Source organism: Duganella sp. sic0402 (genome assembly GCF_019219065.1).
In the GTDB taxonomy this organism is placed as follows: Bacteria; Pseudomonadota; Gammaproteobacteria; order Burkholderiales; family Burkholderiaceae_D; genus Rugamonas.
Window position 1 is genome coordinate 1 of the sequence record NZ_JAHUWK010000013.1, and the last position, 57,671, is coordinate 57,671.

Genomic DNA, 57,671 nt, shown 5'->3' on the forward strand with positions numbered 1-57,671 from the left:
TTCCCAGAGCCTTGAGCTCTTTGAAGGGTCGTTCGAGACCAGGACGTTGATAGGTCAGGTGTGGAAGTGCAGTAATGCATTAAGCTAACTGATACTAATTGCCCGTACGGCTTGTCCCTATAACCTTGACGGTTATACGCATTTACTCTTGATGAGTTAATACCCCCACTTTACTTCTTCCCGATTGCGCAGTGCCGCTCAGAACAGCGGCGCTGCCTACAAGTCAAAGCTTGATGACCATAGTAAGTCGGTCCCACCCCTTCCCATCCCGAACAGGACCGTGAAACGACTCTACGCCGATGATAGTGCTGCAACCAGTGTGAAAGTAGGTTATCGTCAAGCTAGTTATAAGTCAAAGAGGCTCGCCGGTTTATCCGTGCGGGCCTTTTTGCGTTTGGCGCAACAGAATTGCTGAGAGTTTTGGTGAGTTTTTTGATCTGTGGAAACGAAAGGTGTACCATCTCGACTTTCGCAGCTGAAGCATCACATTTCAATGAAATTCACAGCCCAAACAATGCTGTACTTCACATTGGCGTTGGTGGTTGGAGCCACCGCCCACGCCGATGAGGTAGCGGACGTTAACAAGCTGGCCAAGGCCGGCAAAGTCGTCGAAGCGCTCAATAAAGCCAATGAGTATTTGAGCAAGCACCCGGCCGATGCGCAGATGCGTTTCGCCAAAGGCGTGCTGCTGACCGAGCAGAACAAGCCTGACGAGGCGATCGCGGTTTTCACCAGGCTGACGGAAGACTACAAGGACCTGCCGGAGCCGTATAACAATCTGGCGGTGCTGTATGCGGGGCAGGGGCAGTACGATAAGGCGCGCGCCGTGCTGGAGAAGGCACTGCGCACCAATCCGAGCTATCAGACTGCCTATGAAAACCTTGGCGATATTTACGGCAAGATGGCCAGCCAGGCGTATGACAAGGCGCTTGCTCTGGGGACCAATACCGCGCCGGCCAAGTCCAACCTGACTTTGCTGCGCAGCTTTTCGCCAGCGACTGCGCCTAAAGTCGCGGCGGCTGCGGTAACGCTTCCATTGCAAGCCAAGCCAGCGCCTGTGACGTCCCCGGCGCCAGTGCTGGCGTCTGCCCCGCTGTCAACGCCCGCCAAGGTGGCCAACACGTCCGCTCCTCTGCCGGCACCCGCACCAGCTCCCGCGCCCGCCAAAATCGCTGCGGCGCCGGCGTCGGCGCCTGTCAAGGTCGTTGCTGCGCCTGCGGCGGCACCGGCTCCCGTGCCAGCGCCTGTCAAGGCTGCCGCCGCGCCTGCTCCTATTCCCGCACCGGCGCCTTTGGCTGCTGCGCCTGTGCTGGCGGCCAAGCCGGATACTTCTGAACGCGACGCCGTGCTGGCGCAGGTCAATGGCTGGGCCAAGGCCTGGGCCGCGCAGAAGGTTGACGCCTATCTGGCTTACTACAGCCCGCAATTCGAGCCGCCAAAAGGCATGACGCGCAAGGCCTGGGCGGATGAGCGCCGCGCCCGCATTGAGGGCAAAGGCCACATCCGCGTGGAAGTGGCGTCGCCCGAGGTGACGGTCAACGGCAATAACGCCAAAGTCACTTTCCGCCAGACCTACACCTCCGATCGTCTGACCGCGCGCAGCCGCAAGACCCTGCAACTGGTCAAAAACGGCGGCAAATGGCAAATCAAGCAGGAAGTATCCAATTGAAGGCGCGCCTGAAAGCGATCAACGCTGTTCTCCTGCTTAGCATGCTGGGCGGCGCGTTCAGCTATGCCGCAAAGAATCCGGAAGAGCAGTTAAGCGACATCTACGCGCACCTTGCCAAACAGGACCTGGACACGGCGCAGCAGAAGGCGGATGCGCTGGTCGAGGCCTATCCCAACTTCCGTCTCGGGCACCTGATCCGTGGCGATATCCTGCTGATGCATACGCGCGCGGTGGGCAATCTGGGTGCGGCCGTGCCGCCGGGTTCCGAATCCAAGCTGTCCGACCTGCGCCGTGAAGCGGCGGTGCGGCTGAGCGCCGAACGTCCGGCGCCGGCGCTGCTGCCGCGCGCGCTGCTGCAGATGCGCAAGGAGCAGCGGCATGCGCTGATTGTCGACGCCAAGCACTCGCGCCTGTATCTGTACGAGAACCGCAACGGCGGCCTGCGTTTGATGCAGGACTTTTACGTCAGCCAGGGCAAGCTGGGCATCAACAAGCTGAAAGAAGGCGATATGCGCACGCCGGTGGGCGTGTATTACATCGTCGGCCGCCTGCCGGGCGTCAAGCTGCCTGATATGTACGGCAAGGGTGCGCTGCCGCTGGATTATCCGAACGACTGGGACAAGGTACAGGGGCGTGGCGGTTCTGGCATCTGGGTGCATGGCACGCCGCCGGAAACCTTCAGCCGCCCGCCGCTGTCGACCGATGGCTGCGTAGTGGTCAGCAATGATGACCTGAAGTTCCTGACCCGTACGGTGGAAATTGGCAAGACGCCTATCCTGATCGGTGACCAGGTGGAGTTTGTCAGCAAAGCCCAGCTGGACCAGGATCTGCGGCAAGCCGCCGCGCTGGTGGAAAGCTGGCGCGTTGAGATGGAAAAGCGCGATGATGGCGGTATGAAATCGCTGTATTCAGCGAAGTTCAAGTCGGCCACGGATGACGATGTAACGGCGTGGCTGGCCAAGAATCAATTCCTGCCCGGCGCTAAAAAGGTCAGCGTTACCGTGAGCGACACCAGCTATTTCCGCCAGCCCAGCCAGGAAGAGATGATCGTCAGCAGTTTCACCCAGCAGACGGTGGTCGGCAAGTTCCGCCATGCGGTGCGCAAGAAGCAGTACTGGGCCAGGGAAGGCAAAGGCTGGAAGATCGTCGCCGAAACCAATGTGTAGCGTATAAAAAAAGCCCCGTGAGGGGCTTTGTACTTAGAAGTGGTACGCCGCTTTGAGTTCGACGAAGTTCACACCCGAGTTCGGCTTCTTGTAGCCGCCGTTCGAGAAGTGTTGCAGCTTCAGTGCCACTTCCCAGTTGTTGTCGAAGACATAGCCAGTTGCGATGTGGTCGCCGAACTGGAAGTGGGTGCCCAGACGGTTGTCGCTATTGTTGTATAGCTTGGACAGCATGTGCACGCCGATGCCGCCTTCGTAGTACATGCCCTTCTTGTTGTCATTCTGGAAGCGGAATACCGGGGTGAAGCCGATGTCCCACAGTTTGCGTTCCTGGCCAACCTGGTTCATGTAGCGGTTTTCGCGCCAGATGCCGGTGCTGGCTTCCCAGTAGCCGCTCAGGTGGGTGCCGTTCGACTGGAACCATTTGGTGTCCCAATCCTTGGCGGCGTTGAAGCGCACCATTTGGACGTGTTCGCCGGCGCCTACGTCGAGCGAGACGGAGTCGATCAGCTTGTCATCGGCGAAAGCGCTTTGTGCGACCACCAGGGCGGCTGCAACCGCCATCATTTTTTTAGTGAACATAGTATCCTTGCAATGTTGGGGAGTGCTGTATCTAAATGTGTTATACGGCTAACCCGTGATTGTACCGGGGTTCTCGAAAATATTCAGGAGCGCAATTGTCCACGCAAATTACTTTTCTCGGCATCGGCTTGATGGGAGATCCGATGGCGCGCCGGCTGCTGGCGGCCGGCCACCAGGTCACGGTCTGGAACCGTACCCACGCCAAGGCGCAGCTGCTGGGCGAGGCTGGCGCACGTCCGGTGGCGGAGCTGGCGCAAGCCGTCAATGGCGCGCAGATGGTGATCTCCATGCTGGAGGCCGGACCCACGGTGCAGCTGGTGCTGCAAGCGGCCTTGCCGGCCTTGTCGCCAGGCGCGCTATGGATAGACATGAGCTCGACACAGCAGGCGGAGGCGCAGTCCTTCCATGCGCTGTTGACAGCGCAGGGCAGGCGCTTTATCGATGCACCGGTGTCCGGCGGTGTTGGCGGTGCGGCGGCCGGCACGCTGGCCATCATGGCGGGCGGCAGCGCGGAAGATTTCGCCGCGGCCGAACCAATGCTGGCCGCGATGGGGCGCGCCACGCTAGTGGGCCCGGCTGGCAGCGGGCAGGTGGCCAAGCTGTGCAATCAGCTGATCGTCGGCGCCACGATTAATATCGTGGCGGAAGCGATGCTGCTGGCGCAGGCAGCGGGTGCCGATCCGGCGGCGATGCGCGCGGCCATACGCGGCGGCTTTGCCGAGTCGAAGATATTGGAGGTGCACGGTCAGCGCATGCTGGAGCGGAATTTTGTCGCCGGCGGCAAGGTCGCCACGCAGCTCAAGGACCAGCGCAACATTCTGGCGGCGGCGCAAGCGGCTGGCATTGTTTTGCCGCTGACGGAGCTGGTGACGGCGCGCTATATGACGCTGGCGAAGACAATACCGCAGGCCGACCACGCGGCCGCGCTGATCGGACTGGAGCAGCTGAATCCGGGGCAGCGCGTTGGCGCCGCCCCGGACCAATTAGGCTGACGGCGGCAGGCTGGCTTCCACCAGCTTGACCCAGAAACTGGCGCCGACCGGCAGCAGGTTATCGTTGAAGTCGTAGCTGCCATTGTGCAGCACGCATGGGCCGAGGCCATGGCCGCCATCGCGGTGATCGCCTTCGCCATTGCCGATGAAGATGTAGCAGCCCGGCCTGGCTTGCAGGAAGTAAGCGAAGTCCTCCGCTGCCATCGACGGCTCGACCTTGTCGTCCACCTTGTCGGCGCCGACCACGCTTTTCATCACCTCGACCGCGAAGCGGGTTGCCTCCGGATGGTTGACCAGCGGCGGGTAGTTGCGGCGGAATTTGAACTCCACTTCCGCGCCGAGCGCGGCGGCCGTATTCACCGCCACTTCCTCCATCTGCTTCTCGATCATGTCCAGCACCTTGCCGGACAGCGTGCGCACGGTGCCGGCCAGCTTGGCTTCGTCGGGAATCACGTTGGTGGCGGTGCCGGCGTGGAACTGCGTCAGCGACAGCACGGCGGTATCGATCGGATTGGTGCGGCGGCTGACGATGGTCTGCCAGCTCTGCGCGATCTGCATGCCGATGATGACCGGGTCGATGCACTTGTGCGGCTGTGCAGCATGGCCGCCCTTGCCCTTCACCGTCACATAGAATTCGTTGCTGGAGGCCATTTGCGGTCCCGGCGTCACGCTCATATGGCCGGCTGGAATGCCAGGCCAGTTGTGCATGCCGTAGATGGCGTCCATCGGGCACTGCTCGAACAGGCCGTCCTCGATCATGCGCCTGGCACCGGCGCCGCCTTCTTCGGCGGGCTGGAAGATCAGGTAGACCGTGCCGTCGAAATTGCGGTTGTCCGCCAGGTGCTTGGCCGCGCCCAGCAGCATGGCGGTGTGGCCGTCATGGCCGCAGGCGTGCATCTTGCCGGGATGGCGCGAGGCGTGGGCGAAGGTATTGATTTCCTGCATGGGCAGGGCGTCCATGTCGGCGCGCAGGCCGATGGCGCGCGCCGAGGTACCGTTCTTGATCACGCCGACCACGCCGGTGATGCCCAGGCCGCGTATCACGGGAATGCCCCACTCGGTCAGCTTGGCAGCGACCACGTCGGATGTGCGTTTTTCTTCGTAGCAGAGTTCCGGGTGGGCGTGCAGGTCGCGCCGTATCTGTTGAATTTCGGATTGAAATGCAATGATGGGATCTACCAGTTTCATGCTGCTTCTCCAATATTCTGTTCGCTTGCTTTTTAAGCATCGAGAACAGCCATTGTAGCCCTTGTATGCTGAGTTAAGCCAGAGCGGGCGCAATGGTTTACGATACCGTTTTTAGCATTAGCTTCTTTGGATTTCAGACATGACAAGCACACAAGTCCGCGCAGCCTGCCCGCTCGACTGCCCCGATACCTGCGCATTGCTGGTGACGGTGGAAGACGGCGTCGCCACCGCGGTCAAGGGCGACCCCGACCATCCGACCACGGCCGGCGTGCTGTGCACCAAAGTGTCGCGCTATACCGAACGCACTTATCACGCAGACCGCTTGCTGTATCCGCTGAAGCGGGTCGGCAAGAAGGGCGAGGGCAAGTTCGAGCGCATCAGCTGGGAGGAAGCGCTGGACACCATCGCAGCGCGGCTGAAGCCTATCGCCGAACGTGCGCCGGAAGCGATCCTGCCGTACAGCTACTGCGGCACCATGGGCCTGATCCAGGGCGAGTCGATGTCGTCGCGCTTCTTCAACAAGATCGGCGCCTCGCTGCTGGACCGCACCATCTGCGCGACAGCCGGGTTCACCGGCTACAAGTACACCGTGGGCGCGTCGGTCGGCACTGACATGGAGCAGTTCCAGAACGCCAAGCTGCTGATCATCTGGGGCGGCAATCCGATCGCCTCCAATCTGCACTTCTGGACCCGTGCGCAGGAAGCCAAGCGCAATGGCGCCAAGCTGATCGCCATCGACCCGTACCGCTCGCTGACGGCGGAGAAGTGCCATCAGCATATCGCGCTGCTGCCGGGCACCGACGCGGCGCTGGCCTTGGGGCTGATGCATGTGCTGATCAAGGAAGAATTTCTGGACCACGACTACATCACACAGTACACGCTGGGCTTCGAGCAGTTGAAACAGCGCGCGCAGGAATGGACGCCGGAGCGCACCGCTGAAACCTGCGGCATCACTGCGCAGGAAGTGCTGGACCTGGCGCGCCTGTACGGCGGCATGGCCAAGGCCGGCGAGCCGGTGGCGATCCGCACCAACTACGGCGTGCAGCGCGTGCGCGGCGGCGGCATGGCTGTGCGCAATATCGCCTGCCTGCCAGCGCTGGTGGGCGCGTGGCGCCATGCGGCCGGCGGCGTGCAGCTGTCGTCCAGCGGCTCCTTCCCGACCAACAAGCCATGGCTGCAGCGCACCGACCTGCTGAAGAAAATCCCGCGCACCATCAATATGACCACCATCGGTGATGACCTGTTGCGGCCAACGTCGCCGCAGTTCGGGCCGGCGGTGGAGGCCGTCATCGTCTACAACTCGAACCCGCTGGCGATTGCGCCGGATTCGGACAAGGTGATGCGCGGCTTCCTGCGCGAAGACCTGTTCACCGTGGTGCTGGAACACTTCCAGACCGACACCGCCGACTATGCCGACATCGTGCTGCCGGCCACCACGCAGCTGGAGCACATTGACGCGCACACCTCCTACGGCCACCTGTACATGATGGCGAATAACGCCGCCGTCAAGCCGCTCGGCGAGGCCAGGGCCAATACCGAAATCTTCCGCCTGCTGGCGGCGCGCATGGGCTTTGACGACGACTGCTTCAAAGACACGGACGACCAGCTGGCGGCCATGGCCTTCAACGCGCAGGACGTGCGCGCCGTCGGCTTCGACTGGGACGCGCTGAAGCAGAAGGGCTGGCAGAAACTGAATATGCCGGCCGCGCCGTTCGCGCAAGGCGGCTTCCCCACGCCGTCCGGCAAGTGCGAGTTTTATTCCGCGCAGATGGAGAAGGATGGACTCGATCCGCTGCCGGCCTATGTGCCGCCGTATGAATCGGTGGCCAGCAATCCGGAGCTGGCGCAGCGCTATCCGCTGGCGATGATCTCGCCGCCGGCGCGCAACTTCCTCAACTCCACCTTCGTCAACGTCAAGAGCCTGCGTTCGGCGGAAGGCGAGCCGCACCTGGACATCCATCCGGACGACAGCGCTGCGCGCGGCATCGCCAACGGCGAGATGGTGCGCATCTTCAATGACCGTGGCTCCTTCGTGGCCAAGGCGCGCGTGACCGACAAGGCGCGCGCCGGCCTCGTTGTCGGCTTGTCAGTCTGGTGGAAAAAGCTCGCCACGGATGGCAAAAACGCCAATGAGGTGACCAGCCAACAGTTGACGGATATGGGCCGCGCACCGACTTTTTACGATACACTGGTTCAGGTCGAGAGGGTTGCTACCTGAAGGTGATGTATGCGCAATATTGCACGCCAAATGCTCCGCGCCAGGTTCTGGCTGGCGCCGGCGTGCGCGGCGGCGATGCTGGCCGGTTGCGCGCAATTCAAGTACTACATGCAGGCCGCACAGGGGCAGTATTCGCTGTGGTCGGAAGCGCGCCCGATCGACGACTGGCTGGGCGATCCGGCCACCGACCCGCAGTTGCGCGCGCGGCTGGAAAAAGCCCTGTTGATACGCAAGTTCGCGGTCAAGGAACTGGGCCTGCCGGATAACGCCAGCTACAAAAACTACGCCGCGCTATCGCGCCCCTTCGTGCTGTGGAATGTGGTGGCGACGCCGGAGCTGTCGCTGCGGCCGATCCAGTGGTGCTTCCCGATCGCCGGCTGCGTCAGCTATCGCGGCTACTACAGCAAGGAGGACGCCACCGCCTACGCCGAGGAACTGCGCGCCGAGGGCAACGACGTGCAGATAGGCGGCGTGCCCGCCTATTCCACGCTGGGCTGGTTCAGCGACCCGCTGCTGTCCACCTTCATCAACTACTCCGACGCCGAACTGGCGCGCATGGTGTTCCACGAACTGGCGCACCAGGTGGTGTATGTGCCGGGCGACTCGCAGTTCAACGAAGGCTTCGCTACGGCGGTGGAGGAGGCCGGCGTGGCGCGCTGGCTGGAGCTGTATGGCACGGACGCGATGCGCGAGGCCTATATCCGCTACAACGCGCGCCGCCAGGATTTTCTGGCGCTGCTGGTGCGGCATCGCGGCATGCTGTCCGACCTGTACGCCAGCAAGACCAGCACGCGCCACAAGCGTGCCGAGAAGGCGCGCATCTTCAAGCATCTGAAGTCCGATTACGAAAAACTCAAGCAAAGCTGGGGCGGCTACGCCGGTTACGACCGCTGGTTTGCCGAACCGCTGACCAACGCCCACCTGTCGGCGGTGGGAACCTACCATGATTATCTGCCCGCCTTCCGGGCCGTGCTGAAGCAAGAGCGAACGTTCGTGCGTTTTTATGGTGCGGTGCAAAAGATAGCCAGTCTTGATACAGCTCAACGCCAGCAGCAGTTGGCGCTATTGAGTCAGCCAGCAATGCTCAATGCGGAGAGCGGCAAGGAAGCGCTACCAGGCTCCGAAGGCGCGGATTGATGTTGCGTTGCCGCATGAAAAGCCGTTAGAACCTCTGTTCTAATTATGGTTAAATGCGCTTGCGTACGGGCGTGCTGCCCGATAGCATCGCATCATCAGCAAGCTTCCCTGACCGGCCCTGTGCGCCGGCCTTACAACGATAATTATTCGAGACAAGAGGCACAGGATGGAGAAAATCTGGTTGAAGTCGTACCCGCCGGGCATGCCGACGGACGTGGATACGAGTCAGTACCGTTCGTTGGTGCAGTTGCTGGAAGAGTCTTTCCACAAGTATGCCGACCGCAATGCGTATGTGTGCATGGACAAGTTCCTCACCTATGCCGACGTTGACGCCTATTCCAAGCGCCTGGGCGCCTGGCTGCAAAGCACCGGCCTGAAGCCGGGCGCGCGCGTGGCCATCATGATGCCGAACGTGCTGCAGTATCCGATCGCGATTGCGGCGATCCTGCGCGCCGGCTACACGGTGGTCAACGTCAATCCGCTGTACACGCCGCGCGAGCTGGAGCATCAGCTGAACGACTCGGGCGCCGAGGCGATCTTCATCCTGGAAAACTTCGCCACTACGCTGGAACAGGTGCTGGGCAAGACCCAGATCAAGCATATCGTGGTGGGCAGCATGGGCGAGATGCTTGGCGGCCTGAAAGGCATGCTGGTGAATTTCGTGGTGCGCAGCGTGAAGAAGCTGGTGCCGGCGTTCTCGCTGCCGAACGCGGTGCGCTTCAAGGATGCGCTGTCGCAGGGCGGCGCGATGAAGCTGACGCCGGTCGAGCGGCAGTACAATGATCCGGCCTTCCTGCAATATACCGGCGGCACCACCGGCGTGTCGAAAGGCGCGACGCTGACGCACCAGAACATCGTCGCCAACCTGCTGCAAAGCGAGGCGTGGTCGCATCCGGCGCTGGGCGGATCGAGCGAGCAGGTGGTGATTGTCTGCGCGCTGCCGCTGTACCACATCTTCGCGCTGACTTGCTGCGCGATGTGGGGCACGCGGGTCGGTGCGCTGAACATCCTGATACCGAATCCGCGCGACATCGGCGGCTTCGTCAAGGAGCTGGCGAAGTACAAATTCAATATGTTCCCGGCGGTGAACACGCTGTACAACGCGCTGCTGAACCATCCTGAGTTTGCCAAGCTGGACTTTTCGGGACTGAAGATTTGCAACGGCGGCGGCATGGCGGTGCAGCAGGCGGTCAACGACCGCTGGCTGAAGGCGACCGGGGTGTCTATCATTGAGGGTTACGGCTTGTCCGAGACTTCGCCGGTGGCCACGTGCAACCGCGCCGACAACAAGGAATTCACCGGCACCATCGGCCTGCCGGTGCCATCGACCGACATCGCCATTCTGGATGACGACGGCAATGAAGTCCCGCTCGGCACCGCCGGCGAGATCGCCATCCGTGGTCCGCAGGTGATGAGCGGCTACTGGAACCGCCCGGACGAAACGGCCAAGGTGATGACCGCCGACGGCTACTTCAAATCCGGCGACGTGGGTGTGATGGACGCCAACGGCTTCGTGAAGATCGTCGACCGCAAGAAGGACATGATTCTGGTGTCCGGCTTCAACGTCTATCCGAACGAACTGGAAGGCGTGATTGCCGCCCACCCTGGTGTGCTGGAATGCGCGGCGATCGGCGTGCCGGACGAGCATTCGGGCGAGGCGGTCAAGGTGTTCGTGGTGCGCAAGGACCCGAACCTGACGCAAGAGGCGCTGATGGCCTATTGCAAAGAACAATTCACCGGCTATAAAAAGCCGAAATACATTGAGTTCCGAGAGGAACTACCAAAAACCAATGTCGGCAAGATTCTGCGACGCATGCTGCGTGACGAACCTGTCGGCGAGAAGAAAAAGGCTGCATAAAGATGGAAAAGATTTGGCTCAAGTCGTACCCGGACGGCGTACCGGCGGAGATTGACAGCACCCAGTTCCGCTCGGTCACGCATCTGATGGAGGAGTCCTTCCGCAAGTACGCGGACCGCAACGCTTTCGTGTGCATGGATAAATTCCTGACCTACGGCGAGCTGGATCAACTGTCGCAAAAAATCGGCGCCTGGCTGCAGGCCAAAGGTCTGCAACCGGGCGCGCGCGTGGCCATCATGCTGCCTAACGTGCTGCAATATCCGGTGATCATGGCAGGCATCCTGCGTGCCGGCTACACCGTGGTCAACGTCAATCCGCTGTACACGCCGCGCGAGCTGCAACACCAGCTGACCGATTCAGGCGCCGAAGCCATCTTCGTGCTGGAGAATTTTGCCACTACCGTGCAGCAGGTGCTGGCGCAAACTTCGGTCAAGCATGTGGTGGTCGCCACCATGGGCGATATGCTGGGCGGCCTGAAAGGCTTCATCGTCAATTTCGTGGTGCGCAATGTGAAGAAGATGGTGCCGGCGTTCTCGCTGCCGGGTTCGGTGTCGTTCAAGCAGGTGCTGTCGGAAGGCACGGGCAAGACGCTGCAACCGGTCAAGCAAGGCCATGACGATATCGCCTTCCTGCAATACACCGGCGGCACCACCGGCGTGTCCAAGGGCGCGATCCTGCTGCACCGTAACGTGATCGCCAACGTCTTGCAGAACGAAGCCTGGCTGCAAATGAAGAGCAGCGACGAGCAGATGGTGTTTGTCAGCGCGCTGCCGCTGTATCACATCTACTCGCTGACCATCAGTGGCTTCATGAGCATCCGCATGGGTGGCCTGAGCCTGCTGATTCCAAATCCGCGCGACATTCCTGGTTTTGTGAAAGAGCTGGCCAAGTACAAAGTGACGGTGCTGCCGGCGGTGAACACGCTGTACAACGCGCTGCTGAACAATGCCGACTTCGCCAAGCTGGACTTCTCGTCCTACAAGCTGTGCAACGGCGGCGGCATGGCGGTACAGAAGGGCGTGGCCGAACGCTGGCTGAAAGTGACGGGCACGCCGATCATCGAGGGTTATGGCCTGTCCGAAACCTCGCCGGTGGCGACCGCCAACCGGGTGGACATCAAGGAATTTACCGGCACGATAGGCCTGCCGATTCCATCGACCGAAGTAGCGATCCTGGACGACGACGGCAAGGAACTGCCGCTGGGCTCGACCGGCGAAATCGCCATCCGTGGCCCGCAGGTGATGGCCGGCTACTGGAAGCGTCCGGACGAAACCGCGAAATCGATGACGGCCGACGGCTTCTTCAAAACCGGCGACGTGGGCGTGATGGACCAGCATGGCTACACCAAGATCGTCGACCGCAAGAAGGACATGATCATTGTGTCGGGCTTCAACGTCTATCCGAATGAAGTGGAAGACGTGGTGGCGTCGCATCCGGGCGTGCTGGAAGTGGCATGTATTGGCGTGCCGGACAAGAATTCCGGCGAGGCAGTCAAACTGTTCGTGGTGCGCAAGGACCCGAACCTGACTTCCGAGCAAATCCTGGAATTCTGCAAGCATGAACTGACAGCCTACAAAAAGCCGAAGTACATCGAATTCCGCGACGAACTGCCGAAGACCAACGTCGGCAAAATCCTGCGACGCCAGTTGCGCGACGAAAAAGCCGCCTGATGTTGAAAAAATCGCCTGCTGAGTCAGGCGATTTTTTTTAGGCCCGGCGTGCCGTTGCGGACCACGAAGCCGGCGGCGCGCGCGATCGGGCTGGCGTGGTTGTGAACGTCGTCCAGCGCCAGGAAGTGGGCGGTGGTGTCGGCTGGGGTGATGGTGAGCAGCATGTAGCCGCGCTTGTCGCTGCGGCCGTATTTGATCGCGGGATTCATGCGCAGGTATTGTTCGGTGCGCGCCTGCGGGCGCGATGGCGAGGTGATCGAGGTGCCGCAGAATTCGGTGGCCACCAGCAGATTGGCGGCGCTGCGTGGGCGCGATGGATTGCGCGCCAGTTCGCTGGCGAAGAAGCTGTGCACGTCGCCGGACAGTACCAAGGGATTGCTGGCGCGGCTGCTGTGCAGTGTTTCCATCAATTGCCGGCGTGCCGCCGGATAGCCATCCCAGCCATCGGTCCAGAAGCGCCCGTCGCCTTCTTTTAGGATCGGCAGCTGGCTGTTCTGCGCCATCAGCGTTTGCTGGGCCAGAATGTTCCAGCGCGCCTGCGACGCCGATAAGCCCTGCGCCAGCCATTGTTCCTGTTCCTTGCCCAGCATGCTACGCCTGGCGTCCGCCAGCGCCGGGCAGTCGCGCAGCAGCACTGAGCTGGAGCCGCCGCGTGTTTTGGGCGGGCAGGCGTGGTGGGCGCGGTACTGGCGGTCGTCCAGTACGTGGAATCGCGCCAGCCTGCCCCAGTCGTAGCGCTGGTAGATGCGCATGCGCGCGAAGTCTCCCGGCCGGGTGCGCAGCGGCATGTGCTCGTAGAAGGCCTGGTAGGCTGCGGCGCGGCGGTCGATGAAGCGCGGATCGAGGCGCTCGTCGCGGTCGCCGGCATAGTCGTTGGCGACTTCATGGTCGTCCCAGGTGACGATCCACGGCGCGGCGTGGTGCGCGGCTTGCAGGTCAAGGTCCGATTTGTACTGGGCGTAGCGGGCGCGGTAGTCTGCCAGTGTGAAGCTTTCAGAGACGCGTACAGCGTTTTTCGGATGCTGTAGCTGGTACGGTCCCCACTCGTAGATGTAATCGCCCAGGAAGGCTACCAGGTCGGGCGCGGCAGCGGTGATGTGGCGGTGCGCGGCATAGGTGCCGAATTCCCAGTGCTGGCAGGAAGCCACGGCCAGCTTGAGTGTCTGCGGCATGGCGCCGGCGGCGGGGGCGGTGCGGGTGCGGCCGACCGGGCTGACGGCGTTGCCCAGCATGAAGCGATACCAGTACCAGCGGTCCGGCTGCAAGCCGGTGACGTCGACGTGGACGCTGTGCGCCAGTTCGGGCGGCGCGCTGGCTGTGCCTTTGGCGATGATGCGACGGAACTGTTCGTCCTCCGCCATTTCCCAGCGCACGCTGAAGGCAATGGACGGCATGGCGGCGGCATTGAGCGAGTCGTGCAGGATACGGGTCCAGATGACTACCGCGCTGGGCAGCGGTGAGCCGGAGGCCACGCCCAGGCTGAATGGATAGCTAGCGCCTGTTTCCCGCGCCATGGCGCCGTTGCTGGCGCTGGTCAGTGCTGCGGCCGCACTCAGCGCTGACAGCCGGCTGGTGGTGGCGAGGAAGATGCGGCGGTGTTCGTCCATGCGTCCGTTCAGCGAGCGGCTGCGCCGCTCAGGGATGGAGCAGTGTTTCGATAGGCGGCACTTTGCGCGGCTTGCGGTCGGAGTCGGTGGCGACGTAGGTCAGCGTGGCCTCGGTCACCTTCACGGTGTCCGCCTGCAGGCGGTTGCGCTCGGCGTAGACTTCCACCTGCACGGTAATGGAGGTATTGCCAACCTTGACAATATCAGCATAGAAGGACAGCAAATCGCCGACGAAGACCGGGTTCTTGAACACGAAGGAATTCACCGCGATGGTGGCCACGCGGCCATTGGCGCGGCGGGTGGCTGGCAGCGAGCCGGCAATGTCCACCTGGGCCATGATCCAGCCGCCAAATACATCACCGTAGACGTTGGCATCGGACGGCGACGGCATCATGCGCAGCTCCGGCATTTTCCCGGCAGGCAGGCCGCGATTGACGGTGGTGACGGCGAGTGGGGCGGCAGTTTGAGGCGTGGTCATCGTAAAATCTCTTCTGGGGCTACAATTAACGGGATTGAACCATAAAAAGCCATTATCCGCCATGCGCCGTTATCCGAATTCTCCGCCAGCTCCCGCCAGCACTGCCTCATCCCGCAGCGATTTTTCCACCCTCAAAACGCTGATCCCTTATTTGTGGGTCTACAAGTGGCGCGTGCTGCTGGCACTGGGCTGCCTGGTCGGCGCCAAGCTGGCCAACGTCGGCGTGCCGGTGGTGATGAAGCAGCTCATCGATTCCCTGACCATCACGCCGTCGCATCCACAGGCGCTGCTGGTGCTGCCGCTCGGCGCGCTGGTGGCGTATGGCATCCTGCGCGTTTCGACCACGGTGTTTACCGAGCTGCGCGAGTTCCTGTTTGCGCGCGTAACGCAGCGCGCGGTGCGCACCATCGCGCTGCAGGTGTTCCGCCACCTGCACGCGCTGTCGCTACGCTTCCATCTTAATCGCCAGACCGGCGGCATGACGCGCGATATCGAACGCGGCACGCGCGCGGTCGGCTCGCTGATCTCGTACACGCTGTTTAACATCCTGCCGACGCTGGTGGAGATCACGCTGGTGCTGGGCTATCTGGTTACGCACTACGACATCTGGTTCTCGGTGATTACCTTTGTGGCGCTGGCGTCCTACATCACCTTCACCATCATTATCACCAACTGGCGCACGCACTTCCGCCGCACCATGAATGAGCTGGATTCCAAGGCCAACACCAAGGCCATCGATTCACTGATCAATTACGAGACGGTGAAGTACTTCGGCAACGAAGAGTATGAGGCCAAGCGCTACGACGAGGGTTTGCAGCATTATGAAAGCGCGGCCGTCAAATCGCAGACATCGCTGTCGCTGCTGAACACCGGCCAGTCGATGATCATCGCGATAGCCGTGACGCTGATCCTGTGGCGCGCGACGGTGGGCGTCATCGACGGCAAGATGACCTTGGGCGATCTGGTGCTGGTCAACGCCTTCATGATTCAGCTTTACATTCCGCTGAACTTCCTCGGTGTGATTTACCGCGAAATCAAGCAAAGCCTGGCCGATATGGAGAAGCTGTTCTCGCTGCTGGACCAGAACCGCGAGATCGCCGACGCGCCGGAAGCGCGGCCGCTGGTTACGCATGGCGCCGAGGTGCGCTTCAACCACGTGGACTTCAGCTACGATCCGAAACGCCAGATCCTGTTTGATGTGGACTTCGCCATCGCACCGGGCACCACGACTGCCGTGGTGGGACACAGCGGTTCCGGCAAGTCGACTTTGTCGCGGTTATTGTTCCGCTTCTATGAGGTGAATGCAGGCGGCATCACCATCGACGGACAGGACCTGCGCACGCTGACGCAGGACTCGGTGCGCCACGCGATCGGCATCGTGCCGCAGGATACGGTGCTGTTCAACGACACCATCGAATACAACATCGCCTACGGCAAGCCGGGCGCCTCGCACGAGGAGATCGTGGCGGCTGCGCGCGCCGCCTCCATCCACGACTTTATCGACAGCCTGCCGGATGGCTATAAGACCATGGTCGGCGAGCGTGGCCTGAAGCTGTCCGGCGGCGAGAAGCAGCGCGTGGCGATTGCGCGCACGCTGCTGAAGAATCCTGCGGTGCTGATCTTCGACGAGGCCACATCGGCGCTGGACTCCAAGGCGGAGCAGGCGATTCAGGCGGAGCTGAAGGAAATCTCGCGCACCCGCACCACCATGGTGATCGCGCACCGCCTCTCTACCGTGGCCGATGCGCAGCAGATCATCGTGCTGGATCGCGGCCGCATCGTCGAACGCGGCACGCACCAGTCGCTATTGGCAGCGGACGGCCTGTATGCTCAAATGTGGGAACGCCAGCAAGCCAGGGCGGATGAAGAACTAACCGAAGGAGTCGACCAATGAAGTCTCGTTTTGTGCTGGGTGCTGCCACCGCCATGCTGGCTTGCGTGCAGGGTGCATATGCCGCTGATCCGACGGAGCCGCAATTCCGCGCCCTGTACAAGGAGCTGGTTGAAACCAATACCACGCTGTCGTCCGGCAGCTGCACGCTGGCGGCTGAGCGCATTGCCGCGCGCCTGAAGACGGCCGGCTTTCCGGATTCCGACCTGCACCTGTTTGCCGATCCGGCGCATCCGAAAGAGGGCGGCCTGGTCGCCATCCTGCCGGGCCGCGATCCGAAGGCGAAAGCCATCCTGCTGCTGGCGCACATCGATGTGGTGGAAGCCAAGCGCGAAGACTGGGTACGCGATCCGTTCACGCTGATCGAGGAGGACGGCAAGTTCTACGCGCGCGGCGCGCTGGACGACAAGGCACAGGCGGCCATCTGGGCGGATTCGCTGGTGCGCTTCAAGCAGGAGGGCTACAAGCCGCGCCATACGCTGAAGATGGCGCTGACTTGCGGCGAGGAGACTGCCGGCGCCTTCAACGGCGCCGAGTGGCTGACCAAGCATCGCCGTGAGCTGATCGACGCGGCCTATGCGCTGAACGAAGGCGCTGGCGGCGAGTTGAACGCGGCAGGCAAGCGCGTGTCGATGACGGTGCAGGCCGGCGAGAAGGTGGCGCAGAACTATCGGCTGGAAGTGACCAATCGCGGCGGCCATAGCTCGCGTCCGGTGAAGGACAACGCCATCTATCACCTGGCTGGCGCGCTGGAGAAAATCCAGGGCTATGCATTTCCGATCCAGCTGACCGACGGCAGCAAGGGCTATCTGAATGCGATGTCGAAGATCCAGCTGGCGGCAGGCCATCAAGAGATTGCCGACGCGATGCTGGTGGTGGCGAAGAATCCGGACGACGCCAAGGCGGTCAAGCTGGTGTCCGACGCCAGCCCAAGCTGGGCGGCGATGCTGCACACCACCTGTGTGGCGACCATGCTGGACGCGGGCCACGCCACCAACGCGCTGCCGCAGCGCGCCCGCGCGAATATCAACTGCCGCATCTTCCCCGGCGTGACGCAGGAGACGGTGCGCCTGGCGCTGGTGAAGGCGATCAACGATCCGGCGGTGAAAGTGGAGACGCTGGAGATCCGTGGCGAGAACTCGGCGCCGCCACCGCTGACGCGCGCCATCATGGAGCCGGTGGAGAAGCTGACGCAGAAGATGTGGCCGGGCGTGCCGGTGATGCCGATCCTGCAGTCCGGCGCCACCGACGGCCAGTTCCTGAATGCGGCCGGGATTCCGACCTATGGCATCAGCGGCATTTTCCTGACGCCGGACCTGGGCAATATCCACGGCCTGAATGAGTACATCGGCGTGCAGTCGCTGATGGAGGGCCGCATTTTCCTGCACGAGCTGGTGAAGATCTACGCCGAGCAGATTTAAGCCAGTGCGCGATATCTGAAGTCGCGCATCGTCACCGTGCCTGTGCCCGCGATGTAGACGCCGGGCTGCAGGCTGGCGAAGCCGCCGAACACATTGTGGTGCAGGCCGGAGACTTCCATCTGCCATGGATGCTGCTTCCACTCCTTGCCATCCAGCGAGTAGTGGAAGGTGACGATGTGGCGGTCGTTCCGGACGCGGATATGCACAGTGGAGGCGTCCATCTTTTCGCGCATCCAGCTTTGCTCGTGCGAGTGGGCGAAGGTCTTCATATGCGTTGGCGTGAAGCCGACGCCGACGTAGGCGCGCTCGTTGTAGTGCAGTAGCAGGCCGCCTTCCGCATCGGCGCCAATGTCGAGCGTGATGGTGGCTTCGTAGGCGCGGTCGCCGGCGATGAAGGTCAGCGGCGAGGAATCGACCGGAGATGTGCCTTTGCCTTTGATGGCCAGCTTGCCGGGCGTGTGCTGCACGCGTTGCATTTCGTTTGGACCAGGGTTGAAGAAGCTCCACTGCACGCCGAACTTCAGCTTCTGGAAGTCGTCGGACTTGGCGAAGTTGTGCGGCACGGCTTTGCCTTTTTTCGGCATCGGCAGTGGCGCGGACAGGTCGCCGCCTTTGGCTTTGAACCAGCCGTCCTTGGTCCATTCGATGGGTTCGAGCAGACACTGGCGGCCCAGCGTGCGGTAGCTGTTCTCGTAGCCGTGGTAGACCATCCACCAGTCGCCGGCCGGGCCTTCGACCAGGGTGGCGTGGCCGCGCGACCACCATTTTTCGCCAGCGCTCTGGGTGCGCACGATGGGATTCTGCGGATGATTTTCCCAAGGGCCGTGGATGGAGCGTGAGCGTGCTGCAATCACCATGTGGCTGGTTGGCGGGCCGGAGGTGCCGCCGACCGCCAGCACCAGATAAAACCAGCCGTCGCGCCTGAGCAGCTTGGGGCCTTCCGGCGCGAACATCTCCACCACCCAGTCTTGCGGGTAGCGCCAGGGTTCGTAGACTTTTTCCAGTGTGCCGACTGTGGCCAGGCCGTCATCGCTCAGGCCGATGCAGCGCACGCCGTTGACGAACAGGTAGCGCTTGCCGTCTTCGCCGACCGCGTGGCCGGGATCGATGGCGCCTTCGATTTTCAGGTCAATCGGATCGCTCCACGGGCCTTTGATGTGGTCGGCCCAGATGACGTAGATGCTGGTGCCGGCCGGGATGTAGATGAAGTAGCGGCCGTTGTGCTTGACCAGGTCCATGGCCCAGATGCTGCCCAGCGGCTTGGTCAGCGCCGGGCCGATCGGCTGCCAGTTCACCAGGTCCTGCGAGTGCCAGATGATGACGCCGGGGTAGGACAGGAAGGACGAGAAGGTCATGTAGTAATCGTCGCCGTCCTTGAGGATGGTGGGATCGGGGTGATCGCCGGCGAGGATGGGGTTGAGGAAGCTGCCGTTGCCCAGGTCGGCCTTGCGCTGGCCTTCGACGCCGCGCGCCCATGGTGGTTCAGCAGCGGCTGCGTTCGCCAATTGCGGCGCCACTGCCACACCAGCCAACAAAGTCTTCAGCGCCGTGCGTCGCGAAGCGGTCATATCGTCTCCATCAGAATAGTATTATTCCCCGATGGTGCATCAAGCCCTCCTCCCTCGCAATTACGAAAACCGCCAAGCCGGATAACGATTCCGCACAACGCCCCCGCCCGCTTGATGTGCGCCACCGCAAAGCGCATCATGTGCACGCGGACTAAGCTTCGATGACACCATTCTCATCGGAGGACGTATGTCTGAATTCTATAAATACTTCAAAGAAAACATGGATGCCTTAGGTTTGCCTGCTCCAGAAAGCTTGTATGGCAATCTTCAGCTTGCGCTTGGCTCGGCCATGACGCTTGTCGGCTTTATTGAGAAGTTCGGCACCAAGGTAACTATCAGGGAAATGATTGGTGCAGGGATACGTGGTGAAAAATTGCTGACGATCTGGGCCATGAGCGCTTCTTACTATGTTGGCGCGGTCATCGGCAGTATCGCTGTTGCGACAGGGCGTACTCTGGCTGGCGGAACCTCGCTTGCAGATGTACTACTTCGCGCCCAGATGAATCACCTGCATCGCTCCTGGTTACCCGGTGTGCTGCTGCATTATCCCGAAATTTACAAACGGAGGACAAAATGAAAGATGGTCTGATGTTGTTGCTGGCCGGCGTGGTGTGCGCCGCCGGCGCTGCACTGTTTTTCAGGATTTTCGGCAGCGATGCGCTCAACATCATCGTCCTGCTGGCGCTGGTTGCCACGATCGGCGATAACTTCCGCCTGCGGCGCCGCTTAAGGGAGATTGGCGCCAAGCCTGAGGGCAAGCGCACCTGGTTATGAACCCGTCATTCCGCGAAAGTGGGAATCCATGCTGAATATGCTCCCCCGCGTCCGCGAGGGCGACATGCAAAAAAAAGCCACCGCGAACGGTGGCTTTGCTGTCTCTGCTTAGGCAGATTCTTTCGGCGGGTCCATCTCGCCTTCCCACTTGGCGACCACGGCGGTGGCGATGCCGTTGCCGATGACGTTGGTCGCGGAACGCGCCATGTCGAGGAAGTGGTCGATGCCCAGCAGCAGCAGCATGCCGGCTTCCGGAATGTTGAACTGGCCCAGCGTCGCGGCAATCACCACCAGCGAAGCGCGCGGCACGCCGGCCATGCCTTTCGAGGTCAGCATCAGCACCGCCATCATGGTCATCTGCTGGCCCAGCGACATTTCAATGCCATACGCCTGTGCAATGAACACGGTGGCGAAGGTGCAGTACATCATCGAACCGTCCAGATTGAACGAGTAGCCGATCGGCAGCACGAACGAGGCGATGCGGTTGCGCACGCCGAAACGCTCCAGGCCTTCCAGTGTTTTCGGATAGGCTGCTTCGCTCGACGCGGTCGAGAACGCCAGCAGCGCCGGGCTGCGCATTTCCTTCATCAGCGCGAAGACACGGCCTTTGAGGAACAGGAAGCCGATGAAGATCAGCAGCGCCCACAGCAGCGCAATACCGAAGTAGAACTCGGCCATGAACACGCCATAGGTCGACAGCACGCCCAGGCCGCTCTTGGCGATGGTGCCGGCCACTGCAGCAAACACCGCAAATGGTGCGAACAGCATCACGTAGCCGGTCACTTTCAGCATCACGTGGGCAACGCCGTCCAGCGCCTCGATCAGCGCATTGGCTTTCGGGCCCACCGCAGCCGCCGCCGAACCGAAGAACAGCGAGAAGATCACGATTTGCAGGATTTCATTCTTGGCCATGCCGTCGACAATCGACGACGGCACCAGGTGGGTGACGAAGTCCTTCAGCGTCAGACTGGAGGTGGCCAGGTCGACCTTGGCGGCGGTGGCGGCCATGTGGCCCAGCAGCGCGTCGCCTGGACGGAAGATGTTAACCAGCACCAGGCCAAGGCTCAGCGACATCACCGAAGCGATGAAGAACCAGCCCAGCGTCTTGACGCCGACGCGGCCGACTGCCGTAGCGTCGCCCATCTTGGCAATGCCACACACCAGCGTGGAAAACACCAGCGGCGCGATGATCATCTTGATCAGGCGCAAGAACAGCGTGGTGATCAGCGCCATGGTGTCGGCAAAGCCGGTCGGATTGGCCAGGGTGCTGTTGGCCACGTAGCCGGTAATAATGCCTATGGCGAGACCAATCAGGATGTACGTGGTCAATCGGCTTTGTTTGTTCATATTTTTGGGTTTCCTGTGGTAGTGTCTCTCTGGGCCTGCGCAGCGGGCAGGATGGCCGCCGCTGCGTTCTTTTTAGCGTAGGCGACAGCCGGTGTTGAGTGGGCCGGCTGCTGAAACTATTGGCAAGTTCCGCAGTATCCTTGTGGGCAGGGGCGCTGTCAAGCGCGTACCGGCCCGGCTACAGGCTAGACCGAATAATCTATTTTCCTATGATCGAAATCAAAAATATCAGCAAGTGGTACGGGCAATTCCAGGTGCTCAAGGAGTGCAGCACCCAGGTCGCCAAGGGCGATGTGATGGTGATTTGCGGCCCTTCCGGCTCCGGCAAGTCCACGCTGATTAAGACCGTCAACGGGCTGGAACCGTTCCAGCAGGGCGAAATTATTGTCGATGGTACCTCGGTGGGCGATAAAAGCACCGATCTGCCGGCGTTGCGGGCGCGGATCGGCATGGTATTCCAGAATTTTGAGCTGTTTCCCCATTTATCGGTGCGCGACAACCTGACGCTGGGCCAGGTCAAGGTGCTGGGCCGCAGCCAGGACGAGGCGACCGTGCGCGGTTTGCAATACCTGGACCGGGTCGGCCTGCTGGCGCAGCAGGATAAATTCCCCGGCCAGCTGTCCGGCGGGCAGCAGCAGCGGGTGGCGATCGCGCGGGCGCTGTCCATGGACCCGATTGCCATGCTGTTTGACGAGCCGACCTCGGCGCTGGACCCGGAAATGATCAACGAGGTGCTGGATGTGATGGTCGGTCTGGCACAGGAGGGCATGACCATGATGGTGGTGACCCACGAAATGGGCTTCGCCCGCAAGGTGGCCAACCGGGTGGTGTTCATGGACCAGGGCGCGATTCTGGAGGATGCTCCCAAGGATGAATTCTTCCAGGCGCCGCGTAGCGAGCGTGCGCGCGATTTTCTTGCCCGTATAATCCACTGATGAAAATTTCTATTAAGCAATTAAGTGGCGCGATGCTGGCGCTGGGTCTGCTGAGCGCCGCGCACGCAGCCGATAAAATCGCCGCCGATCTGGTGCTGACCAAGGCGACCCTGATCGACGTGGCGGCCGGCAAAACGGTCACTGGCAAGTCGGTGGTGCTCAAGGGCGACACCATCCTGGCGGTGGTGGATGACAGGCAGCTGTCCAATTACGCTGCCAAACAGACCATCAGCTTGCCGGGCAAGTATGTCATGCCGGGCCTGTGGGATACCCATGTCCACTTCGGCGGCGGTCCGGCGCTGATCGATGAGAACAAACATCTGCTGCCGCTGTATCTGGCCTATGGCATTACCAGCGTGCGCGACTGCTCGGGCGATTTGCCGGACACGGTGCTGCAATGGCGCCAGCAGATCAATGCGCGCCAGCTGGAAGGGCCGACCATCTTCACCTCGGGCGCCAAGCTGGAGGGCTACAAGCCGCTGTGGAAGGGCACCATCGAAGTCGGCACGCCGGAAGAGATCAGCAAGGCGCTGGACAAGCTGCAGGGACAGGGCGTGGACTTCGTCAAAATCACCGAGAACACGCTCAAGCCGGAGATGTACCTGGAGGCGCTGCGCCAGGCCCGGCAGCGCGGCATGCGCACCTCCGGCCATATCCCGGTGCAGCTGACGCTGGCGACCATGTTCGATGCCGGTCTGGGCACGGTGGAGCATCAGTCCTATCTGCTGCGCGCCGCCACGCCGAAAGAGCAGGAACTGACCGCGCAGGTGGCGGCTGGCACGCTGACCGGCAAGGAAGCCGTCAAGCAGAGCCTGGCCACTTACGATGAGGCGACCGCGCGTTCCGCGTTCCGCTATATGGCGTCCAAGGGCACGGCGGCGGTGCCGACCTTGTCGGTGTCGCGGGTGGTGGCGTATCTGGATCAGGACGATCACTCGCACGACGAGGCCTTGCAGTACATCGGTAAAGGCCTGCGCGCCACCTACGAATGGCGCGTGCAGCGCGCGGCGCAGGACGATGCGGCGGCGATTGCGCAGCGCAAGGCGGTATTCGAGAAGTCGGCTTCGCTGTTGCCGATTTTGCAGCAGGAAGGCGTCAGCATTATCGCCGGCACCGATGCGGGCTTCCTCAATTCCTATGATTATCCTGGCCAGGCGCTGCATGACGAAATCGGCCTGTACGTGAACTATGGCCTGACGCCGGCGCAGGCGCTGCAAACGGCAGTGATCAACGGCCCGCGCTTCCTGGGCAAGCAGGACCGCTACGGCGCGCTAGAGGCTGGCAAGGCGGCCGACGTGCTGGTGCTGGACGCCAATCCGCTGCAGGATATCAGCGCCACGCGCAAGATCCGCAGCGTGATCAGCCACGGCCAGCTCTACGACCGTGCCCGCCTCGACAAAATCCTGGCCGACACCAAAGCCTGGGCCGCGCAGACCAAGGCGGAATAGCGACGTGATGGTGTGTGCCGGTAATCGTTGCACCGGCACAAAGCAGGTAAAATGTCGGCTATTCGAATTTGATCGCCTGAAAGCCTGCCGCCATGTCCGACCTTGCAAACACTCCCGACAGCATCACCATCACCCGCCCAGACGACTGGCACCTGCATCTGCGCGACGGCGCGACGCTGGCCAGCGTGCTGCCGCACAGCGCGCGCCAGTTCGGCCGCGCCATCGTGATGCCAAATTTGAAACCGCCGGTGACCACCGCCGCCGCCGCTGTCGCCTATCGTGAACGCATCATGGCCGCGCTGCCGCAAGGCATGGACTTCGAGCCGCTGATGACGCTGTACCTGACCAACAACACGCAGCCGGACGAAATCCTGCGCGCGCAGGAAAGCGGCATCGTGCACGCGGTCAAGCTGTACCCGGCCGGCGCCACCACCAATTCGGACGCAGGCGTGACCGATCTGTCCAACTGCTACAAGGTGCTGGAGAAGATGCAGGAAGTCGGCATGCCGTTCCTGGTCCACGGCGAAGTCACCGACCAGGACATCGACCTGTTCGACCGCGAAGCCGTGTTCATCGAGCGCGTGATGCGTCCGCTGCGCCGTGACTTCCCGGCGCTGAACATCGTGTTCGAACACATCACCACCAAGCACGCCGCGCAATACGTGGCGGAAGCCGAAGGCCCGATCGCCGCGACCATCACCGCGCACCACCTGCTGTACAACCGCAACGACATCTTCAAGGGCGGCATCCGTCCTCACTACTACTGTCTGCCGGTGCTGAAGCGGGAAGAACACCGGCTGGCGCTGGTGACAGCTGCCACCAGCGGTGACGAGCGTTTCTTCCTCGGCACCGACTCGGCCCCGCACGCCCAGGGTGCCAAGGAAGCCGCCTGCGGTTGCGCCGGCTGCTACACCGCGCTGCATGCCATGGAACTGTACACCGAAGCCTTCGAGCGCGCCGGTGCGCTGGACAAGCTGGAAGCCTTCGCCAGCCTGAATGGCCCTGCGTTCTACAACCTGCCGGTCAACCAGGGCACCATTACGCTGAAGCGCGAGCAGTGGACGCTGCCGGAAGCATTGCCGCTGGCAGACCAGCAGGTAATCCCTCTCAACGCCGGCGAAACCATCAACTGGAAAATGGTGTAAGCAGTGCAGGACACAGTCGACTGGTCGCGTCCCTGGTACGAATCGGTACGCGGAGCGGCCGGGCGTTTGTCGGCGGATGCGCACTTCCGCGATGAGTTCTGCGAGCAGGCCGCCGCCATGGGCCTGCGCAATCACCTGAACTTGCCGATTTCCTTTGTGCCGCAAGAAGATCTGCCGGAGGGTACCGCCTACGAGGAACACATCGGCGCCACCGGCTGCGTGCCCACGCGCGACAATTTCCACGACTTCTTTAACGGCCTGGTATGGCTGACGTTCCCGCGCATCAAAGTGCAGCTGAACGCCTTGCAGGCGGCGCAGATTGCGCAGGACGGCGTGGGCAAGTCACGCGGGCCGGCACGCGACGCCGCCACCATCTTCGACGAAAATGCTGCGCTGCTGGTGGTGCGCGACAATGACGCCGGCCGCGCGCTGGTCGAGGCGCTGCGCGAGCATCGCTGGCAGGAGGCATTCCTGCAACGCCGCGCACAGTGGCACGAGGATGCGCAGGTCTGGCTGTTTGGCCACGCGCTGATGGAAAAGCTGGTGGCGCCGCGCAAGGCCATTACCGCGCACACGCGCATCGTGCTGGCGGACGAGGATTTCTTCGCGCTGAACCATGCGGGCCGCCGTGCGTGGATCGATGAACGGGTCGCGCGCGCGCTGGTGGAGCAGGAATTGGACACCTCGTCCTTTACGCCGATGCAGGCGCTGGGCGTGCCGGGCTGGTGGCCGCAGCAGGACGAGGCGTTTTATGCCGATGCAACGGTGTTCCGGCCGAAACGCGCAAGCGCAGTAAAATAGATTTCCGACATCAACTAACACGCCGCCGATGCGGCAGAAAGAGCACGCCATGACGCAGGTAATTCGCTGGGGTATTCTGGGCACGGGCAAAATCGCCAAGGCTTTCGCCACGGCCTTGCGTGACACGCCTGATGCAAAACTGGCCGCCGTTGCTTCGCGCACTGTAGATAGCGCTACCAAATTTGGCCAGGAATATGGCGCCGCGCGTTTCCACGGCAGCTACCAGGCGCTGGCGGATGATCCCGAGGTGGATGTCATCTACATCGGCACGCCGCATCCGATGCACCACGAGAACGCGCTGATGTGCCTGCACGGCGGCAAGGCGGTGCTGGTGGAGAAATCGTTCACCATGAACCGCCGCCAGGCCGAGGACATCATCAATCTGGCGCGGGCCAGGAACTTGTTTGTCATGGAGGCGATGTGGACCCGCTTCATGCCGGCCATCGTGGAAGCCAAGCGTGTGGTCGATAGCGGCGAGATCGGCAAGCCCGCCCACGTCAGCGCTGATTTCGGCTTTACTGCGGAAGTCGGTCCCGAACATCGTCTGTTCGCGCCGGAGCTGGGCGGCGGCGCGCTGCTGGATCTGGGCATTTATCCGCTGTCGATGTCATCCTTCTTCCTGGGGGCGGTCACCGGCGTGAAAGCGCAGGCGGAGATGACCGCCACCGGCGTCGACATGCAGACCGCGTTTACCCTCAAGCACGAAGGCGGCGGCGTGTCTTCATGCGCGTGCAGCCTGCGTTCACGCACGCCGACCGAGCTGACCATCTCCGGCACCAAGGGCTTTGTGCGCCTGCATGACCGTTTCCACAACGCCGACAGCTTCACCGTGACGCTGGTGGATGGTGCTTCGCGCAGCGAACGCGTGGTGACGCTACCGAAAAGCGGCAACGGCTACACGCACGAGGCGCAGGAAGTAGGCCGCTGCATCCGCGCCGGCCTGATCGAAAGCCCGGTGATGCCGCACGCCGAGACGCTGTCCATCATGGGCACGCTGGACGAGATCCGCGCGCAGATCGGCCTGCGCTACCCGGCCGACGCTTAAGCAAGGTCGGCGCGAACTGGTTACAATCCCCGGATATGATTTTAATAACGGGGATAACACCATGTTCGTCGCACACCGCGCACCAACACTCAAAACCGTGCTGCTGGCCACCGGCGTCGTACTGACGCTGGCGATGGGCGTGCGGCACGGCTTCGGCTTCTGGATGCAGCCGATCTCTCAAGCCAACGGCTGGACGCGCGAGACTTACTCGCTGGCGCAGGCCATGCAGAATCTGATGTGGGGCGCGTTCGGCCCGTTCGCCGGCATGGCGGCGGACCGCTTCGGCACCATGCGCGTGGTGCTGGTCGGCGCGGTCTGCTATGCCGCCGGCCTGGTGTGGATGGCGATGGTGACGCAGCCGACGCTATTCGTGCTGGGCACCGGCGTGCTGGTGGGGCTGGGCCTGGCGTGCACCGCGTTTGGCGCGGTCAGCGGCATCATCGGCCGCGTGGCGCCTGCGGACAAACGCTCGTGGGCGTTTGGGATTTCCGGCGCGGCCAGTTCCTTCGGCCAGTTCATGATGATGCCGGTCGAGCAGCAACTGATTTCCGCAGTCGGCTGGCAGAATGCCTTCTACATCCTGGGCGCCTTGATTGTGCTGCTGATGGTGCCCATGGCCTTCTACCTGCGCGAGCCGGCGGTGACGCATGCGCAGGGCCCGCAGCAAAGCATCCGCGAGGCGGCCAGCGAGGCGCTGGGCAACCGCTCTTTCCTGTTCCTGGTGGCGGGCTATTTTGTGTGCGGTTTCCAGGTGGTGTTCATCGGCGTGCACCTGCCGGCCTATCTGAAGGACAAGGGGATCGGTGATCCGGGCGTGGCGGTGATGGCGCTGGCGCTGATAGGCTTGTTCAATATCTTCGGCTCCTATTATGCGGGCAAGCTGGGCGGGCGCTTCCCCAAGCGCTATCTGCTGTCGACGATTTACTTTGCGCGTTCGGTGGTGATCACGCTGTTCCTGCTGGCGCCGTTGATGCCGCTGTCGGTGTATCTGTTTGCGGCGGCGATGGGCGTGCTGTGGCTGTCCACGGTGCCGCTCACCAATGGCATCATTGCCGGCGTGTTTGGCGTCAAGCATATGTCGATGCTGGCGGGGATGGTGTTCTTCTCGCACCAGCTGGGCAGCTTCCTGGGTGTGTGGCTGGGCGGCTATTTGTATTCGAGCACCGGCAGCTATGACATCGTGTGGGGGATTGCGATTGCGCTGGGTGTGATGGCGGGCGTGATCAACCTGCCGATCAGCGAGCGCCCGCTGGTGCGCGCGCAGGCGGCGTGATGAAAACCTGGCTGCTACGCGCCGCCTTCGCCATCGTGCTGGCGCTGGTGTTCGCGGCTTACCTTCAGCCAGACTTTGTGGTGGACCTTGCCAACCGCATTTACCTCTGCTTTTAGACTTTGAGGAATTCTTCGCGGCCGCCGAGCCAGCGGGCCAGGTGGGCTTCGACGGTGGCGGCTTTTTCCGGGCTGTTGGCGTGCAGCAGGTCGTGGGCGACGTCGCGCGCCTGATCGACCAGCCAGCTATCGGTTTCCAGATCCGCGAAGCGCAGCATGGCCTGGCCGGACTGGCGCGCGCCGAGGAATTCGCCGGGGCCGCGTATCTCCAGATCGCGGCGGGCGATTTCGAAGCCGTCGGTGGTTTCGCGCATCGTCATCAGGCGCTGCTTGGCGATCTGGCCCAGCGGGCTTTGGTACAGCAGCAGGCATACCGACGCCGCCGAACCCCGTCCCACGCGGCCGCGTAGCTGGTGCAGCTGCGACAGGCCGAAGCGCTCGGCATGTTCGATTACCATCAGCGAAGCATTCGGCACGTCGACGCCGACTTCAATCACCGTGGTCGCCACCAGCACCTGCATCTGGTTGGCGATGAAGGCGTCCATCACTTCCTGCTTTTCCGCCGGCTTTAAGCGGCCGTGCACCAGGCCGATGTTCAGGTCGGGCAGGGCTTCGGCCAGCAGCGCGTGGGTGTCGGTGGCGGTTTGCAGTTGCAGCGCTTCCGATTCTTCAATCAGTGGGCAGACCCAGTACACCTGGCGGCCTTCCTGCGCGGCCGCGTGCACCCGTTCGATCACTTCGTCGCGGCGGTTCTGGTCGATGGTGCGGGTGACAATCGGGCTGCGGCCCGGCGGCAATTCGTCGATCACCGATACTTCCAGGTCGGCGTAGTAAGTCATCGCCAGCGTGCGCGGGATCGGCGTGGCCGACATCATCAACTGGTGCGGCACCGCGCCTTCGGCACCCTTGTTACGCAGCAGCAGGCGCTGGCCGACGCCGAAGCGGTGCTGTTCGTCGACGATCACCAGTCCGAGATTCTCGAACGTCACCACCTCCTGCAGCAGCGCGTGCGTGCCGACCACCAGCCGCGCTTCGCCGGATTCGATCATGTCGTACGAGGCTTGCTTGTCCTTTTTCTTCTGGCTGCCGCTGAGCCACGCGACCTTGACGCCCAGAGGGGCCATCCACGCGGCGATTTTGCGGAAGTGCTGTTCGGCCAGGATTTCGGTCGGCGCCATCAGCGCGGCCTGATAGCCGCTGTCGATGGCTTGCGCGGCGGCCAGCGCGGACACGACGGTCTTGCCGCTGCCCACATCCCCTTGCAGCAGGCGCTGCATCGGGAAGGGCTGGCGCAGGTCGGCGCGGATTTCGTTCAGCACTTTCTGCTGCGCCCCGGTCAGCTTGAACGGCAGGCCGGCCTGGAAGCGTTCCGACAGCGAGCCGATTACCTTCAGCGCCGGCGAACCTTTCAGGCGGCGCGCGCGCTGGGCGCGTTTCAGCGACAGCTGCTGCGCCAGCAGCTCGTCAAACTTGACCCGCGTCCAGGCCGGATGCGAGCGGTCGGCCAGCGCGTGGTTGTCCACTTGCTGCGGCGGGTAGTGCAGCAGCTTCACCGCCGGCTCCAGCTCGGACAGTTGCAATTGCTTGCGGAGGTCGGCCGGCAGCGTGTCGGTCCAGTCGACCCGCTTCATGGCGTCGCCGATGGCTTTGCGCAGCACCGGCTGCGACAGGCCTTCACCGGCCGGGTAGACGGGCGTCAGCGAGGTGGGCAGCGGCGCGCCTTCGTTAACAACTTTATACGCCGGGTGCACCATCTCGGCGCCGAAGAAGCCGTGCTTCAGTTCGCCGCGCGCCCGCACCCGCGTGCCTTCGGCCAGCTGCTTGACCTGGCTGCCATAGAAATTCATGAAGCGCAGCTGCAAATCGCCGCTGCCATCGCTGATATGCACCAATAGTTGCCGTCTGGGCTTGTAGGTGATCTCGTTTTTGACGACAACGCCCTCAACTTGGGAGGTGTCGCCGCCATGCAGCCGGGCTTCCTCGATGCTGATTACCTGGGTTTCGTCCTCGTAGCGCATGGGCAGGTGCAGCACCAGGTCCATATCGGTGTGCAAGCCCAGTTTGGCCAGTTTGGCCTCTGCGCTGACGGTTTTTTTAGCAGTTTTAGACGGTGAAACAGGCATATGGCGTAAAATAGAGGGTTGGCCGCCGATATTGTAAGGCCTACCGTATTTTTGTTAACAGAGTCCGCAAATGTATTCGCTTTCCGATTTCGATTTTAACTTGCCGCAAGAGCGTATTGCGCAATTCCCGCTGCCAGACCGCAGTGCCTCCCGTCTGCTGCACCTGGACGGCGAGCAGATTATCGACCGCCAGTTCGCCGATATCGTCGAACTGCTGCAAGCCGGTGACCTGCTGGTGATGAACAATACCCGTGTGCTGAAGGCGCGCTTCTTCGGCATGAAGGAAAGCGGCGGCAAGGTCGAGGCGCTGGTCGAGCGCGTGCTGGATAACCGCACCGTGCTGGCACAGGTGCGCGCTTCGCGTTCGCCGCTGGCGGGCACCAAGCTGCGCCTGGCCGATGCATTCGACGTGACGGTCGGCGAGCGTGCCGGCGAGTTCTTCACGCTGCATTTCGACGCCGACGTGTTCGACCTGATCGAAGCGCATGGCCGTCTGCCGCTGCCGCCATATATCGAGCACGACGCCGACTCGTTCGATGAAACCCGTTACCAGACCGTGTTCAACAAGGTGCCGGGCGCGGTTGCCGCGCCGACTGCCGGCCTGCACTTTGATGAGGCGCTGCTGGAGAAGCTGAAGGCCAAGGGCGTCAACTTCGCCTATGTCACGCTGCACGTCGGGGCCGGCACCTTCCAGCCGGTGCGCCATGAGAACCTGGCCGATCACCAGATGCACACCGAGTGGTACACCATGCCGCAGGAAACCGTGGATGCGGTACGCGCCGCGCGTTCCGCCGGCCGTGATGTAGTGGCCGTCGGCACGACCTCGCTGCGCGCGCTGGAGTCGGCCTCGCAAAGCGGCCAGCTGGAAGCGGGCAGCGCAGATACGGCGCTGTTCATCACACCGGGCTATAGATTCAAGACGGTGACGCGGCTGATTACCAATTTCCACCTGCCCAAGTCGACGCTGCTGATGCTGGTGTCGGCCTTCGCCGGTTTTGAAGAGATCCGCAAGGCCTATGCCCACGCGATCGCGAATGAATACCGCTTCTTCAGCTATGGCGACGCCATGCTGCTGACGACGCAGAACAAGGAATAAGCAATGCTGGAATTTACATTACATAAAACCGATACCACCGGCGTGACCAAGGCCCGCCGTGGCGAGGTCAAGCTGAACCATGGCGTGGTGCAAACGCCGATCTTCATGCCAGTCGGCACCTACGGCTCGGTGAAGGCGATGTCGCCGCTGGAACTGAAGGAAATCAACGCCCAGATCATCCTGGGGAACACCTTCCACCTGTGGCTGCGTCCGGGCAATGACGTGATGGCCAAGTTCGGCGGCCTGCATGACTTCATGGCCTGGGACAAGCCTATCCTGACCGACTCCGGCGGTTTCCAGGTGTTTTCGCTGGGTGCGATGCGCAAGATTACCGAAGAGGGCGTGCACTTCAATTCGCCGATCAATGGCGACAAGCTGTTCCTGTCGCCGGAAGTGTCGATGCAGATCCAGCGTGTGCTGAACTCGGACATCGTGATGCAGTTCGATGAATGCACACCGTATGAAATCAACAACCGCCCGGCCACGCTGGACGAGGCGGCCAAGTCGATGCGCATGTCGCTGCGCTGGGCGCAGCGCTCGCATGACGAATTCCACCGTGGCGGGAACCCGAACGCGCTGTTCGGCATCGTCCAGGGGGGCATGTTCGAGAACCTGCGCGATGAATCGCTGGCCGGCCTGGAAGAAATCGACTTCCCCGGTCTGGCCATCGGCGGCCTGTCGGTCGGCGAGCCGAAAGAAGACATGATGCGTATTTTGCAACACGTCGGCCCGAAACTGCCGGCCAACAAGCCGCACTACCTGATGGGCGTCGGCACGCCGGAAGACCTGGTGCAAGGCGTTTCCCACGGTGTCGATATGTTCGACTGTGTGATGCCGACCCGGAATGCCCGCAACGGCTGGATCTTCACCCGCTACGGCGACATCAAGATCAAGAACGCGCGTTACAAGGATGACAAGGAACCGTACGACAGCACCTGCTCGTGCTACGCCTGCAAGAACTTCTCGCGCGCCTATCTGCACCACCTGAACCGCACCCAGGAAATCCTCGGCGCGCGCCTGAATACCATTCACAATCTGCACTACTACCTGGACATCATGCAGCAGATGCGCGACGCCCTGGACGCAGACCGTTTCCCGGCCTGGGTACAGCAATTCCATGCGGATCGCGCGCGCGGGGTCTAAAAGTCCTGCACGCCTTCCGGCCAGTGCTAGAATACAGCGCTGTTTTTTCAAACTATAGATATCGGAGTCACCAGTGTCCTTCTTCATTTCCAACGCTTACGCCCAATCCACCACCGACGTGCTGGGCTCGACCGGCTTCCTGGGCCAGTATGGTTTCCTGATTCTGATGTTCGTGGCCATGTACTTCCTGATGATTCGTCCTCAGCAGAAGCGTGCCAAGGAACAGAAGGCCATGATGGAAGCACTGACCAAGGGCGCGGAAGTCGTTACCGCCGGCGGCGTGCTGGGCAAGATCATCAAGATCTCCGACGCTTACGTGACCCTGGAAATCTCCAGCGGCGCGGAACTGGTGGTGCAAAAGAACTCGATCACCACGGTGCTGCCGAACGGCACGCTGAAAAGCCTGTAATTCTCATGGGCCCGCGCATGCGCGGGCCTTTTGACGTCTACATTGAACGTTAGAGCTATATGAATCGTTATCCAGTCTGGAAATACATCCTTATCGCCGTCGCCATCCTGCTGGGCGCGCTGTACACCGTGCCCAACTACTTCGGTGAATCGCCGGCAGTGCAGGTGACCAGCGGTAAGTCGACGGTCAAGATGACCTCGGACATGACCGCCAAGGTAGCCGATGTGCTGACCAAGGCCGGCATCGCCAACAATGGCATCGCCTATGACGGCACCGGCAATTACGCTTCGGTGCGCGTGCGCTTCGATACGCCGGACACCCAGTTCCACGCCAAGTCGGTGCTGGAAAAAGGCCTGAACACCGATCCTGAGGATCCTACTTATCTGGTGGCGCTGAACCTGCAGGCGGATACGCCGAAGTGGATGCAAAGCCTGCACGCGCTGCCGATGTACCTCGGCCTCGACTTGCGCGGCGGCGTGCACTTCCTGATGCAGGTGGACGCCGAAGGCGTGCTGACCAAGCGTGTGCAGGGCATGCAGACGGCCGCCCGTTCTTCGCTGCGCGACAAGAACGTGCGCCACGCCGGCATCGACAAAGTCGGCAATACCGTGGAAATCAAATTCCGCGACGACGCCACCCGTCAGAAAGCCAAGGATGTACTGAACGGCACCATGGCCGATCTGCAGTTTGTCGATTCTGGCGCTGGCAGCGAACTGAAAACGGTGATGAGCCTCAAACCGGCCGCGCTGAAGCAAACCATCGATGATGGCGTCAAGCAGAACATCTCCACCCTGTCCAAGCGGGTTAACGAACTGGGCGTGGCGGAACCTATCATCCAGCAGCAAGGCCCGGACCGCATCGTGGTCCAGCTGCCAGGCGTGCAGGACGTGGCGCGTGCACGCGCCGTGATCGGCCGCACCGCGACGCTGGAAGTGCGCATGGTCGACGAGTCGGTCACGCCGGGCACCGAACTGTCGGCTGCCGTGCCGTTCAACTCGGAGCTGTTCACCGTTGGTAAAGGCGTGCCGGTCATCCTGAGCAAGGACGTGGTGCTGACTGGTGATTACATCTCCAGCGCCATGGCCCGTTCGGACCAGAACAACCAGCCTGCGGTCAGCATTGACCTGAACGGCGACGGCGGCCGCCGCATGCGCGACGCAACCCGTGACCGCGTCGGCAAGCGCATGGCCATCGTGCTGTTCGAGAAAAAGGGCAAACCGGGCGAAGTGCTGTCGGTAGCCACCATCCAGCAGGAACTGGGCAGCAGCTTCCAGATCACCGGCATGGGCAGCATGGAAAACTCGACCGAACTGGCGCTGCTGCTGCGCTCCGGCGCGCTGTCGGCGCCGATGGACGTGATCGAAGAACGCACCATCGGCCCTGCGCTGGGTGCGGAGAATATCAGCAAAGGTATTCACTCGACCGTGTACGGCTTTGCCGCGATCGCGATCTTCATGATCATCTACTACATGATGTTCGGCTTCTTCAGCGTATTCGCGCTGGCCTGCAACCTGCTGTTCCTGCTGGCCATCCTGTCGCTGATGCAGGTCACGCTGACCTTGCCGGGCATGGCCGCTATCGCGCTGGCGCTGGGTATGGCGATTGACTCGAACGTGCTGATTAACGAACGGGTGCGAGAAGAGCTGCGCGCCGGCGCTTCGCCGCAGCAGGCCATCTCCGCCGGCTTCGACCGCGCCTGGGCCACCATTATCGACTCCAACGTCACCACGCTGATCGTCGGTGTGGCGCTGTGGGTGTTCGGTTCCGGTCCGATCCGCGGCTTCGCCGTGGTGCACACGCTGGGTATTCTGACCTCGATGTTCTCCGCCGTGTTTGTCTCGCGCGGTGTGGTCAACCTCTGGTATGGCCGCAAGAAGAAACTGCAATCGATCGCCATTGGTACCGTCTGGGTACCAGGTCAGAAATAACAGGGGCTGAACATGGAATTTTTCCGCATTAAAAAAGACATCCCGTTCATGCGCCACGCGCTGGTGTTCAACGTCGTTTCGGCGTTGACCTTCGTCGCGGCCGTGTTCTTCCTGCTGCACCGTGGCCTGCACCTGTCGGTGGAGTTCACCGGCGGCACCGTGATGGAGCTGAAATACAAGCAGGCGGCGAATCTGGAAAAGATCCGCCACACGCTGGAATCGATCGGCTACGAGCAGCCTGAAGCCACCGGCTTCGGCACCGCGCACGACGTCATGCTGCGTCTGCCGGTGATCAAGGGCATCACCTCGAAAGACGCCTCGGCCAAGGTTTATGACGCGCTGTGCAAGGCCGAAAGCGGCAGCATGCAGCAGATCGACACCGTGACCGCCAAGGGCGAGCACGTGGTCAAGCAGTCCTGCTCGGACGCTGCCGGCAGCGAGCTGGTCGGCCTGCAAAAAGTGGAATTCGTCGGCCCGCAGGTCGGCGACGAGCTCAAGCAGAATGGTCTGAACGCGCTGGTGATGGTGATTATCGGCGTGATGATTTACCTGGCGATCCGCTTCGAATGGAAATACGCGGTGGCGGCGATTATCGCCAACCTGCACGACGTGGTGATCATTCTGGGCTTCTTCGCCTTCTTCCAGTGGGAATTCTCGCTGACCGTGCTGGCCGGTATCCTGGCGGTGCTGGGCTACTCGGTGAATGAGTCGGTGGTTATTTTCGACCGTATCCGCGAAAACTTCCGCAAGCAGCGCTCGGCGACCGTGCACGAGGTGATCGACAACGCGATCACCTCGACCATCTCGCGTACCATCATCACCCACGGCTGCACGCAGATGATGGTGCTGTCGATGCTGTTCCTGGGCGGTCCTACGCTGCACTACTTCGCCATGGCGCTGACCATCGGTATCTGCTTCGGTATCTACTCGTCGGTGTTCGTGGCCGCCGCCGTCGCCATGTGGCTGGGCGTGAAGCGCGAAGACCTGATCAAGCCGATCAAGCCGAAAGATGAGACCGACGGCGCAGTCGTCTAAGTCATCTCAATCACACGAATCCCTCCCTCGCGGAGGGATTTTTCATAGGGGAGACAAGAATGAGCCGTACTGGCCGCCTGTTTATGCTGATGGACGCCATGCGCGGCTATCGCCGTCCCGTCACTGCCGCGCGCCTGGCCGAACAGCTGGGCGTATCGGAGCGCACCATCTACCGCGACATCCAGACCCTGTGCGGCCTGGGGGCGCCGCTGGAGGGCGAGGCCGGTGTCGGCTACATGCTCAAGACCGGCTTCTTCCTGCCGCCGCTGATGTTCGGCGCCGATGAGCTGGAGGCGCTGGTGCTGGGTGCGCGCTGGGTGCGCCGGCAGGGCGACCAGGGACTGGCCGCCGCCGCCAACAACGCCCTCGCCAAGATCGCTGCCGCCACACCGAAAGACCTGCGCGACGATATGGCCGAAACCAGCTTGTGGGTGCCGATCGGCCAGGACCAGTCCGATGCCACCGACATCCACGTCCGCCCGGTACGGGAAGCGATCCGCTATCAGCACCGCTTGCGCATGGATTACCGCGACGAGCATGGCGCGCCGTCGGAACGGGTGGTGTGGCCGTTCGCACTGGCCTTCCTCGAAGGCTGCCGCCTGCTGGCGGCGTGGTGCGAGCTGCGCATGGCGTTCCGCCATTTTCGTATCGACCGCATCGTTGCGGTGGAGTCGATCGGCGAGCGCTATCCGGCGCGGCGCGGCGACCTGCTGAAGACCTGGCGCGCCGAGCACAATATCCGCGAAGACTCCTGACAAAAACTGTCGCGGCGCCGTTCTACGATGAAGGCCTCAACACCCCCTTCATCGGAGAATGACCATGCGCTTGTACTACCATCCTGCTTCCACCTGTTCGCGCCGCGTGATGCTGGCCGCCATCCACATGGGCACGCCGCTGGAACTGACCGAGGTCAACCTGATGAGCCAGGAAGACCGCCGCCGTCTGGTCGCGCTCAATCCCAACAGCAAGCTGCCAGTGCTGCAGGACGGCGAATTCACGCTGTGGGAATCCGGCGCCATCATGCAATATCTGGCTGACCGCACGCATGGGCAAACGCTGTATCCAGACCAGATCCTGGCGCGCGCCGACATCAATCGCTGGATGCTATGGGGCGTCCAGCATTTCGCGCCGCCGATGGGCGCGCTGGTCTACGAAAATATCTGGAAAGGCCTGAGCGGCAATGGCGGGCCGGATGCGGCGGAGATCGAGCGCGCCAGCCGCCAGATCGCACAGTTCGCCGCCGTGCTGGAGCAGCATCTGGCTGGGCGCGACTGGCTGGTAGGGGAGCAGCTGACGCTGGCCGACCTGGCGATTGCTCCCTCGCTGACGTATATCGAGCAGGCTCATCTGCCGGTGCGTCACTATCCAAAACTGATGGCCTGGCTGTCGCGCGTGCAGGAGCTAAACGCCTGGAAGCAGACTGAGCCGGTTTGGTAATTGCAAAAACAACACTGTTATGTGAAATGGCGCACAGAGCGCAAAGGGCAGGCGGGGTATGCTTAAAGCGTCTCCTCTGGAGGAGATCCCTAGTTTTGGACTTTGCCCGCTGCCCAGCGGGCTTTTTTTTATTTACAGCATCAGCACCGCGTACAGCGATTGCACCTCGTGCGCGGACTCGCTCATGATGGCGTTCAGCGTGCCTTCACCGACAACGAAATCGATGGTGCGCGCGCCTTGCAGCGTGGTGGCGCCGGGGCGCTGGTACAGCGGCGAATGTACCGGCGACAGGTCGTTGGCCAGCAGCAGCGTGTCACCCATGGTTTCCGGCGGCAGTGCGCGCAAGCCTACCCACATCGATTCGATCGCCTTGACCACGCCGTCCGGCACGCCCAGATGGGCCATGACGCCACGGCCGATCGCGATTTCACCGTGTTCGACCCAGTCCTCCGGCTCGCCCTCCATCACCTGCGGGTAGTCGCTGGCCTGGGATAGCATGTAGAAGCCGGCAACTTCATGCATGATGCCGGCAAATAGCGCCGTGTCGGGATCGACATGGGTCACCCGGCGGGCGATCACCTGGGACAGCGCCGCCACATGGGCGGTGTGTTCCCACAGCTGGTTGATCTTGGCCGACAGGACCGGATCGCTGACCTGGCTGCCAATCTGGCGCACGATCAGCGCCGCCACCAGCGATTGCAGGGTGCGCACGCCCAGGCGCTGCACGGCGGCGCGCACGCTGGAGATTTCAGTTCCGGAACGGTTGTAGGCGACCGAGTTGGCAATGGCGACGCTGCGCGCGGCCAGCAGGGGATCGGCCTGGATCAGCCTGGCGGCTTCTTCAACGTGGCAATCGGGATTGTTCAGCGCCTGCTGCAAGCGCAGCGAGGCGTTGACGTTGGCCGGGAACGTCAGTTCTCCCCGGCTCGCTTGAGCAGCGATGTGCTTGAAGGCGTCGAGTCTGTCCATTACAAAAATTATACCCGGAATATTGCTTGAGAGAACTTTTCCAGATATTACTTTTTAAGACGTCTTTTTCAGCCAACAAGCATAAATGGTTATTGCTCGCTGAAGATGGCGTCGCAGCCTTCTACAGGTTCATCGGTTTCCTGCAGCTCATCGGTCAGGCCCAGGTCGAACAGTTCTTCGACCGCGTTCATGAAGCTGTTGTGGGTGGAGGCGCCGATCAGGCGGTAGATTTCGCCATCAGCGTTGCGCACGCCGACGATCAGTGCTTCCTGGCGCACTTCATCCGCAGGCGCAACGTCCAGCAGCAGGTTGCCGATAATGTGTTTGTCGAATTTGGCAGGCTTAATGCCATCCAGCAGAGAGGTTTTCAAATCTGTATCCTTGGTATTTTTAGTCGCATTCGCGGGTGGCGCGGCAGCCGGTCTGGCCGGCCATGATCACATGTTTCAACTCGGACAGGGTGGCTTCCAGCCTGGCAAAGTCGTCCCCGGTGTAATCCTTGAACACTTTGCCGCTTTGCGAGATGACTTCCGGGAACACGGTGCAAAATGTCCGCTCGCCCTCCGGGGTCAGCCGCACAAAGAAGGAACGCTTGTCGCAGTCGCTGCGCTGACGTTCCACCAGGCCTTTTTGCTCCAGCCGCTCGATCACCCCGGTCAGGGTGCCCTTGGTGATCAGTGTCTTGTCGCCCAGCTCCTTATACGACATGCCGGGGGTGTTGCCCAGCGTGGCGATAATGTCGAACTGGGCGTGCGTCAGGCCGCTCCTGCGCACGTATTCGCCGGAGAGCCGTTCGTAAGCTTGCATGCATTCGGCCAGTAGCCGGATGCTTTTCAAGTAGCGTTCACCCATAGGCGTGATTATAGCCGCTTCGCATCAGGCTTTCCGGCGGGGTACACTATGCGCAACTACAAGAAAGCACGAATCGCTGATGTCCTTTGCAAATTTATCCAGCCTCGCCCAGCAGCAGCCTTTGCGCCTGTTGCTGATCAATGCGGGCGAGGCGGACGCCATTACCTGGGCAGGACTGGTGCAGCCGCTGCGTCTGGCCGCCGCGCAACTGGGGCGCGAGGCGCTGCAATTGCAGACCATGACCCCGGCGCAGGTGGTACTGGCGCAACCGGGCTGGCACATCGCCTTGCTGGTGGCGGATGAACAACAGTCGCCGCTGCCGGCCGAGCAGGCGCGCGCCGTCATCGCCCGCTGCCGTTCGGCCGAGTATTGGGGCGGTGTCGGCGCCGGCGTGCTGTGGCTGGCCAAGGCGGGACTGATGGCGGGCGTGCGCATCGCCTTGCCATGGGCGCTGTACGCCGACACCGAAGACATCACCGAACGCGCCATTCTGACCCCGCACCTGTTTGAGCTGGACGGCCCGCACCTGAGCTGCTGCGGCGGCGCTGCCTCCATCGACTTCGCGCTGACGCTGATCGAGCAGCTATTCGGCGCCGGCGTGCAGGCCACGGTCAAGGAAAGCCTGTGTATCGAGCGGGTGCGCGGCCCGGAGGAACGGCAGCGGGTGGCGCTGCAAGCCCGTTTCGGCGCCTTGCAGCCGCGCCTGTCGGAAGCCGTGACGCTAATGGAAACCAATATCGAGGAGCCGCTGTCGACCGACGACATCGCCAATCTGGTTGGCCTGTCGCGCCGCCAGCTGGAGCGGCTGTTCAAGCAATACCTGGGCAGCCTGCCGTCGCGCTACTACCTGGAGCTGCGCTTGCAGCGTGCACGACAGCTATTGCTTGAAACCAACCATTCGATCGTACAAGTGGGTCTGATGTGCGGCTTCTCGTCCGGCTCGCACTTCTCGACCGCCTTCGGCGCGCTGTTCGGCAACACCCCACGCGAAGAGCGCCAGCGTAAATTACAGTCCTGATAAGTTTACTTTGCGGCCAAAAGTAAAAATTCTTGTCGCCATTTGAAAAGAACTTTAGCATCCCCGCTTTTACAATGAGTCCACGCGGCGTTGTGCCGCGCATGACCCACATCTTGATAGGGAATGCCATGAATGCCAAAGTAGATACGACCGCTCTCAACCGTCCTGTAACCCGTCAGACGTTCGACGAGGTTCTGGTGCCGACGTATGCACCGGCAGCGATGGTTCCGGTCCGAGGCTCGGGCCTGGACCTGTGGGACCAGGCTGGCAAGCATTACCTCGACTTCACCTCCGGCATCGCCGTCAACGCGCTGGGCCACTGCAACCCTATCCTGGTCGAAGCCATGACCCGCCAGGCGAATACCCTGTGGCACCTGGGTAACGGCTACACCAACGAGCCAGTGCTGCGCCTGGGCCTGGCGCTGACCGAAGCGACCTTCGCCGACCGCGCCTTCTTCTGCAACTCCGGCGCCGAAGCCAATGAAGCGGCGCTGAAGCTGGCGCGCAAGCATGCGCACACCAAGTTCGGCGCGCATAAGTCGCGCATCATTTCGTGCTATCAGTCGTTCCACGGCCGTACGCTGTTCACCGTGTCGGTGGGCGGCCAGTCGAAATACACCGAAGGCTTCGAGCCGCTGCCACCATCGATCGACCACATCACCTACAACGACATCGCATCGGCGCGCGCCGCCATCGGCGATGACGTGTGCGCGGTGATCGTTGAGCCGCTGCAAGGCGAGGGCGGCGTGGTGCCGGGCGACAAAGCCTTCCTGCAAGAGCTGCGCGACCTGTGCAACAAGACCGGCGCCCTGCTGATCTTCGACGAAGTGCAGTCCGGCATGGGCCGCACCGGCGAACTGTTCCACTACATGAGCTATGGCATCGTGCCGGACATCCTGACCTCGGCCAAGGCGCTGGGCAACGGCTTCCCGGTCGCGGCCATGCTGACTACCCACGAACTGGGCGCCACGCTGAGCGTCGGCTCGCACGGCACCACCTACGGCGGCAACCCGATGGCCGCGACCATCGCGCTGACCGTGCTGGAAACCATCAACCAGCCAGCCTTCCTGGCGCGCGTCAAAGAAGCTGGCAACAAGCTGCGTTCGACCCTGGAAAAACTGGTGGCCGATTATCCGCAGGTGTTCACGCAAGTGCGCGGCGCCGGCCTGCTGCTGGGCGTGGTGGTGACCGATGCTTGGAAAGGCCGCTCAAAGGATATCCAGAAGGCTGCCGAAGGCAACGGCCTGATGGTGCTGATCGCCGGCATGGACGTGGTGCGCCTGGCGCCAGCGCTGATCGTCACCGACGAGCAGATCGCCGAAGCCGACCGCATCCTGCGCCTGTCGCTGGATGGCCTGCTGAAAGCGGCTTAATACAGCAGCACGGCGGACCTGGCTCCGCCGTTTTCCTTGGCCCGGCGATGTGCGTGCCGGGCCGGTTCGCATTTTTAAGGAGTTCTCATGTATGTAGTCCGTCCGGTTGAATTTGCGGATATTGCAGCCCTTGAAGCGCTGGCCGCAGTCCCCATGCCGGGAGTGCATACCTTGCCCAAGACGCGCGAGAAAATCCGCGCCATGATCGAACTGTCGATCGCCTCCTTTGCCGCGCACGTCGACATCCCAAGCGAAGAAGGCTACCTGCTGGTACTGGAATCGCTGGCCGACAAGCAGATCGTCGGCACCGCCGCCATGTTCGCGGCGGCCGGCTCCAACGGCACTTATTTCTCCTTCCGCAACGACGTGATCCAGCAGGTTTCGCGCGACCTGAATATCAGCCACAGCGTGCACGCGCTGACGCTGTGCTCCGAGCTGACTGGCTATTCGCAGCTATCGTCGTTCTACGTCGGCGAGCGTGAACACGGCACGCCGGAAGCGGCGCTGCTGTCGCGCGCGCGGCTGATGTTTGCCGTGCTGGCGCCACACCGCTTTTCCGAGCGCTTCTTCGTGCCGCTGGCCGGTGTCAGCGACAGTGAGGGTGGTTCGCCGTTCTGGGACGCGCTGGGCCGCAAATTCTTCCAGATGGATTTCCTCGATGCCGAACGCACCATCGGCGGCGCCCGCAACCGCACGCTCATCGTCGAGCTGATGCCGCACTATCCCGTTTACGTGCCGCTGCTGCCGGGCGACGCGCAGGCGGCCATGGGCCAGATCCATCCATCCGGCGAACTGGCGTTCAATCTGCTGACCGCCGAAGGCTTCGAAGCCGACGACTACATCGACATCTTCGACGGCGGGCCTATTTTGCAGGCGCATAAGAACTCGCTGCGCACCTTCACCGGCGCGCTGCAACGCCGCGTCGCCACCTCGGTCGAACAGCCGGACCGTGGCCGCGAGCCGCAGCTGCGCTACGCCGTGTCGTCCGGTTCCGAGCACGACTTCCGCGCCGTCATCACGCACTGCCCGGCGCTCGATGCGCAACTCAGCGTGGCGCTGTCTGTAGAGGTACAGGAAGCGCTGAACGTCGCCGAAGGCGATACCGTCATCTGCGTCAGAATATAAAAACGAGACCACCTATGCTAGTAGTACGCGCAATCCAAGCCGACGACCTCGATGCCCTGTACGTGATGGCCACCCAGGTGGGCAGCGGCATGACCACGCTCAAGCCCGACATGAAGATGATGAGCGACCGGCTGAACATCGCCGTCGCTTCGTTCGCCGAAACCATTGCGCCTGAAAAGCGCGACTATATGTTCGTCATGGAGGACACCGATACGGGCCGCCTGGCCGGCGTGTGCGCCATCAAGGGCTCGGTGGGCCTGACCGAACCATTCTACAACTACCGCATCGGCACGCTGGTGCACTCCAGCCGCGAGCTGGACGTGTTTACCCGCATGGACACGCTGTACCTGTCGAACGACCTGACCGGCAGCACCGAACTGTGTTCGCTGTTCCTGCATCCCGATTACCGCACCGGTAACAACGGCAAGCTGCTGTCCAAGAGCCGCTTCCTGTTCATCGCGCAGTTCCCGCACCTGTTCACCGAAAAGCTGATTGCCGAGATGCGCGGCTACCAGGAAGAGAGTGGCCGTTCGCCGTTTTACGAGGGATTGGGGCGCCACTTCTTCAAGATGGATTTCGATCACGTTGACGCGCTGACCGCCGTTGGCAAGAAGTCCTTCATCGCCGAGCTAATGCCGCGCCAGCCGCTGTACGTGGCCTACCTGCCGGACGACGCGCAGGAAGTCATCGGCAAGGTGCACACCTCCACCGCGCCGGCGCGCCGGCTGCTGGAGCAGGAGGGCATGTATTTCGAGGGCTATGTCGATATCTTCGACGCCGGCCCGGTGTTGCAGGCGCGCGTGTCCGAGCTGCGCGCCATGCGCGACAGCACGCTGGCCGAGATCGGCCCGGCGACCGACTGGGATTCCGCCTGCGCGCCGGAGAGCGCGGCTGGTGAACCTATGCTGGTCTCCAACACCACGCTCAAAGATTTCCGCATGATTCTGTCGCAAGCCGTACCGGTGAGCGGCGCCATCGCCCTGCCGGAAGCAGAGCAGCAACTGCTGCGCTGCCATACCGGCGACAGCGTGCGGACCCTGACTCTCAATCCGAGGAAGAACAATGGCTAATTCAACGATCAACATCAGCAATTTCATCAACGGCGAATGGCTGCACGGTAGCGGCGCGGAACTGGTGACCATCAACCCGGCCACCGGCAAGCAGACCTGGAGCAGCAACGCTTCCACCGCACAGGACGTGGCGCAAGCCACCACCGCCGCGCGCGCCGCGTTTGACGCGTGGGCATTGACCCCGCTGGAACAGCGCATCGCTGTCTGCACCCGTTTCCGTGACCTGCTGAAGCAGGACGCAGAAGAGCTGGCGCTGCTGATCTCCGAAGAGGTGGGCAAGCCGCTGTGGGAAGCGCGCACTGAAGTGACCACCATGGCCAACAAGATCGATATCTCGGTGCAGGCCTACGGCGCGCGCACCGGCGAGACGCACAGCAAGGTCGCCGATGGCGAAGCGGTGCTGCGTCACCGTCCGCACGGCGTGTTCGGCGTGTTCGGCCCGTACAACTTCCCTGGCCACCTGCCGAACGGCCACATCGTGCCAGCGCTGATCGCCGGGAACACCCTGGTGTTCAAGCCGAGTGAATACGCGCCACGCACCTCGATCAAGACTGTGCAGCTGTGGGAGCAAGCCGGCCTGCCGTATGGCGTGCTGAATCTGGTTAACGGCGGCCGCGACACCGGCGTGGCGCTGGGCCAGAGCAAGCTGCTGGATGGCGTGCTGTTCACCGGCAGCTGCCAGACCGGCACCGCCCTGCATAAACAATTCGGTGGCCAGCCGGGCAAGATGCTGGCGCTGGAAATGGGTGGCAACAACCCGCTGGTGATCTGGGATGCCAAGGAAACCGACGCGGCTGTGTTCATGGCGATTTCGTCGGCCTTTATTTCGGCCGGCCAGCGCTGCACCTGCGCGCGCCGTTTGATTCTGCCTGTCGGCGCGGCTGGCGATGCGATTGTCGCGCGCCTGGTGGATGTCGCCAGTCGCCTGACGGTCGGTGCGTCCGACGCCGAACCAGCGCCATTCATGGGGCCTGTGGTGTCGGCTGCTGTCGCCAAACGCCTGGTGCAGGCGCAGGCCGACATGGTCGCGCGCGGCGGCAAGCTGCTGCTGGAGATGAAACACCTGGAGGCCAACACTGGCTTCGTCTCGGCCGGCATCGTGGATGTCACCGCCGCCAAAGGCATTCCGGACGAAGAGTGGTTCGGCCCGCTGCTGCAAATCATCCGCGTGGCGGACTTCGACAGCGCTATTGACGCTGCCAACAACACGGCGTTCGGCCTGGCCTCGGCGCTGATCTCCAACGATGAAAAGCTATGGAAGATTTTCCAGGTGCGCGCCCGTGCCGGCATCGTCAACTGGAACCGCCCGACCACCGGCGCCGCCAGCAGCGCGCCGTTCGGCGGCGTGGGACAGTCGGGCAATCATCGTCCAAGCGCCTACTACGCGGCAGACTATTGCGCCTATCCGGTTGCATCGATTGAGAACAATGTACTTGAAATGCCGGCGAAGCTCTCGCCGGGCATGCACTTCTAAAGGTAGCGCCTTATGTCAGCACGCGAATTCAACTTCGACGGCCTGGTAGGTCCATCGCACAACTACGCCGGCCTGTCGTTCGGTAACGTCGCTTCGTTCAGCAACGTCAAGAGCGCGTCCAATCCCAAGCTGGCCGCGTTGCAGGGCCTGGCCAAGATGCGCGCGCTGGCGGCGCGTGGCTTTGGCCAGGCTTTATTGCCACCGCAGGACCGTCCGAACTTCCGCCTGCTGCGCAGCATTGGCTTCACCGGCAGCGATGCTGAGGTGTTGTCGAAGGCCGCTAAAGAAGCGCCGGTGATTCTGGCCTGCGCCTATTCGGCCTCACCGATGTGGACCGCCAACGCCGCCACTGTCAGCCCATCGGCCGACAGCGCCGATGGCCGTACGCACTTCACCGCCGCAAACCTGAACAACAAGCTGCACCGCGCATTTGAGCACGAGCAGTCGGCGCGCGCGCTGCGCGCCATCTTCAAGGATGAGAAGCACTTCGCCGTGCATGACGCGCTGCCAGGCACGCCGGCTTTCGGCGACGAGGGCGCGGCAAACCACACGCGCCTGTGCAAGGACCACGGCAGCGCCGGTGTTGAGTTGTTCGTCTATGGCCGTACCGAATTCGACGCGTCCGCATCCGCGCCGAAGAAGTACCCGGCACGCCAGACGCTGGAAGCTTCGCAAGCCGTGGCGCGGCTGCACCGCCTGTCGGCCGAACGCACTGTCTACGTGCAGCAGAATCCCGATGTCATCGATCAAGGCGTGTTCCATAACGACGTGATCGCGGTAGGTAATGCCAATGCCCTGTTCTACCATGAGCAGGCATTCGCCGACGAAGCAGGCGCGCTCGATCAGCTGCGCCGTGCGATGGGCGCAGTGGGGGCGGACCTGAATGCGATCCGGGTCGATACTGCCCATGTACCGGTGGCCGACGCGGTCGCCAGCTATCTGTTCAACAGCCAGTTGCTGAGCAAGGCCGATGGCAAGATGGCGCTGGTGATTCCGCATGAATGCCAGGAAGTCACGTCGGTGGCGCGCTACCTGGAAAACCTGGTGGCGGGCGGCAGCGTTATTGATGAACTGATACATTTCGATCTGCGCCAGTCGATGCGCAACGGTGGTGGTCCGGCATGCCTGCGTTTGCGCGTGGCGCTGACCGAGGCCGAAGCCGCCGCCATGCATCAAGGCGTGGTGATGACCGAGGCGCTGTATCACACGCTGGTGGCGTGGGTGGAAAAGCACTACCGCGACCGCCTGGAGCCCGCCGATCTGGCCGACCCACAACTGGCAATAGAAGTGCATAATGCGCTGGAGGAGCTGAGCCGCATTCTTGGACTTCCAGGACTCTACGACTAAATCGCGCAGCCACAAGCTGGCGCGGCCCTTGCAGCACAAAATACCTATAACGTATTGGAGAAGCAATGATGAAACAAACGCCACAAGACCTGCGCAAACAAACGCTGGACCTGGTCAACGCCACCAAGCCCGCCACCGAAGCCGCTACGCTGGTCAACGCCTGGCTCGGCTCTATCGATGACGACGACCTGGCTGGCACTGCCCCCGATAGCCTGGCGCTGGTATTGTTGGATGGTTTCAATCAAGCTTACAAACGCAGCGGTAGCGGCGCACAGATCGCCAAGCTGCATTACGACGACAGCCGTGGCGGCAAGGCCACCGCGCTGCTGATTCTCAACGACGACATGCCTTACCTGGTCGACTCCATCGTCATGGCCATGCGCAAGCTGCGCGTTATCGCCAACAGCGTGCTGAATGCGGTGCTGCCGGTCACGCGCAATGCCGACGGCGTGGTGACGGCGGTGGGTGAACCTGGCGCCAGGCTGGAATCGTATGTGCTGGTGCTGCTGTCCGAAGATTTGCCGGAAGCGGAAATCGGCGCGCTGACCGACCGCATCGTCATGGTGTCGCGCGATGCCGCCGTGGTGCGCCGTGACCGCGCCGCCATGCTGGAACACTTCAGCCGCATCGGCGCCGAAGCCGCCGCCCACGGTGAAGAAGGCAAGGAAGTCGCTGCCTTCCTCGAATGGGCCCGCACCGAAGGCTTCGAGCCGTTCGGCTACGCCTACTATGCCGTCAAACCGGGCGTGCGCGAGCTGGAACGCGACATTCCTAGCCGCATCGGCGTGCTGCAAGATACTTCGCATCCGGTGTACGGCACCTGCCTGGCCAACATTCCTGGCGATTTCGATACGCTGTCGAAGCGCGCACACACGCTGTCCATCGTCAAGGCAGACGTGGAAGGTACGCTGCACCGCGACCAGCAACTGGACTTCATCGGCATCCGCCACACCGACGCGCAAGGCGCCATCCTCGGTGAATACTGCTTCGTTGGCCTGTTTACCCGCGCTGGCAATGTCACGCCGCTGAACCGCCTGCCATTCGCGCGTGGCCGCGTGGCGCGCGTGTTGAGCATCGCCGGCGTGCGCCAGGAAGGCTTCCGCGCCGAGAAGTTTGTTGAGATCCTTGAATCGCTGCCGCGTACCGAAGCGCTGGAAGCGGAACCTGAATGGCTGGCCGAAGTGTGCGGCGCGGTCGTGTCGCTGTACAAGCAGCCGCGCGCCAAGGTCTTTGCCCGCCGCGACGTGTATGCGCGTCACCTGAACGTGCTGGTCTACCTGCCGCGCGAGCGTTACAGCGCAAGCGTGGCTTCGGCTTTAGCCAAGGCGCTGCAAGCCAGCTCCGGCGCGCAGCATGTCAGCTCGCAGACGCTGGTGGCGGACGGCCCGCTGGCCCGTGTCTACCTGATCGCGCATGGCGCGCGCTATCCGCTGGATCTGGAAACCGATATCCAGCAACCGCTGCTGGCTGTCATGGACGGCTGGCACGACAAGTTTTCGGTGCTGGCCGATGCTGTGGCCGATGTGCCGCTGCGCGCCAGCCTGCGCAAGATGTGCGCCACGCTGCCGACCGACTACGTCGCCACCACCACGCCATCCGCCGCCTTCCACGATCTGGGCGCCATCCTGCGCAACCCGGATCCATCGCGCGTCAACGTGCGCGTGGAGGCCGACAATGGCCACACCACCATCCGCCTGTATTCTGTCGACCGCGTGCCGTCGCTGTCGACCATCTTGCCTGCGCTGCATAACGCCGGCGTGGCGATCGACCGTGAACAGGCGCATTCGCTGCGCGTGAACGGCGAGCGTCACTACGTTACCAGCCTGTCAGTGGACGCCGCCAGCGCGAGTAAATTGTCGAAAGAAGAAATCGTGCCGGTGGCGGAACAGCTGTTCGCCGCGCTGTTCAACAATGAAGCGGAAGATGGCCGCCTGAACGGCCTGGTGGTCGAAGGTGGCCTGAGCGTGCGCGAAGTGCAGCTGGTGCGCGCCTACATGAGCTACTGGCGCCAGGCCAGCCCGCGTTTCTCGGTGCGCTACATGGCGGAAACGCTGCGCAAGCAACCGGCGCTGGTCAAGGAGCTGGTGGACGCCTTCCTGCAGCGCTTCAATCCTGCGAATGACGAAGCCACGCGCGCCGCCGCGCTGGACAAGCTGGCCGACATCAAGAGCCGCCTGCCAGCCATCAACCATGCAGACAGCGAAGAAGTGCTGGGTGCGATGGCCACGCTGATCGGCGCCACGCTGCGCACCAGCTACTTCCAGAACGGCCAACAGGGCGACAAGATCATCTTCAAGTTCGATACCAGCAATCTGCTGCTGGTGCCGGAGCCGCGCCCGTTCCGCGAAATCTTTGTGTTCTCGCGCCGCTTTGAAGGCGTGCACCTGCGCGGCGGCCCTGTGGCGCGTGGCGGCCTGCGCTGGTCGGACCGCATGGAAGACTACCGCACCGAAGTGCTGGGCCTGGTGAAAGCGCAGATGGTGAAGAACGCCGTCATCGTGCCGGCCGGCGCCAAGGGCGGTTTCGTGTGCAAGCAGATGCCGAAAGACGCCGCGCGCGAAACCGTCGCGGCGGAAGGCGAGGCAGTGTACCGCCTGTTCATTTCCAGCCTGCTGGAGGTGACCGACAACCGTGTGCTGGGCAATATCGTTTCGCCGGCGGACACGGTCTGCTACGATGGTAACGATCCTTATCTGGTGGTGGCGGCCGACAAAGGTACTGCGACCTTCTCCGACATCGCCAACGGCATCGCGGTACAGCGCGGCTTCTGGCTGGGCGATGCGTTTGCGTCGGGCGGCTCGAACGGCTATGACCACAAGAAGATGGGCATCACCGCCAAGGGCGCGTTTGAAGCGGTCAAGCGCCACTTCTACGAAATGGACCACGACATTCACGCGCAGCCGGTCACCATGGTCGGCGTGGGCGATATGTCGGGCGACGTGTTCGGCAATGGCGCACTGCTGTCGCGCAAGCTGAAGATCGTTGCGGCCTTCGATCACCGCCATATCTTCCTCGATCCGACTCCGGACATGGAAGTCTCGTTCAAGGAACGAGAGCGCATGTTTGCGTTGCCACGCTCATCCTGGGAGGACTACAACAAGGATCTGATCTCCAAAGGCGGCGGCGTGTTCCCGCGCAGCGCGCGTTCGATTGAGCTGTCGCCGGAAATCCGCGCGGTGCTGGATATCGAAGAAACCGCGCTGGCGCCGGAAGAGCTGATGCACCGCATCCTGCTGGCGCCGGTGGACCTGTTCTACAACGGCGGCATCGGCACCTACATCAAGGCTTCGACCGAAACGCATGCACAGGTGAAGGACCGCGCCAACGACAATATCCGCGTCAACGGCAATGAGCTGCGTTGCAAGGTGGTGACTGAAGGCGGCAACCTGGGCGCGACGCAGGCAGGCCGTATCGAGTTTGCGCTGTCTGGCGGACGCATCTTCACCGATGCGATCGACAACTCGGCCGGCGTGGATTGCTCGGACCACGAGGTAAACGCGAAGATGTGGCTGGATGTCGAAATGAACGCCGGCAAGTTGAGCGAAGCGGATCGCAATCGCATCCTGAACGAGATGACCGACGATATCGAACGCCTGGTCCTGCGCGACAACACGCTGCAAACGCAGCTGCTGGTGCGCGAGCTGCAAGCGCAGAACGACGCAGCGGTGCAGGACGGCTATGCCGCGCTGATCGCATCGCTGGAGGAAGAGGGTGCGCTGTCGCGTGAACTGGAGCAGCTGCCATCGGTGGCCGAACTGGCGCGCCGCAAGGCGGATGGACGTGGCCTGACCACGCCGGAACTGGCGGTGGTGATCGCCAACGTCAAGAACCGCTACAAGCGCATCCTGTCGGCTTTGCCGCTGACCGAGAAAAGCTGGGCCGAGTCGGTACTCAAGCCTTACTTCCCTGATCTGCTGGTGGCAACGCGTCCGGCGCTGGCGCACCCTCTGGCCAACGCCATTCTGGCGACGGTGCTGGCGAATGAATCGGTCAACCGTTGCGGTCCGCTGATGCTGCGCCAGCTGGCGGGCGAACATGGCGTCGATGAAGCGGAAGTGATTCTGGCCTGGGGTCAGGCATGGTCGGCGCTGAACCTGGCGCCGATCTTCAACACGCTGGACGAGGATGCGCTGAAAGTGCCGCGCGCCGTGTCGATCAAGGTCGACGCGCACACTCGCGTGTTGCAGAAGGCGGTGATCGAAGGCGCGCTGTCGGTGCCTGCCGATCAGCTGCGTAATGGTGTCGGCGAGCTGACTCGCTTGTTCGCCAATCCGGAAACGCTGGCGCAGTTGACGCCTGTCAGCGGCCAGTCGGAAGCTGAGCTGACCGCCGGCCTGCGTGCCGAGTTTGCGCGTGCCTGGATGGCGGTGGACGCGATTGAGGCCGTGGCGGCGTTTGTGTTTGCAGCCTTGTCGGTGCAGCGTCCTGCGGGCATGGACTTGCCGGCCTTCCTGCAAGTGGGCCTGGCGCTGCGCGCGCAGGTGGGGATCGATACGCTGGAGCGCGGCCTGAAGCTGCCGGCCACCAGCCGTTCGCAGGAACAGCTGCGTGCTTATGCACAGAACGCGCTGCGCCGCACACAGCAACGCCTGCTGTCGCAGGTGCTGAAGCATGCGACCGGCGGCCATTCGGCGCTGGAGGCGGTGGAAGTCGTCGCCAACACGCTGGGCTTGTCGGGCTATGCGGCGGCGACTGACCTGGAGCAGGCGATGCTGGATGTGTGGGCTTTGTCGGAAGCAGTCAACGCCAGCACGGCGGCGCTGGCGGCGTAAGACGATGAGCGAGTTGCCAGCAGCATTGCCGCCAGCCGTACGTGCGCTGGCAGAGGCGGACTTCAGCGCCATCGCTCCACGCTTCACGGCCGCTGGCTTCACGGTCGCCGAGCCGGCGGACGGCATCATCACGATCCGTGCCGCCGCTGTCGATGCGGCGCGTCCTGCCTTGCTGATCTCCGTCGGTGTGCATGGCGACGAGACGGGGCCGATCGAAGTCGTGGCGTATCTGCTGGACGCCTTGTCGCATCAGCCTTCCGCGCTGGCGGTGGACCTGATGCTTTGCGTCGGCAACATCGGTGCCATCCGCGCTGGCAAGCGTTTCATCGACGCGGACCTGAACCGTATGTTCCGCGAACAGCGCGGCACGCTGGAAGGCACGGCCGAAGCAGCACGGGCCGATGTGATGATCGCGGCCACTACCGCTTTCTTCAAGGATGCCGGGCCGGTGCGCTGGCATCTTGATCTGCATACGGCGATCCGGCCTTCGGTGTATCCAACCTTCGCCATTGTGCCGGAGCTGATTGCCGACCAGCCGCGCGCGCAGCTGATCGACTGGCTGGGGCTTGCCGGCATTGGCGCCATCATCATGAATCCGGCATCGGTGGGCACTTACAGTTACTACTCGGCCGAGCATCATGCGGCGGCCGGCACCACCATTGAATTGGGCCGCATCGGCACGCTGGGGCAGAACGACCTGGCGCAGTTCAAGGATGCATCGCAGGCGCTGGACGACCTGCTGCGCGGCGCGGCGCAACGCGAGGGCACGCAGCGGCCGCACATCTTCAATACGGCGCGCCAGATCATCAAGCTGAGTGAGCAGTTCAAGATGGCGTTTGGCAAGGAGACGCATAACTTCACCGCCATGAAACAGGGTGAAGAGATTGCGCGCGATGGCGACACGATTTACACGGTGCAGCATCCGGAGGAGCTGGTGGTGTTTCCGAATCCCGATGTGCGTGTGGGGCTGCGTGCGGGCTTGATGGTGGTGCGGGTCGGCTGATCTTTACCCGTCTTTACACTCGGCGGGCTTATGGATACATGGTTTAGTTCGTTAATAGGTACAACATTGTCCTTAACTACGGAGTAAGAGCCATGAGCACCATCAGCAGTCTGTCCAGCAGTACCGCCGCCAGCGCCACCAGTTTCGATCCCGCCAAAGGCGCGGCGCGCTTCGCTTCCAAAATCTTCAGCGATATGGATGCCGATACCGACGGTTCGGTTACCAAAGACGAATTCGTCAAAGGCCTGGAATCCAAAGGTGTCTCGACCGAAGACGCGACCAAGCAGTACGCGGCGATCGACAAAGAGGGCGCCGGCTCGATCACCAAGGACGATCTGGAATCGGCCATCAAGAGCGGCGATTTCAAACCGCCCCGCCCGCAAGGCGGCGGTGAGGGCGGCACGCAAGCCGCTGGCGGCGCGGGTGGCGCCGGCGGGGCAGGTGCCGCCGGAGGCACCAGCAGCGCCACCAAAACCTATGAAGCCGCCGATAAAAACGAAGATGGCACCGTCACGCAACAGGAACAACTGGTCTACGACATGGCCCAAGCCGCCAAGTCCGCCGCTGCCAGCACCAGCGCCGACAAGCTCGGCAACAACGTCGACGCACTAGCCTGACCCGCCTTGCGGCCGCGCAAACCTCACGCGCGCGCCGCTGAATTTGTCCCGCCGTCGGTCATGCTCGGCTGGGATGACGGCTGATGTAAAGAGTTAAGCGCGGACGATCAGGGCGGTCAGGGTGATGGCCAGGCCGACCAGGATCATGGCGGCGCCGGTCAGGGCCGCTGGGTGGACGCGGCGAGATACGGTGGGGATCTTTTTAATCGGCATGGCTGGGTTCTCCTTCTTGGCTTTGAGTAACACTTGCCTCAAGCGTAACCCGGAGGCCCGTTTCCAATCTATACACGTCGCGTATCAAAAGTAAGCACTTGTAACGAGGTTGTTTTTTAGGCACAAAATACCTTTAGCGACAGCGGACCGGAAGGCCCTATAATCGCTGTGTTTTTGCCCGAACAAACCTCCCACAAGGAATGCCTGTGAACCAAACGTTGGTCCAGAAACTGACCCGTACCAAGCCGGTCGATCATAGCAACACCGAACACGCTCCAAGCAGCAATACCTTGCACCGCTCTGTAGGCTTGTTTCCCCTGACGATGATCGGCGTCGGCGCCACCATCGGCACCGGGATTTTCTTCACGATGGTAGAAGCCGTGCCCAAGGCCGGCCCGTCGGTCATCCTGTCGTTTCTGATCGCGGCGATCACCGCCGGCCTGACCGCGCTGTGCTACGCAGAATTGTCGTTCCGTATTCCCGCCTCCGGCTCGTCGTATTCCTTTGCCTACGCGACCGTGGGCGAGTTCCTGGCCTTCATCATGGCGGCCTGCCTGCTGCTGGAATATGGCTTGGCCGCCAGCGCGGTGGCGATCGGCTGGTCGGATTATCTGAACAACTTCCTCAACAACGCCTTCGGCTGGCATATTCCCGAGATGCTGCGTTCGCCGAGCATCGTCGCCACCGCCACGCACGGTATCGAATTTCGTAGTGGCCACATCAACCTGCCGCCGATCATTCTGGTGTGCTTGTGCTGCCTGCTGCTGATCCGTGGCGCCAAGGAGTCGGCCACCACCAATGCCATCATGGTGCTGATCAAGCTGGCGATCCTGATCTTCTTCGTGGTGGTTGCCTTCACCGGTTTTGACATCAACAACTTCCACCCGTTCTTCAGCCCGGACGGCATCCACATCACCGGTGCGGCTGGTGTGACGGCGGCTGCGGCCACGGTGTTCTTCTCCTTCATCGGCCTGGACACGGTTGCCACCGCTGGCGAGGAAGTGAAAAATCCTAAACGCAATGTGCCGATCGGCATCCTGGCCGCGCTGGGCATCGTCACTGTTTTCTACATGCTGGTGGCGGTGGCCGCGATGGGCGCGCAGCCGGCAGCCAAGTTTGCCGGCCAGGAAGCCGGTCTGGCGGTCATCCTGCAAAACGTCACCGGCCAGACCTGGCCGGCGCTGGTGCTGGCGGCTGGCGCGGTGGTGTCGGTGTTCAGCGTGACGCTGGTGACCATCTATGGACAGACCCGTATTCTGTACGCCATCTCCAGGGACGGCCTGATTTCGCCGGCATTCCAGAAGGTCAGCCCGCGCACCGGCTCGCCGACCCAGAACACCCTGATCGTCTGTATCGTGGTCGGCCTGGTGGCTGGTTTTGTTGACGCTACCTTCCTGTGGGACATGGTCAGCATGGGGACGCTGACCGCGTTCAGCGTGGTCTCGCTGGCGGTGCCGGTGATGCGCCGCAAGGCCGGCCCTGCGGCAGAGAAGGGCTTCCGCGTGCCGGGCGGTCCTTATCTGGTGCCTGGGTTGAGCATCGCCGCCTGCCTGTACCTGATGTTTGGCCTGTCGATGACCACCTACACCGTGTTCGCGATCTGGATGAGCGCGGCGGTGCTGACCTATCTGCTGTATGGCATGCGCAACTCGCGCCTGAACTAAGAGGTCGTTTCAAAAAGACCGCAGCTGCGTTACGGCCCCTCGCCGTGCAGCTGCACTGTCTTCGTCGCCGTGCCTCGCTGCGGCCATTTTGAAACAAGCTCCCGGCGCGCAGATTAAAAAGCCCCGGCCGCTTGCGCGCGCCGGGGCTTTTTGCCATTTTGCTCGGTTGCTGTGCAGCTGATTACTCTTTGCTTTCTGGCTTGCTGCCCAGGTAGAGGCGCAGTACCAGGCCCGACAGGGCGATTGCGGCAGGCAGGTTTTCGATGATGGTCAGCATGGCGTTCTCCAGTGAGTGAATGATTAGCCGCGCGATGCGAAGAAGCGCAGTTCGGCGGACAGGCTAGGGGAATGGCGCTCGCAGTCATTCGCCAGACTGTTCAACCACCAGATGGTTTCTTCTTTGTTGCGCTGCGACATAGCTGGCTTCACGGCGAACACGGCAGTGATCAGCTGGCGTACTGCATTGGCAACATTGGTGAAGTAACCAGTGTCGTTGACGCTGTTGTAGGTCGTTGCGCTCATCAGAAGCTCCATAAATAGTCGTTTGTTGCGTTGCAGTATGCACCGCTTTCAGTAATAAACAAACTTTTGATTTATGATACGAGCCATAAGCCAGGCGTATAACTTATTGCGGATCGAGCCAGCGTCCTGCAAACATGGTGCACATCAGGGCGGCGACGATCAGCCCGATGCCGGTCCACTGCCAGCCGTTGATGCTGTCGCCGAGTATCAGCATGCCCGAGGTAATGCCGGCCACCGGCACGCCCAGGCTGAACGGGGCGACGCGGTTGACCGGATAGCGCTTGAGCAGGCGCGTCCACAGGGCATAGCCGAGGATGGTGGACATCCAGCCCAGGTAAGCCACCGCGATCCAGGTGGTGAACGGGGCGCTGGTCCATTGCCAGCGGGTGGCCGCATCGTCAAAGGCCAGCGACAGCAGCACGAAGGGGATGATGGGCACGGCGCTGCACCAGACCATGAAGCTGATCACGTCAAAGCCGGGTGCCGTCTTTTGCGCGCCGCGCACCACGATGTTGGAGACCGCCCACATGGCGGCGCCGAGCAGGCACAGCGCGAAACCGGCGGGTGTGATGTCGCTGACGTGGCCGCTCTCGAAGAAGTTCATCGCAAAGCAGCCCAGGCCGACCGCCGCCAGCGCCAGGCCGCCACGCAGCGCGCGGCTGGTGTGTTCCTTAAGCAGCATGAAGCCGAAAATGGCGGTGAAGAACACCTGCGTTTGCAGGATCACCGACGCCAGCGACGCCGACATGCCCACCTTCAGCGACAGGAATAGAAAGCCAAACTGGCCCACACCCTGGCTCAAGCCGTAAGCGATTACCCACTTCGCTGGCAGTTTCGGCGGCCGGATGAAGATAATCAGCGGCAGCATGGCGAAGATGTAGCGCGCGGCGCCGAGCTGGAACGGCGTCATGCTGCGCAGCCCGACTTTCATCGCGACGAAATTGGTGCCCCAGATAACGACGACCAGCAGGGCGGAAAGCAGGTCGCGGGTGGTGAACTGAGCGGTTGTCATGCCGCTCATACTAGCAGTGTTCTTGCCTGCGGGCGGGGGCGGGTCAGGCCAGGTCGCGCAGGATGGCCTGGCGGTGGACGATGATTTTGACGGCGTCCGCCTGCAGCAGCCGGATGCGGCGCTGGACCAGCGGCCAGCCCGACCACGGCACCAGCGCCGCCTGTGCCGCGTCCGCACGCTGCGCCGACAGCGTGGCGGCGGACATCAGTGCATCCTCGCTTGCCGCCGCGCTGCGCGGGTCCAGCGCGCGCGTGAGCACCTCAACTACCTGGTCGTGGCTCTCGCCCAGCATGGCGTTGACCGCGCCGACCGGCAGCTCTCTGGTATGGCGCCGCAGGATGGCGCGCAGGGCCGCCACATGCGCCACCAGCAGGTAGTTCTGCACGATGAACAGATTGATGTCCTCCACCGCGCGCTGCTTGCGCGCCGGTTCGTCCAGCATGCGCACCAGCGCGGAGCTCAGCGCCGCCAGGCTGTCCATCAGGCGCTTGCGCTCGATGCGGTAGGCGAAATCGTCCTTGCCTTTGCCTTGCAGCAGATCGAAGCTGGCCTGCATATAGCGCAGGTTCACATTCAGCACCTCGTGCACCAGGCGTGGCAGGGATTGGTATTCCCAGTTGGCCAGCACAAAGCTGAACACCGTCGCCACTGCCGCGCCGATGAAGGTGTCGACCAGGCGCTCGGTGATCAGGTCATGGTTGCCGGGTGCGATCAGATGCATTTGCAGCAGTATCATCACCGACACCGCAATCGCCGCATAGCGGTAGCGCAGGTAGATGAAGGTTGGCGTGGCGACGGTGGACAGCACCAGGATGCCGAGTATCACCGCCGGATAATTGAGGAACTTGATGATCAGCGCGGTGATGACGCAGCCGATGATGGTGCCGATGATGCGGTCGCTGCGGCGCTGCTTGGTCATGCTGAACGACGGCTTGAGGATGATCACAATGGTCAGCACGATCCAGTAGCTGTGCGCCGCATACGGCAGCAGCGCCGCTACCGCCAGCCCGACCGAGATCGCCATCGCTACCCGCAGCGAAAAGCGGAAGATCGGTGAATCCATGCGCAGGTGCGACAGGATCATGCGGAACTCGTACTTCTGCTGCGACAGGAAGGGACCCATGTCGGCGTCCGCCCAGAACGGCGTGGTGGCGTAGGCTTTCTGGCTGGCCTGATGCAGCTCGCCGATCATCTTGATGATGG

General features: G+C 62.3%; 47 protein-coding genes and 2 rRNA genes (1 of these 49 running past the window's edge). 36 read left to right on the forward strand and 13 right to left on the reverse strand.

The genetic code is table 11. The annotated features are described in order from the left end of the window. The 4 genes from KW842_RS23825 to KW842_RS23840 form a co-directional block, all read left to right on the forward strand. Window positions 1-119, forward strand: a 23S ribosomal RNA gene (locus KW842_RS23825); the annotation flags it as partial. Window positions 120-229: 110 nt separating this feature from the next. Next, a 5S ribosomal RNA gene (rrf, locus tag KW842_RS23830) occupies window positions 230-342 on the forward strand. A gap of 151 nt (window positions 343-493) precedes the next feature. After that, on the forward strand, window positions 494-1,669 hold the full coding sequence (locus KW842_RS27725; RefSeq protein ID WP_218306615.1) for a tetratricopeptide repeat protein: 1,176 nt from the start codon (window positions 494-496) through the stop codon (window positions 1,667-1,669). Then, the gene (locus KW842_RS23840) at window positions 1,666-2,835 is read left to right on the forward strand and encodes a murein L,D-transpeptidase family protein (RefSeq protein WP_229223873.1); all 1,170 of its coding nucleotides are present in this window, start codon (window positions 1,666-1,668) and stop codon (window positions 2,833-2,835) included. The genes KW842_RS27725 and KW842_RS23840 overlap by 4 nt, the downstream gene beginning before the upstream one ends. A gap of 33 nt (window positions 2,836-2,868) precedes the next feature. On the opposite strand, the gene KW842_RS23845 is transcribed toward KW842_RS23840, so the two are convergent. After that, window positions 2,869-3,414, reverse strand: a complete 546-nt coding sequence (locus tag KW842_RS23845; protein WP_218306616.1) for an acyloxyacyl hydrolase — start codon at window positions 3,412-3,414, stop codon at window positions 2,869-2,871. 95 nt (window positions 3,415-3,509) lie between these two features. On the opposite strand from KW842_RS23845, the gene KW842_RS23850 reads away from it, so the two are divergent. Next, complete coding sequence (locus tag KW842_RS23850; protein ID WP_255584412.1) at window positions 3,510-4,406, forward strand: NAD(P)-dependent oxidoreductase; 897 nt, start codon at window positions 3,510-3,512, stop codon at window positions 4,404-4,406. Here KW842_RS23850 and KW842_RS23855 read toward each other — a convergent pair. Then, window positions 4,398-5,594: a M20 aminoacylase family protein gene (locus tag KW842_RS23855; RefSeq protein ID WP_218306617.1), complete on the reverse strand. Its 1,197-nt coding sequence runs from the start codon at window positions 5,592-5,594 to the stop codon at window positions 4,398-4,400. The two genes, KW842_RS23850 and KW842_RS23855, sit on opposite strands and share 9 nt — an antisense overlap. Window positions 5,595-5,733: 139 nt before the next feature. On the opposite strand from KW842_RS23855, the gene KW842_RS23860 reads away from it, so the two are divergent. From KW842_RS23860 to KW842_RS23875, 4 genes are all read left to right on the forward strand, one after another. Next, the gene (locus KW842_RS23860) at window positions 5,734-7,812 is read left to right on the forward strand and encodes a molybdopterin-dependent oxidoreductase (protein WP_218306618.1); all 2,079 of its coding nucleotides are present in this window, start codon (window positions 5,734-5,736) and stop codon (window positions 7,810-7,812) included. Between the two features lie 9 nt (window positions 7,813-7,821). Further along, window positions 7,822-8,949 carry an aminopeptidase gene (locus KW842_RS23865; protein ID WP_218306619.1) on the forward strand — a complete coding sequence of 376 codons (1,128 nt, stop codon included), beginning with the start codon at window positions 7,822-7,824 and terminating at the stop codon, window positions 8,947-8,949. Between the two features lie 166 nt (window positions 8,950-9,115). Beyond that, window positions 9,116-10,807, forward strand: a complete 1,692-nt coding sequence (locus tag KW842_RS23870; RefSeq protein ID WP_218306620.1) for a long-chain-fatty-acid--CoA ligase — start codon at window positions 9,116-9,118, stop codon at window positions 10,805-10,807. A 2-nt stretch (window positions 10,808-10,809) separates the two neighbouring features. Then, window positions 10,810-12,477, forward strand: coding sequence for a long-chain fatty acid--CoA ligase (locus tag KW842_RS23875; RefSeq protein ID WP_218306621.1), 1,668 nt, complete (start codon window positions 10,810-10,812; stop codon window positions 12,475-12,477). 23 nt (window positions 12,478-12,500) lie between these two features. Here the strand turns inward: KW842_RS23875 and KW842_RS23880 are convergent, their stop codons facing one another. Together KW842_RS23880 and KW842_RS23885 are read right to left on the reverse strand one after the other, a co-directional pair. After that, the gene (locus KW842_RS23880) at window positions 12,501-14,084 is read right to left on the reverse strand and encodes an alkaline phosphatase (protein WP_218306622.1); all 1,584 of its coding nucleotides are present in this window, start codon (window positions 14,082-14,084) and stop codon (window positions 12,501-12,503) included. A gap of 28 nt (window positions 14,085-14,112) precedes the next feature. Further along, window positions 14,113-14,562, reverse strand: coding sequence for an acyl-CoA thioesterase (locus tag KW842_RS23885; RefSeq protein ID WP_218306623.1), 450 nt, complete (start codon window positions 14,560-14,562; stop codon window positions 14,113-14,115). A gap of 61 nt (window positions 14,563-14,623) precedes the next feature. Between KW842_RS23885 and KW842_RS23890 the strand changes: the two genes are divergently transcribed. Beyond that, a complete protein-coding gene (locus tag KW842_RS23890) occupies window positions 14,624-16,456 on the forward strand; it encodes an ABC transporter ATP-binding protein/permease (protein WP_218306624.1) in 1,833 nt (610 codons plus the stop codon). Further along, window positions 16,453-17,874: a M20/M25/M40 family metallo-hydrolase gene (locus KW842_RS23895; RefSeq protein WP_218306625.1), complete on the forward strand. Its 1,422-nt coding sequence runs from the start codon at window positions 16,453-16,455 to the stop codon at window positions 17,872-17,874. Before KW842_RS23890 ends, KW842_RS23895 begins: the two co-directional genes overlap by 4 nt. On the opposite strand, the gene KW842_RS23900 is transcribed toward KW842_RS23895, so the two are convergent. Next, complete coding sequence (locus tag KW842_RS23900; protein WP_218306626.1) at window positions 17,871-19,442, reverse strand: family 43 glycosylhydrolase; 1,572 nt, start codon at window positions 19,440-19,442, stop codon at window positions 17,871-17,873. The genes KW842_RS23895 and KW842_RS23900 overlap by 4 nt on opposite strands. A gap of 187 nt (window positions 19,443-19,629) precedes the next feature. Here KW842_RS23900 and KW842_RS23905 point away from each other — a divergent pair, with 187 nt between their 5' ends. Both KW842_RS23905 and KW842_RS23910 read left to right on the forward strand, forming a co-directional pair. Beyond that, window positions 19,630-20,019, forward strand: a complete 390-nt coding sequence (locus KW842_RS23905; protein WP_218306627.1) for a hypothetical protein — start codon at window positions 19,630-19,632, stop codon at window positions 20,017-20,019. Then, window positions 20,016-20,216, forward strand: coding sequence for a hypothetical protein (locus tag KW842_RS23910; RefSeq protein WP_218306628.1), 201 nt, complete (start codon window positions 20,016-20,018; stop codon window positions 20,214-20,216). The genes KW842_RS23905 and KW842_RS23910 overlap by 4 nt, the downstream gene beginning before the upstream one ends. Window positions 20,217-20,324: 108 nt before the next feature. Here KW842_RS23910 and KW842_RS23915 read toward each other — a convergent pair whose 3' ends face one another. Next, window positions 20,325-21,563 (reverse strand): dicarboxylate/amino acid:cation symporter, encoded by a 1,239-nt coding sequence (locus tag KW842_RS23915; protein WP_218306629.1) that lies wholly within the window; start codon window positions 21,561-21,563, stop codon window positions 20,325-20,327. Between the two features lie 209 nt (window positions 21,564-21,772). Between KW842_RS23915 and KW842_RS23920 the strand changes: the two genes are divergently transcribed. From KW842_RS23920 to KW842_RS23945, 6 genes are all read left to right on the forward strand, one after another. Then, on the forward strand, window positions 21,773-22,498 hold the full coding sequence (locus KW842_RS23920; protein WP_218306630.1) for an amino acid ABC transporter ATP-binding protein: 726 nt from the start codon (window positions 21,773-21,775) through the stop codon (window positions 22,496-22,498). Then, window positions 22,498-23,946, forward strand: coding sequence for an amidohydrolase family protein (locus tag KW842_RS23925; protein ID WP_218306631.1), 1,449 nt, complete (start codon window positions 22,498-22,500; stop codon window positions 23,944-23,946). Before KW842_RS23920 ends, KW842_RS23925 begins: the two co-directional genes overlap by 1 nt. Window positions 23,947-24,038: 92 nt before the next feature. Next, a complete protein-coding gene (pyrC, locus tag KW842_RS23930) occupies window positions 24,039-25,091 on the forward strand; it encodes a dihydroorotase (RefSeq protein ID WP_218306632.1) in 1,053 nt (350 codons plus the stop codon). A gap of 3 nt (window positions 25,092-25,094) precedes the next feature. Then, window positions 25,095-25,892 (forward strand): DUF3025 domain-containing protein, encoded by a 798-nt coding sequence (locus KW842_RS23935; protein ID WP_218306633.1) that lies wholly within the window; start codon window positions 25,095-25,097, stop codon window positions 25,890-25,892. A 49-nt stretch (window positions 25,893-25,941) separates the two neighbouring features. Further along, on the forward strand, window positions 25,942-26,937 hold the full coding sequence (locus KW842_RS23940) for a Gfo/Idh/MocA family protein (RefSeq protein ID WP_218306634.1): 996 nt from the start codon (window positions 25,942-25,944) through the stop codon (window positions 26,935-26,937). Window positions 26,938-26,998: 61 nt separating this feature from the next. After that, window positions 26,999-28,210 carry an MFS transporter gene (locus tag KW842_RS23945; RefSeq protein WP_218306635.1) on the forward strand — a complete coding sequence of 404 codons (1,212 nt, stop codon included), beginning with the start codon at window positions 26,999-27,001 and terminating at the stop codon, window positions 28,208-28,210. A 112-nt stretch (window positions 28,211-28,322) separates the two neighbouring features. Here the strand turns inward: KW842_RS23945 and recG are convergent, their stop codons facing one another. Continuing rightward, window positions 28,323-30,389 (reverse strand): ATP-dependent DNA helicase RecG, encoded by a 2,067-nt coding sequence (recG, locus tag KW842_RS23950; RefSeq protein ID WP_218306636.1) that lies wholly within the window; start codon window positions 30,387-30,389, stop codon window positions 28,323-28,325. A gap of 70 nt (window positions 30,390-30,459) precedes the next feature. Here recG and queA point away from each other — a divergent pair, with 70 nt between their 5' ends. From queA to KW842_RS23985, 7 genes are all read left to right on the forward strand, one after another. Next, window positions 30,460-31,485 (forward strand): tRNA preQ1(34) S-adenosylmethionine ribosyltransferase-isomerase QueA, encoded by a 1,026-nt coding sequence (gene queA / locus KW842_RS23955; protein WP_218306637.1) that lies wholly within the window; start codon window positions 30,460-30,462, stop codon window positions 31,483-31,485. Between the two features lie 3 nt (window positions 31,486-31,488). Beyond that, window positions 31,489-32,628: a tRNA guanosine(34) transglycosylase Tgt gene (gene tgt / locus KW842_RS23960; RefSeq protein WP_218306638.1), complete on the forward strand. Its 1,140-nt coding sequence runs from the start codon at window positions 31,489-31,491 to the stop codon at window positions 32,626-32,628. Window positions 32,629-32,701: 73 nt separating this feature from the next. Beyond that, window positions 32,702-33,037: a preprotein translocase subunit YajC gene (gene yajC, locus KW842_RS23965; RefSeq protein WP_218306639.1), complete on the forward strand. Its 336-nt coding sequence runs from the start codon at window positions 32,702-32,704 to the stop codon at window positions 33,035-33,037. Between the two features lie 59 nt (window positions 33,038-33,096). Continuing rightward, window positions 33,097-34,965 (forward strand): protein translocase subunit SecD, encoded by a 1,869-nt coding sequence (secD, locus tag KW842_RS23970; RefSeq protein ID WP_218306640.1) that lies wholly within the window; start codon window positions 33,097-33,099, stop codon window positions 34,963-34,965. Window positions 34,966-34,977: 12 nt separating this feature from the next. Then, window positions 34,978-36,000, forward strand: coding sequence for a protein translocase subunit SecF (gene secF / locus KW842_RS23975; protein WP_218306641.1), 1,023 nt, complete (start codon window positions 34,978-34,980; stop codon window positions 35,998-36,000). A 59-nt stretch (window positions 36,001-36,059) separates the two neighbouring features. Beyond that, entirely contained in the window at window positions 36,060-36,755 is a 696-nt protein-coding gene (locus tag KW842_RS23980; RefSeq protein WP_218306642.1) for a YafY family protein, read from the forward strand. A gap of 64 nt (window positions 36,756-36,819) precedes the next feature. Continuing rightward, the gene (locus tag KW842_RS23985; RefSeq protein ID WP_218306643.1) at window positions 36,820-37,437 is read left to right on the forward strand and encodes a glutathione S-transferase family protein; all 618 of its coding nucleotides are present in this window, start codon (window positions 36,820-36,822) and stop codon (window positions 37,435-37,437) included. A 132-nt stretch (window positions 37,438-37,569) separates the two neighbouring features. On the opposite strand, the gene KW842_RS23990 is transcribed toward KW842_RS23985, so the two are convergent. From KW842_RS23990 to KW842_RS24000, 3 genes are all read right to left on the reverse strand, one after another. Further along, the gene (locus tag KW842_RS23990; RefSeq protein WP_218306644.1) at window positions 37,570-38,406 is read right to left on the reverse strand and encodes an HDOD domain-containing protein; all 837 of its coding nucleotides are present in this window, start codon (window positions 38,404-38,406) and stop codon (window positions 37,570-37,572) included. Between the two features lie 89 nt (window positions 38,407-38,495). After that, a complete protein-coding gene (locus tag KW842_RS23995) occupies window positions 38,496-38,777 on the reverse strand; it encodes a hypothetical protein (protein ID WP_218306645.1) in 282 nt (93 codons plus the stop codon). Between the two features lie 19 nt (window positions 38,778-38,796). Beyond that, a complete protein-coding gene (locus KW842_RS24000) occupies window positions 38,797-39,258 on the reverse strand; it encodes a MarR family winged helix-turn-helix transcriptional regulator (protein WP_218306646.1) in 462 nt (153 codons plus the stop codon). A gap of 79 nt (window positions 39,259-39,337) precedes the next feature. Between KW842_RS24000 and KW842_RS24005 the strand changes: the two genes are divergently transcribed. The 10 genes from KW842_RS24005 (at window position 39,338) to KW842_RS24050 (ending at window position 54,934) form a co-directional block, all read left to right on the forward strand. Then, window positions 39,338-40,276, forward strand: coding sequence for a GlxA family transcriptional regulator (locus KW842_RS24005; protein ID WP_218306647.1), 939 nt, complete (start codon window positions 39,338-39,340; stop codon window positions 40,274-40,276). Between the two features lie 128 nt (window positions 40,277-40,404). Beyond that, window positions 40,405-41,649 carry an acetylornithine/succinyldiaminopimelate transaminase gene (locus tag KW842_RS24010; protein WP_218306648.1) on the forward strand — a complete coding sequence of 415 codons (1,245 nt, stop codon included), beginning with the start codon at window positions 40,405-40,407 and terminating at the stop codon, window positions 41,647-41,649. Between the two features lie 87 nt (window positions 41,650-41,736). Further along, a complete protein-coding gene (locus KW842_RS24015) occupies window positions 41,737-42,774 on the forward strand; it encodes an arginine N-succinyltransferase (RefSeq protein ID WP_218306649.1) in 1,038 nt (345 codons plus the stop codon). A gap of 14 nt (window positions 42,775-42,788) precedes the next feature. Then, a complete protein-coding gene (gene astA, locus KW842_RS24020) occupies window positions 42,789-43,844 on the forward strand; it encodes an arginine N-succinyltransferase (protein WP_218306650.1) in 1,056 nt (351 codons plus the stop codon). Next, complete coding sequence (gene astD / locus KW842_RS24025; protein WP_218306651.1) at window positions 43,837-45,318, forward strand: succinylglutamate-semialdehyde dehydrogenase; 1,482 nt, start codon at window positions 43,837-43,839, stop codon at window positions 45,316-45,318. The genes astA and astD overlap by 8 nt, the downstream gene beginning before the upstream one ends. A 12-nt stretch (window positions 45,319-45,330) precedes the next feature. Beyond that, window positions 45,331-46,665 carry an N-succinylarginine dihydrolase gene (astB, locus tag KW842_RS24030; protein WP_218306652.1) on the forward strand — a complete coding sequence of 445 codons (1,335 nt, stop codon included), beginning with the start codon at window positions 45,331-45,333 and terminating at the stop codon, window positions 46,663-46,665. Window positions 46,666-46,733: 68 nt separating this feature from the next. Continuing rightward, a complete protein-coding gene (locus tag KW842_RS24035) occupies window positions 46,734-51,437 on the forward strand; it encodes an NAD-glutamate dehydrogenase domain-containing protein (protein WP_218306742.1) in 4,704 nt (1,567 codons plus the stop codon). A gap of 4 nt (window positions 51,438-51,441) precedes the next feature. Then, the gene (locus tag KW842_RS24040) at window positions 51,442-52,440 is read left to right on the forward strand and encodes a succinylglutamate desuccinylase (RefSeq protein WP_218306653.1); all 999 of its coding nucleotides are present in this window, start codon (window positions 51,442-51,444) and stop codon (window positions 52,438-52,440) included. A gap of 92 nt (window positions 52,441-52,532) precedes the next feature. Continuing rightward, window positions 52,533-53,057: an EF-hand domain-containing protein gene (locus KW842_RS24045; RefSeq protein ID WP_218306654.1), complete on the forward strand. Its 525-nt coding sequence runs from the start codon at window positions 52,533-52,535 to the stop codon at window positions 53,055-53,057. A gap of 419 nt (window positions 53,058-53,476) precedes the next feature. Beyond that, window positions 53,477-54,934 carry an amino acid permease gene (locus KW842_RS24050; RefSeq protein WP_218306655.1) on the forward strand — a complete coding sequence of 486 codons (1,458 nt, stop codon included), beginning with the start codon at window positions 53,477-53,479 and terminating at the stop codon, window positions 54,932-54,934. A 300-nt stretch (window positions 54,935-55,234) separates the two neighbouring features. Here the strand turns inward: KW842_RS24050 and KW842_RS24055 are convergent, their stop codons facing one another. The 3 genes from KW842_RS24055 to KW842_RS24065 form a co-directional block, all read right to left on the reverse strand. Further along, window positions 55,235-55,456, reverse strand: a complete 222-nt coding sequence (locus tag KW842_RS24055; RefSeq protein ID WP_218306656.1) for a hypothetical protein — start codon at window positions 55,454-55,456, stop codon at window positions 55,235-55,237. A gap of 103 nt (window positions 55,457-55,559) precedes the next feature. Further along, entirely contained in the window at window positions 55,560-56,468 is a 909-nt protein-coding gene (locus tag KW842_RS24060; protein WP_373925229.1) for an EamA family transporter, read from the reverse strand. 43 nt (window positions 56,469-56,511) lie between these two features. Next, window positions 56,512-57,671, reverse strand: the 3' portion of a protein-coding gene (locus tag KW842_RS24065; RefSeq protein ID WP_218306658.1) for an FUSC family membrane protein. 1,015 nt of this gene lie beyond the right edge of the window; 1,160 of the gene's 2,175 nt are visible here — the last part of the coding sequence; the start codon falls outside the window, past its right edge; it ends in the stop codon at window positions 56,512-56,514.

Coding starts and splice junctions, on each gene's coding strand:
- KW842_RS27725 (WP_218306615.1), top strand. CDS start 494: ATGAAATTCACAGCCCAAACAATGCTGTACTTCACATTGGCGTTGGTG.
- KW842_RS23845 (WP_218306616.1), bottom strand. CDS start 3,414: ATGTTCACTAAAAAAATGATGGCGGTTGCAGCCGCCCTGGTGGTCGCA.
- KW842_RS23855 (WP_218306617.1), bottom strand. CDS start 5,594: ATGAAACTGGTAGATCCCATCATTGCATTTCAATCCGAAATTCAACAG.
- KW842_RS23860 (WP_218306618.1), top strand. CDS start 5,734: ATGACAAGCACACAAGTCCGCGCAGCCTGCCCGCTCGACTGCCCCGAT.
- KW842_RS23865 (WP_218306619.1), top strand. CDS start 7,822: ATGCGCAATATTGCACGCCAAATGCTCCGCGCCAGGTTCTGGCTGGCG.
- KW842_RS23870 (WP_218306620.1), top strand. CDS start 9,116: ATGGAGAAAATCTGGTTGAAGTCGTACCCGCCGGGCATGCCGACGGAC.
- KW842_RS23875 (WP_218306621.1), top strand. CDS start 10,810: ATGGAAAAGATTTGGCTCAAGTCGTACCCGGACGGCGTACCGGCGGAG.
- KW842_RS23880 (WP_218306622.1), bottom strand. CDS start 14,084: ATGGACGAACACCGCCGCATCTTCCTCGCCACCACCAGCCGGCTGTCA.
- KW842_RS23885 (WP_218306623.1), bottom strand. CDS start 14,562: ATGACCACGCCTCAAACTGCCGCCCCACTCGCCGTCACCACCGTCAAT.
- KW842_RS23890 (WP_218306624.1), top strand. CDS start 14,624: ATGCGCCGTTATCCGAATTCTCCGCCAGCTCCCGCCAGCACTGCCTCA.
- KW842_RS23895 (WP_218306625.1), top strand. CDS start 16,453: ATGAAGTCTCGTTTTGTGCTGGGTGCTGCCACCGCCATGCTGGCTTGC.
- KW842_RS23900 (WP_218306626.1), bottom strand. CDS start 19,442: ATGACCGCTTCGCGACGCACGGCGCTGAAGACTTTGTTGGCTGGTGTG.
- KW842_RS23905 (WP_218306627.1), top strand. CDS start 19,630: ATGTCTGAATTCTATAAATACTTCAAAGAAAACATGGATGCCTTAGGT.
- KW842_RS23910 (WP_218306628.1), top strand. CDS start 20,016: ATGAAAGATGGTCTGATGTTGTTGCTGGCCGGCGTGGTGTGCGCCGCC.
- KW842_RS23915 (WP_218306629.1), bottom strand. CDS start 21,563: ATGAACAAACAAAGCCGATTGACCACGTACATCCTGATTGGTCTCGCC.
- KW842_RS23920 (WP_218306630.1), top strand. CDS start 21,773: ATGATCGAAATCAAAAATATCAGCAAGTGGTACGGGCAATTCCAGGTG.
- KW842_RS23925 (WP_218306631.1), top strand. CDS start 22,498: ATGAAAATTTCTATTAAGCAATTAAGTGGCGCGATGCTGGCGCTGGGT.
- pyrC (WP_218306632.1), top strand. CDS start 24,039: ATGTCCGACCTTGCAAACACTCCCGACAGCATCACCATCACCCGCCCA.
- KW842_RS23940 (WP_218306634.1), top strand. CDS start 25,942: ATGACGCAGGTAATTCGCTGGGGTATTCTGGGCACGGGCAAAATCGCC.
- KW842_RS23945 (WP_218306635.1), top strand. CDS start 26,999: ATGTTCGTCGCACACCGCGCACCAACACTCAAAACCGTGCTGCTGGCC.
- recG (WP_218306636.1), bottom strand. CDS start 30,389: ATGCCTGTTTCACCGTCTAAAACTGCTAAAAAAACCGTCAGCGCAGAG.
- queA (WP_218306637.1), top strand. CDS start 30,460: ATGTATTCGCTTTCCGATTTCGATTTTAACTTGCCGCAAGAGCGTATT.
- tgt (WP_218306638.1), top strand. CDS start 31,489: ATGCTGGAATTTACATTACATAAAACCGATACCACCGGCGTGACCAAG.
- secD (WP_218306640.1), top strand. CDS start 33,097: ATGAATCGTTATCCAGTCTGGAAATACATCCTTATCGCCGTCGCCATC.
- secF (WP_218306641.1), top strand. CDS start 34,978: ATGGAATTTTTCCGCATTAAAAAAGACATCCCGTTCATGCGCCACGCG.
- KW842_RS23980 (WP_218306642.1), top strand. CDS start 36,060: ATGAGCCGTACTGGCCGCCTGTTTATGCTGATGGACGCCATGCGCGGC.
- KW842_RS23985 (WP_218306643.1), top strand. CDS start 36,820: ATGCGCTTGTACTACCATCCTGCTTCCACCTGTTCGCGCCGCGTGATG.
- KW842_RS23990 (WP_218306644.1), bottom strand. CDS start 38,406: ATGGACAGACTCGACGCCTTCAAGCACATCGCTGCTCAAGCGAGCCGG.
- KW842_RS24000 (WP_218306646.1), bottom strand. CDS start 39,258: ATGGGTGAACGCTACTTGAAAAGCATCCGGCTACTGGCCGAATGCATG.
- KW842_RS24005 (WP_218306647.1), top strand. CDS start 39,338: ATGTCCTTTGCAAATTTATCCAGCCTCGCCCAGCAGCAGCCTTTGCGC.
- KW842_RS24010 (WP_218306648.1), top strand. CDS start 40,405: ATGAATGCCAAAGTAGATACGACCGCTCTCAACCGTCCTGTAACCCGT.
- KW842_RS24015 (WP_218306649.1), top strand. CDS start 41,737: ATGTATGTAGTCCGTCCGGTTGAATTTGCGGATATTGCAGCCCTTGAA.
- astA (WP_218306650.1), top strand. CDS start 42,789: ATGCTAGTAGTACGCGCAATCCAAGCCGACGACCTCGATGCCCTGTAC.
- astD (WP_218306651.1), top strand. CDS start 43,837: ATGGCTAATTCAACGATCAACATCAGCAATTTCATCAACGGCGAATGG.
- astB (WP_218306652.1), top strand. CDS start 45,331: ATGTCAGCACGCGAATTCAACTTCGACGGCCTGGTAGGTCCATCGCAC.
- KW842_RS24035 (WP_218306742.1), top strand. CDS start 46,734: ATGAAACAAACGCCACAAGACCTGCGCAAACAAACGCTGGACCTGGTC.
- KW842_RS24040 (WP_218306653.1), top strand. CDS start 51,442: ATGAGCGAGTTGCCAGCAGCATTGCCGCCAGCCGTACGTGCGCTGGCA.
- KW842_RS24045 (WP_218306654.1), top strand. CDS start 52,533: ATGAGCACCATCAGCAGTCTGTCCAGCAGTACCGCCGCCAGCGCCACC.
- KW842_RS24055 (WP_218306656.1), bottom strand. CDS start 55,456: ATGAGCGCAACGACCTACAACAGCGTCAACGACACTGGTTACTTCACC.
- KW842_RS24060 (WP_373925229.1), bottom strand. CDS start 56,468: ATGACAACCGCTCAGTTCACCACCCGCGACCTGCTTTCCGCCCTGCTG.